Origin of the sequence: Cobetia sp. 14N.309.X.WAT.E.A4, from assembly GCF_030397495.1 — a bacterium.
Classification (GTDB): Bacteria; Pseudomonadota; Gammaproteobacteria; order Pseudomonadales; family Halomonadaceae; genus Cobetia; species Cobetia marina.
Window position 1 is genome coordinate 1 of the sequence record NZ_JAPNXT010000009.1, and the last position, 57,671, is coordinate 57,671.

At 62.7% G+C, this 57,671-nt stretch carries 45 protein-coding genes, 4 tRNA genes and 1 pseudogene (1 of these 50 running past the window's edge); 17 read left to right on the forward strand and 33 right to left on the reverse strand.

Annotated features, from left to right (window positions below):
- From OW493_RS12680 to galE, 4 genes and pseudogenes are all read right to left on the reverse strand, one after another.
- Positions 1 to 249, reverse strand: a pseudogene (locus OW493_RS12680) (UDP-glucose 6-dehydrogenase); the annotation flags it as partial.
- 1 nt (position 250) lies between these two features.
- Positions 251 to 2,146 carry a phosphoethanolamine transferase gene (locus tag OW493_RS12685; RefSeq protein ID WP_289864340.1) on the reverse strand — a complete coding sequence of 632 codons (1,896 nt, stop codon included), beginning with the start codon at positions 2,144 to 2,146 and terminating at the stop codon, positions 251 to 253.
- Positions 2,147 to 2,171: 25 nt separating this feature from the next.
- Complete coding sequence (gene cysQ / locus OW493_RS12690) at positions 2,172 to 3,002, reverse strand: 3'(2'),5'-bisphosphate nucleotidase CysQ (protein ID WP_077374657.1); 831 nt, start codon at positions 3,000 to 3,002, stop codon at positions 2,172 to 2,174.
- 167 nt (positions 3,003 to 3,169) lie between these two features.
- Positions 3,170 to 4,189, reverse strand: coding sequence for a UDP-glucose 4-epimerase GalE (gene galE / locus OW493_RS12695; RefSeq protein WP_077374660.1), 1,020 nt, complete (start codon positions 4,187 to 4,189; stop codon positions 3,170 to 3,172).
- 526 nt (positions 4,190 to 4,715) lie between these two features.
- On the opposite strand from galE, the gene OW493_RS12700 reads away from it, so the two are divergent.
- Positions 4,716 to 6,212: an SLC13 family permease gene (locus OW493_RS12700; protein ID WP_077374662.1), complete on the forward strand. Its 1,497-nt coding sequence runs from the start codon at positions 4,716 to 4,718 to the stop codon at positions 6,210 to 6,212.
- 144 nt (positions 6,213 to 6,356) lie between these two features.
- Here OW493_RS12700 and gltS read toward each other — a convergent pair whose 3' ends face one another.
- Positions 6,357 to 7,547: a sodium/glutamate symporter gene (gene gltS / locus OW493_RS12705; protein WP_077374665.1), complete on the reverse strand. Its 1,191-nt coding sequence runs from the start codon at positions 7,545 to 7,547 to the stop codon at positions 6,357 to 6,359.
- Between the two features lie 458 nt (positions 7,548 to 8,005).
- The gene (gene leuA, locus OW493_RS12710) at positions 8,006 to 9,730 is read right to left on the reverse strand and encodes a 2-isopropylmalate synthase (RefSeq protein ID WP_289864341.1); all 1,725 of its coding nucleotides are present in this window, start codon (positions 9,728 to 9,730) and stop codon (positions 8,006 to 8,008) included.
- 511 nt (positions 9,731 to 10,241) lie between these two features.
- Here leuA and OW493_RS12715 point away from each other — a divergent pair.
- The gene (locus OW493_RS12715) at positions 10,242 to 10,727 is read left to right on the forward strand and encodes an Lrp/AsnC family transcriptional regulator (protein ID WP_077374671.1); all 486 of its coding nucleotides are present in this window, start codon (positions 10,242 to 10,244) and stop codon (positions 10,725 to 10,727) included.
- Positions 10,728 to 10,897: 170 nt separating this feature from the next.
- Here the strand turns inward: OW493_RS12715 and hppD are convergent, their stop codons facing one another.
- Positions 10,898 to 11,980, reverse strand: a complete 1,083-nt coding sequence (gene hppD / locus OW493_RS12720; RefSeq protein ID WP_289864342.1) for a 4-hydroxyphenylpyruvate dioxygenase — start codon at positions 11,978 to 11,980, stop codon at positions 10,898 to 10,900.
- Positions 11,981 to 12,335: 355 nt separating this feature from the next.
- On the reverse strand, positions 12,336 to 12,941 hold the full coding sequence (locus tag OW493_RS12725) for a LysE/ArgO family amino acid transporter (RefSeq protein WP_077374677.1): 606 nt from the start codon (positions 12,939 to 12,941) through the stop codon (positions 12,336 to 12,338).
- A gap of 161 nt (positions 12,942 to 13,102) precedes the next feature.
- Between OW493_RS12725 and OW493_RS12730 the strand changes: the two genes are divergently transcribed.
- Entirely contained in the window at positions 13,103 to 14,041 is a 939-nt protein-coding gene (locus OW493_RS12730) for a LysR family transcriptional regulator ArgP (RefSeq protein ID WP_289864343.1), read from the forward strand.
- Positions 14,042 to 14,087: 46 nt separating this feature from the next.
- Here OW493_RS12730 and argE read toward each other — a convergent pair whose 3' ends face one another.
- Positions 14,088 to 15,326 carry an acetylornithine deacetylase gene (gene argE, locus OW493_RS12735; RefSeq protein WP_308478074.1) on the reverse strand — a complete coding sequence of 413 codons (1,239 nt, stop codon included), beginning with the start codon at positions 15,324 to 15,326 and terminating at the stop codon, positions 14,088 to 14,090.
- A gap of 140 nt (positions 15,327 to 15,466) precedes the next feature.
- The gene (locus OW493_RS12740) at positions 15,467 to 16,345 is read right to left on the reverse strand and encodes an EamA family transporter (protein WP_289864344.1); all 879 of its coding nucleotides are present in this window, start codon (positions 16,343 to 16,345) and stop codon (positions 15,467 to 15,469) included.
- A 166-nt stretch (positions 16,346 to 16,511) separates the two neighbouring features.
- Between OW493_RS12740 and OW493_RS12745 the strand changes: the two genes are divergently transcribed.
- Positions 16,512 to 17,888, forward strand: a complete 1,377-nt coding sequence (locus tag OW493_RS12745; protein WP_279874585.1) for a PLP-dependent aminotransferase family protein — start codon at positions 16,512 to 16,514, stop codon at positions 17,886 to 17,888.
- Between the two features lie 126 nt (positions 17,889 to 18,014).
- On the opposite strand, the gene fdhA is transcribed toward OW493_RS12745, so the two are convergent.
- A complete protein-coding gene (gene fdhA, locus OW493_RS12750; protein ID WP_084208117.1) occupies positions 18,015 to 19,223 on the reverse strand; it encodes a formaldehyde dehydrogenase, glutathione-independent in 1,209 nt (402 codons plus the stop codon).
- A 419-nt stretch (positions 19,224 to 19,642) separates the two neighbouring features.
- On the opposite strand from fdhA, the gene OW493_RS12755 reads away from it, so the two are divergent.
- On the forward strand, positions 19,643 to 20,020 hold the full coding sequence (locus tag OW493_RS12755) for a hypothetical protein (RefSeq protein ID WP_077374692.1): 378 nt from the start codon (positions 19,643 to 19,645) through the stop codon (positions 20,018 to 20,020).
- 450 nt (positions 20,021 to 20,470) lie between these two features.
- Complete coding sequence (gene cfa / locus OW493_RS12760) at positions 20,471 to 21,649, forward strand: cyclopropane fatty acyl phospholipid synthase (protein ID WP_289864345.1); 1,179 nt, start codon at positions 20,471 to 20,473, stop codon at positions 21,647 to 21,649.
- 99 nt (positions 21,650 to 21,748) lie between these two features.
- Here cfa and OW493_RS12765 read toward each other — a convergent pair whose 3' ends face one another.
- Together OW493_RS12765 and OW493_RS12770 are read right to left on the reverse strand one after the other, a co-directional pair.
- Positions 21,749 to 22,348, reverse strand: a complete 600-nt coding sequence (locus tag OW493_RS12765; protein ID WP_240499676.1) for a MarR family transcriptional regulator — start codon at positions 22,346 to 22,348, stop codon at positions 21,749 to 21,751.
- A 232-nt stretch (positions 22,349 to 22,580) separates the two neighbouring features.
- Positions 22,581 to 24,140 carry a sigma-54-dependent transcriptional regulator gene (locus OW493_RS12770; protein WP_084208116.1) on the reverse strand — a complete coding sequence of 520 codons (1,560 nt, stop codon included), beginning with the start codon at positions 24,138 to 24,140 and terminating at the stop codon, positions 22,581 to 22,583.
- Positions 24,141 to 24,601: 461 nt separating this feature from the next.
- Between OW493_RS12770 and phhA the strand changes: the two genes are divergently transcribed.
- The 3 genes from phhA (at position 24,602) to OW493_RS12785 (ending at position 27,083) form a co-directional block, all read left to right on the forward strand.
- A complete protein-coding gene (phhA, locus tag OW493_RS12775) occupies positions 24,602 to 25,483 on the forward strand; it encodes a phenylalanine 4-monooxygenase (protein ID WP_289864346.1) in 882 nt (293 codons plus the stop codon).
- A 66-nt stretch (positions 25,484 to 25,549) separates the two neighbouring features.
- Positions 25,550 to 25,888 (forward strand): 4a-hydroxytetrahydrobiopterin dehydratase, encoded by a 339-nt coding sequence (locus OW493_RS12780; RefSeq protein ID WP_191237496.1) that lies wholly within the window; start codon positions 25,550 to 25,552, stop codon positions 25,886 to 25,888.
- 1 nt (position 25,889) lies between these two features.
- Positions 25,890 to 27,083 (forward strand): amino acid aminotransferase, encoded by a 1,194-nt coding sequence (locus tag OW493_RS12785; protein ID WP_077374706.1) that lies wholly within the window; start codon positions 25,890 to 25,892, stop codon positions 27,081 to 27,083.
- A gap of 117 nt (positions 27,084 to 27,200) precedes the next feature.
- On the opposite strand, the gene OW493_RS12790 is transcribed toward OW493_RS12785, so the two are convergent.
- The 4 genes from OW493_RS12790 to OW493_RS12805 all read right to left on the reverse strand — a co-directional run bounded on the left by OW493_RS12790 (position 27,201) and on the right by OW493_RS12805 (position 32,170).
- A complete protein-coding gene (locus tag OW493_RS12790) occupies positions 27,201 to 28,451 on the reverse strand; it encodes a LysR family transcriptional regulator (protein WP_289864347.1) in 1,251 nt (416 codons plus the stop codon).
- A gap of 262 nt (positions 28,452 to 28,713) precedes the next feature.
- Positions 28,714 to 29,097 carry a RidA family protein gene (locus tag OW493_RS12795; RefSeq protein WP_077374712.1) on the reverse strand — a complete coding sequence of 128 codons (384 nt, stop codon included), beginning with the start codon at positions 29,095 to 29,097 and terminating at the stop codon, positions 28,714 to 28,716.
- 160 nt (positions 29,098 to 29,257) lie between these two features.
- Entirely contained in the window at positions 29,258 to 30,517 is a 1,260-nt protein-coding gene (locus OW493_RS12800; protein ID WP_141392336.1) for a D-amino acid dehydrogenase, read from the reverse strand.
- Between the two features lie 321 nt (positions 30,518 to 30,838).
- Positions 30,839 to 32,170: an MATE family efflux transporter gene (locus tag OW493_RS12805; RefSeq protein WP_289864348.1), complete on the reverse strand. Its 1,332-nt coding sequence runs from the start codon at positions 32,168 to 32,170 to the stop codon at positions 30,839 to 30,841.
- 436 nt (positions 32,171 to 32,606) lie between these two features.
- Between OW493_RS12805 and OW493_RS12810 the strand changes: the two genes are divergently transcribed.
- Positions 32,607 to 33,566 (forward strand): LysR family transcriptional regulator, encoded by a 960-nt coding sequence (locus OW493_RS12810; RefSeq protein WP_077374722.1) that lies wholly within the window; start codon positions 32,607 to 32,609, stop codon positions 33,564 to 33,566.
- A 131-nt stretch (positions 33,567 to 33,697) separates the two neighbouring features.
- On the opposite strand, the gene OW493_RS12815 is transcribed toward OW493_RS12810, so the two are convergent.
- On the reverse strand, positions 33,698 to 35,422 hold the full coding sequence (locus tag OW493_RS12815) for a GGDEF domain-containing phosphodiesterase (protein WP_136938702.1): 1,725 nt from the start codon (positions 35,420 to 35,422) through the stop codon (positions 33,698 to 33,700).
- Positions 35,423 to 35,864: 442 nt separating this feature from the next.
- Here OW493_RS12815 and queC point away from each other — a divergent pair, with 442 nt between their 5' ends.
- From queC to OW493_RS12835, 4 genes are read left to right on the forward strand one after another with little or no spacing between them, the layout of a single operon-like run.
- Positions 35,865 to 36,608, forward strand: coding sequence for a 7-cyano-7-deazaguanine synthase QueC (gene queC, locus OW493_RS12820; RefSeq protein ID WP_289864349.1), 744 nt, complete (start codon positions 35,865 to 35,867; stop codon positions 36,606 to 36,608).
- The gene (queE, locus tag OW493_RS12825; RefSeq protein WP_289864350.1) at positions 36,608 to 37,300 is read left to right on the forward strand and encodes a 7-carboxy-7-deazaguanine synthase; all 693 of its coding nucleotides are present in this window, start codon (positions 36,608 to 36,610) and stop codon (positions 37,298 to 37,300) included. The genes queC and queE overlap by 1 nt, the downstream gene beginning before the upstream one ends.
- A gap of 8 nt (positions 37,301 to 37,308) precedes the next feature.
- Entirely contained in the window at positions 37,309 to 38,208 is a 900-nt protein-coding gene (locus OW493_RS12830; RefSeq protein ID WP_077374735.1) for a 6-carboxytetrahydropterin synthase, read from the forward strand.
- Positions 38,205 to 38,492, forward strand: a complete 288-nt coding sequence (locus OW493_RS12835) for a YkgJ family cysteine cluster protein (protein ID WP_289864352.1) — start codon at positions 38,205 to 38,207, stop codon at positions 38,490 to 38,492. The genes OW493_RS12830 and OW493_RS12835 overlap by 4 nt, the downstream gene beginning before the upstream one ends.
- A gap of 29 nt (positions 38,493 to 38,521) precedes the next feature.
- On the opposite strand, the gene OW493_RS12840 is transcribed toward OW493_RS12835, so the two are convergent.
- The 3 genes from OW493_RS12840 to OW493_RS12850 form a co-directional block, all read right to left on the reverse strand.
- Positions 38,522 to 39,778, reverse strand: a complete 1,257-nt coding sequence (locus OW493_RS12840) for a CobW family GTP-binding protein (RefSeq protein WP_289864353.1) — start codon at positions 39,776 to 39,778, stop codon at positions 38,522 to 38,524.
- 211 nt (positions 39,779 to 39,989) lie between these two features.
- Entirely contained in the window at positions 39,990 to 41,141 is a 1,152-nt protein-coding gene (locus OW493_RS12845) for an iron-containing alcohol dehydrogenase (RefSeq protein ID WP_084208106.1), read from the reverse strand.
- Between the two features lie 342 nt (positions 41,142 to 41,483).
- A complete protein-coding gene (locus tag OW493_RS12850; protein ID WP_077374747.1) occupies positions 41,484 to 42,482 on the reverse strand; it encodes an NADP-dependent oxidoreductase in 999 nt (332 codons plus the stop codon).
- Positions 42,483 to 42,745: 263 nt separating this feature from the next.
- Between OW493_RS12850 and OW493_RS12855 the strand changes: the two genes are divergently transcribed.
- Positions 42,746 to 43,702, forward strand: coding sequence for a LysR family transcriptional regulator (locus OW493_RS12855; RefSeq protein ID WP_279874577.1), 957 nt, complete (start codon positions 42,746 to 42,748; stop codon positions 43,700 to 43,702).
- Between the two features lie 191 nt (positions 43,703 to 43,893).
- Here OW493_RS12855 and OW493_RS12860 read toward each other — a convergent pair whose 3' ends face one another.
- From OW493_RS12860 to OW493_RS12905, 10 genes are all read right to left on the reverse strand, one after another.
- Positions 43,894 to 45,708, reverse strand: a complete 1,815-nt coding sequence (locus OW493_RS12860) for a SurA N-terminal domain-containing protein (protein ID WP_289864354.1) — start codon at positions 45,706 to 45,708, stop codon at positions 43,894 to 43,896.
- A 259-nt stretch (positions 45,709 to 45,967) separates the two neighbouring features.
- Positions 45,968 to 46,240, reverse strand: a complete 273-nt coding sequence (locus OW493_RS12865) for an HU family DNA-binding protein (RefSeq protein ID WP_065392603.1) — start codon at positions 46,238 to 46,240, stop codon at positions 45,968 to 45,970.
- Positions 46,241 to 46,418: 178 nt separating this feature from the next.
- On the reverse strand, positions 46,419 to 48,827 hold the full coding sequence (lon, locus tag OW493_RS12870; protein ID WP_084208104.1) for an endopeptidase La: 2,409 nt from the start codon (positions 48,825 to 48,827) through the stop codon (positions 46,419 to 46,421).
- A 234-nt stretch (positions 48,828 to 49,061) separates the two neighbouring features.
- Positions 49,062 to 50,354 carry an ATP-dependent Clp protease ATP-binding subunit ClpX gene (gene clpX / locus OW493_RS12875; protein WP_077374762.1) on the reverse strand — a complete coding sequence of 431 codons (1,293 nt, stop codon included), beginning with the start codon at positions 50,352 to 50,354 and terminating at the stop codon, positions 49,062 to 49,064.
- Between the two features lie 84 nt (positions 50,355 to 50,438).
- Positions 50,439 to 51,059, reverse strand: a complete 621-nt coding sequence (gene clpP / locus OW493_RS12880) for an ATP-dependent Clp endopeptidase proteolytic subunit ClpP (RefSeq protein WP_065392597.1) — start codon at positions 51,057 to 51,059, stop codon at positions 50,439 to 50,441.
- Positions 51,060 to 51,195: 136 nt separating this feature from the next.
- Positions 51,196 to 52,545, reverse strand: coding sequence for a trigger factor (gene tig / locus OW493_RS12885; protein ID WP_077374765.1), 1,350 nt, complete (start codon positions 52,543 to 52,545; stop codon positions 51,196 to 51,198).
- A gap of 314 nt (positions 52,546 to 52,859) precedes the next feature.
- Positions 52,860 to 52,934: transfer RNA gene (locus tag OW493_RS12890), tRNA-His, on the reverse strand.
- 68 nt (positions 52,935 to 53,002) lie between these two features.
- A tRNA-His gene (locus OW493_RS12895) sits at positions 53,003 to 53,077 on the reverse strand.
- A 93-nt stretch (positions 53,078 to 53,170) separates the two neighbouring features.
- Positions 53,171 to 53,247 (reverse strand) — tRNA-Arg (locus OW493_RS12900).
- Between the two features lie 87 nt (positions 53,248 to 53,334).
- A tRNA-Pro gene (locus tag OW493_RS12905) sits at positions 53,335 to 53,411 on the reverse strand.
- A 669-nt stretch (positions 53,412 to 54,080) separates the two neighbouring features.
- Here OW493_RS12905 and folD point away from each other — a divergent pair.
- Together folD and mtnN are read left to right on the forward strand one after the other, a co-directional pair.
- A complete protein-coding gene (gene folD, locus OW493_RS12910) occupies positions 54,081 to 54,950 on the forward strand; it encodes a bifunctional methylenetetrahydrofolate dehydrogenase/methenyltetrahydrofolate cyclohydrolase FolD (protein WP_289864355.1) in 870 nt (289 codons plus the stop codon).
- Positions 54,951 to 55,029: 79 nt separating this feature from the next.
- Positions 55,030 to 55,740: a 5'-methylthioadenosine/S-adenosylhomocysteine nucleosidase gene (gene mtnN, locus OW493_RS12915; protein WP_077375597.1), complete on the forward strand. Its 711-nt coding sequence runs from the start codon at positions 55,030 to 55,032 to the stop codon at positions 55,738 to 55,740.
- 104 nt (positions 55,741 to 55,844) lie between these two features.
- Here the strand turns inward: mtnN and cysS are convergent, their stop codons facing one another.
- Both cysS and OW493_RS12925 read right to left on the reverse strand, forming a co-directional pair.
- A complete protein-coding gene (gene cysS / locus OW493_RS12920; protein WP_084209639.1) occupies positions 55,845 to 57,227 on the reverse strand; it encodes a cysteine--tRNA ligase in 1,383 nt (460 codons plus the stop codon).
- Positions 57,228 to 57,429: 202 nt separating this feature from the next.
- Positions 57,430 to 57,671 carry the 3' portion of a glutamine--tRNA ligase/YqeY domain fusion protein gene (locus OW493_RS12925; protein WP_077374771.1) on the reverse strand. Its footprint extends 1,438 nt past the window's final position, so only the last 242 of its 1,680 coding nucleotides appear in the window; its start codon lies beyond the right edge, outside the window; the stop codon is at positions 57,430 to 57,432.

A 57,671-nucleotide genomic window follows, 5' to 3' on the forward strand; every position in this document is an offset into this window, starting at 1 on the left:
GGCGATGAACTGCAGCACGCCGTGCGCGACGGCCTCGCGGGCGTCGGTGGTGAAGTTGAGACGTCCTGCCTCCACGTTGCGCATCACCATGCTCTCGAGCCCCGGCTCGAAGATGGGGATCTCACCCTGCTTGAGGCGCTCGATCTTGGCGGCGTCCACGTCCATGCAGATCACGTCATGGCCAACATCCGCCAGACAGGTGCCGGTGACCAGACCTACGTAACCTGTTCCGAAGACAGTGATTTTCATGTCAGTCCTTGGGTGTCTCTGAGGGTAGTGAAGGGGGTGACAGGGTGATCGGCGCGGAGGTTTCCCTCGCCGTCACGCCAGAAGATTGTGCACGAGCGGATGACGCGCCATCCGAAGCGCTGTCGAGCAAGCCATCCGGACTTTCCAGCAGACGCGTCGTGGCCTCCACGGCCTCTTCCAGTTCTTCGGCACCGGGGGCCAGCGGCCGGGCAAGAAAGTCCGACGGCAGATCCTCGAAGAAGTTCAGACGCCCCAGTTGATCCAGCACCGGATGGCGCTCGCGCGGCTGATAGCAGGCCGACCAGGGTGACAGACATGGCTTGTCCCCCGAGAAGTGGATTCCCATCCAGTCACTGGCCAGATAGGGAAGATCAAAACTGGCGAACGGCTGACGGGCATGCTCGCGCAGATGCACTATCTCACGCTCGGGATTGGGACCACGCCCCGCCTGCCACAGCCACAGGGGAATGCGATAAGGCGCCTGGCTGGGGCGATCACCGCCATGCACGTAAGCATCGCTGAGCGGATCATGCTCAAGACCATGATCGGAAAGGTAGAGCACGCCGGCATGGCGACCCTCGAGACGTTGGAAGACGCCCTCCAGCACCTGGTCCGTGAAGCGGATGCTGTCGTCATAGGCATCGGTCAGCGGCGAGGTACTGTCCGGTGTCAGGAAGTAACGCAGCGAGTCGGGGTACTGCAGGCTGGCCGGCGGATGGCTGCCGTACAGATGCAGCACGATCAGTCGCGGCCCCTTGACCTTGCGCGCCAGTGCCTCATCGAGTGCATCCAGCAGTCCGTCGTCGTACTCCGTCATGATGGTTCTGGCGACGTCGGCACGCTGGGCGATGGCGGTGATCCAGGTGCGCTCGGAGGTGATATCGAGCCCCTGACGCGACAGCCACTCCGTATGCATGCCGGCCTGATTGGCCAGTGAAATCAGGTTGGCATCCAGATAGCGCGGCGAGAAGGTGCGCGGGTCCATCAGACTGGAAAGCATCGGGACCGCCAGCACCGTCTGCGGCGCCGGCGCGATGGCCTGGTCAAAGACCACCAGCTGATCACGACGGGCGTCGAGATTGGGCGTGGTCGGGCGCGAATACCCGTAGAGCGACAACTGATCACGCCGCTGGGACTCACCGATCACCAGCACGAAGACCGCATCATCCGGCACATCAGGGCTGAGCGTGACCTTGCCGAAATCGTAGTCATCCGCCATCAGTGCCTTGAAACGCTCCTTTTCCCACCAGGCGTGTGAGGTGGTGGCCAGGTTCCAGCCCGGCGATACCGACAGCGTGGTGATGGCCAGCGGCACGCTGGCACGCCCCCACTGCCAGCTACCTGCCAGCAGCATCAGCATCCAGAGCACGAAGGCGATTCCGCTACGCCCCCCCAGCCGGGCGCGAGCCAACCCCGCCCCATGGCGATTGGCCAGTGACAGGGCCAGCAGGAAGAACCCCAGCGGCACGATGAGTGCCAGCGGGAACTTGAACAGCATCGCCATCGACTCGCTGCGACTGGTATCCAGCGAACTCAGCGCGAAGGCCAGGCCATAGCGCGAATCGTAATAGACGGCGCTGACCACACTGGCCGAGAGATTGACGCCCAGCGCGGCCATCAGACCAAGTGCCAGCCAGCGCCAGCGTGGGCGATGGGCTGCCGCCAGCAGACACGGCCACAGCAGCAGGTTACCGACCAGGATCAGACCGCCCTCGAGCAGCCCGTGGTAGATCAATGGCACCAGACTGGCCAGCGATGACAGCAGCACGGCGCTGATCAGCCCACCGGCGACACCGCCATCGGCGCGTCTGGCAAAGAGAGCACGCCCCGCGCGGCGCAGCATGCCTTCGCCACCACCGGCCCCGGGCCGCTCATTGTCATGGGTTTCACGCATCATGAGTCATCTCGCTCAGGCGCAAGCGTCAGCACTCCAGCACCTGGCGCCAGCGGCCGTCAGACTGGCCACAGGCAATGAAGAAAGGATTTCTGAGGGTGTCACGCGCGTTGTAACGCAGGACATCCGGCTGACCATCGGTCAGGCTCTGCGCATCGAAGACACACCCGCCCGCCGCTTCCAGCACGGCCTGCGCCGCGGCGGTGTCCCACTCGCAGGTCGGGGCATAGCGCGGGTAGAGATCCGCGTCGCCTTCCGCGATACGACAGAATTTCAGCGAACTGCCGCAGCTGACGGTCTCGACCGGCGTCAGACGCTCGATCAGCGCCGCCGTCTGCGCATCGAGATGCGACTTGCTGGCCACGACTCTCAACACCTCGGGCTCCGGGCTGACGCGAATGGCCGTTCGTCCATTGGCGTCCTCGCGAAACGCGCCCACGCCATCAAGCCCGCTCCAGGTCGCCCTGAGCACCGGCGCATCCACCACGCCCAGCACGCTGCGCGTCCCCTGGATCAAGGCGACATTGACGGTGTATTCGCCACTGCCGTTGACGAACTCGCGGGTGCCATCCAGCGGGTCCACCAGCCAGAAGGTCTGCCAGTCACGGCGCGCCACGATATCCGCCTTGTCGCTTTCCTCGGAGAGCACCGGAATCTGCGGCGTCAGGCGCGCCAGCCCCTCCACCAGCACACGGTGTGCCGCAAGATCGGCGGCCGTCACCGGACTGTCATCGGCCTTGGCGCGTGTCTCGAGATCGCCGCCCTGCGCAACGGCGAGTATCGCCTGCCCCGCTTCACGGCAGAGCGTCTCGATGGCCGTCAGAAGTTCAAGATCAGGGGTGACATCAGACTGATTCATGGAAGTCTCGCAGATAATTCAAGGGAGTCAGCACGCGGCTTTCAGCTCGGGGCCATCATACGCAAAAGCGGCCGCGGATTCTGCCCACGGCCGCTTCCAGGAAGCCATTGATGACGGGGTGCGAGCTCACTCGCACGCCCATCTCAATCGGTGCTGCTATGCCTGCTTCAGTTGCTGCGATAGCCATTGGGGTTGCGTGACTGCCAACGCCAGCTGTCAGCCATCATGCGATCCAGCCCCAGCTCCGCCTTCCACTTCAATTCCTTGAAGGCCTTGTCCGGCTCCGCCCAGCATTCGGCGATATCACCGGAACGCCGCGGCGCGATGCGATAAGGCACCGGGCGACCGCTGGCCTTCTCGAAGGCCTTGACCATGTCCAGCACGCTATAGCCAGTGCCGGTGCCCAGGTTGTAGGTGTGGACGCCATCACGCGCTTCACCGGCCAGATAGTCCAGCGCCTTGAGGTGGCCATCGGCCAGGTCGACGACGTGGATGTAGTCACGCACCCCGGTGCCATCCGGCGTCGGATAGTCATCACCGAACACGGCCAGCTCTTCAAGGCGACCCACCGCCACCTGGCTGATATAGGGCACCAGGTTGTTGGGGATGCCGTTGGGGTCCTCACCGATGGTACCGGACTCGTGGGCACCCACCGGATTGAAATAGCGCAGCAGCGCGATGCGCCAGCTGTCATCCGCCACGGACAGGTCACGCAGCACTTCCTCGACCATCAGCTTGGAGCGGCCGTAGGGGTTGGTCGCGGACGTCGGGAAGTCTTCACGGATCGGCGTGGACGCCGGATCGCCATACACGGTGGCGGAGGAAGAGAACACGATACGCTTGACGCCGGCCCGCGCCATGGCATCACACAGCACCAGGGTGCCATTGACGTTGTTGTCGTAGTAGGCCAGCGGCTTGGCGACGCTCTCGCCCACCGCCTTGAGCCCGGCGAAGTGGACCACGGCCTCGATATCATGACGCTCGAACAGGCTGTCGAGCAGCGCGCCGTTGCGGATATCCCCTTCGACGAACGGCACTTCGCGTCCGGCAAGCGTCGCCACACGCGCGAGGGAGGCTTCGCTGGCATTGGACAGGTTGTCCAGCACCAGCACCTGATGGCCGGCCTCCATGAGCGCCAATACCGTATGAGACCCGATGTAGCCTGCACCACCCGTGACCAGAATCATCCATCATCTTCCTTGTGAAAGTAACGCGACAGTGGGCCGCGCAGTTGACCTGCGCCGGCCCCGTTCATGGCTGCTAACCCTACCTTCCAGCCCTTGGGCTCACAAGTCCACAGCCAACGACAGCGTCTGTCGCCAGACAGCAACCTGACCCGTGCAGGATGGCGTCACGCAAGGCCTCGCACGCGACCTGAGCGCCTCGGATCGAGCGTCGCGCTTGCGCGGCGTCAAGGTTTCACCCACGGGAGTTTCGAAACAGGCAATGAAGGCTATTGAGCCGTGGCGCAATGCTGAGACAATGGCGCCGCCTGCCGGCCCGAAAGCCCCACCTGACCGACTCTCGGCGGCGATCGACCGACGCAGGCAGCATGACACGACGTGCATGACCTCCCGTTCAGGAACGAATGCATGCCGTGCAGTGAACAACGCCAACACGACAACGTGCCATCACCTACCATGACCCATACCAACAACACGATGACCAACATGATGAGGAAGCCTGTCGCCAGCGGGCTTCTCTGGAGTCGACATGCCTGAGCAACCTACCGATCACGTCGTTGATCAATCCTCCACGCCGCCACAAGCGCCACTTGCGGCGCGTATCGGTCTGATACTCGGTCCGCTCCTGCTGCTGCTGACCTGGCTGACCCCTGCCCCGGGCGACATGCCGGACACCGCCTGGCTCTGCGTGGGCCTGGCGCTGTTGATGGCGACCTGGTGGGCCACCGAAGCATTGCCGATACCGGTGACATCGCTGTTGCCCATCGTGCTGGTGCCCGCACTTGGCATCGACGACATCAAGAGCACCACGGCAGCCTATGCCAATCCGACCATCTACCTGTTCCTCGGTGGCTTCCTGCTCGGGATCGCCATGCAGCGCTGGGACCTGCATCGCCGCGTGGCCCTGCATACGCTGAAGCTTGCCGGCCATTCGCCCCGCCGTCAGATCGCCGGTTTCATGATCGCCACCGGCTTCATCAGCATGTGGGTATCCAATACCGCGACCAGCATCATGATGCTGCCCATCGGCATGTCAGTGGTCAGCCTGATGTCCAGTGGCCGGGATGAGCGCGACAGCGACGACCCGGAGCTGAAGCGCTATGCCGCCGCCCTGCTGCTGGCCATCGCCTACTCCGCCAGCCTTGGCGGTATCGCGACACTGATCGGCACTCCGCCGAATGCCCTGCTGGCGGGTTACCTGTCCAGTGACCAGGGCATCGAGATCGGCTTCGCCCAGTGGATGGTCGTCGGCCTGCCGGTGGCCATCGCGATGTGCACCATCACCTGGTGGTGGTTGACTCGCACGCCCTTCTCCTTCGCATCCGAGACTTCGGACAGTGGCGAGATGATAAAGCGTGAGCTCAAGGCACTGGGTGTCATGAGCAGCGCCGAGAAACGTGTCGGCATCGCCTTCCTGGTAGCCGCCCTGCTGTGGATGTTCCGCCCGCTGATCAATCAGAGCGGCCTTGAGTGGCTGTCGGATACCGGCATCGCCATGGCCATCGGCGTCGGGCTGTTCGCGATTCCCTCCGGCACCTCACGCGGTCGCCGCCTGCTGGTGTGGGAAGACGCGCGTGACCTGCCCTGGGGCGTATTGCTGCTGTTCGGGGGTGGACTGGCACTGGCGGGCGTCATCAAGAGCTCGGGTCTGGCGGAGTGGATCGCCGGACAGCTGTCGATGTTCAGCGTGCTGCCGCTCATCGGGCTCGTGGGCATCGTGGTACTGGTGATCATCTTCCTGACCGAGGTCACGTCCAATACCGCGACGGCCGCCGCCTTCCTGCCCCTGCTGGGCGCGCTTGCGCTGTCGCTGGACATCGACCCGCTGCTGATCACCGTGCCGGCGGCCATCGCGGCCAGCTGCGCCTTCATGATGCCGGTGGCCACGCCACCCAATGCCATCGTGTTCGCCACCGGGCACCTCAAGATCCAGACCATGATGCGCGCCGGCTTCTTCCTGAACCTGGCAGGCACCGTGGTGGTCACGCTGCTGGCCTATGGCCTGATCGTGGCACTGTGGAGCTGATTCCCTGACAGCGTGACGTGACCCATCACTCGCGCCGCAAGGGGGATTCCCCGAAACGACAACGCCGGACTCCCATGGAGTCCGGCGTTGTCGTTCATGCCAGGCAGATTCTGCAACATCTCATCATGACACCTGCTGTCATGTTCAGAAGAAGCCGAGGAAGCCCTTGATGATCAGCGAGTTGGCGATATCGATCAGGAAGCCACCCACCACCGGCACGATGATGAAGGCCAGACGCGACGGCCCGTGGTGCTGCGTGACCGCCTGCATGTTGGCGATCGCCGTCGGCGTGGCGCCCATGCCGAAACCACAGTTACCCGCGACCAGCACCGCAGCGTCGTAGTTCTTGCCCATCAGGCGGAAGGTGACCTGGGTGGTGTAGAGGAACACCAGCGCGACCTGTGCCAGCAGGATGGCCAGAATCGGCAGTGCCAGATTGGCCAGATCCCAGAGCTTGAGCGTCATCAGTGCCAGTGCCAGGAAGATGGACAGACTGATGTTGCCCAGCACATCCACGGCATGGGTATTGAGGTGCTTGTCGCCGAAGGCGCGCACCACGTTGCCGATGACGATACAGCTGAACAGCACCCACACGAAGGTCGGCAGCGAGAAGGCCGTATCCGCCGTGAGTGCCTGCAGCTGCTGACCGCTGACGACCCCGAGCAGCAACATGAAGAGCGTTTTCAGAGCATTGGCGGTATTCAGCGGGTGCTGGACTTCCGTCTCGTCATACTCGGAATCGCTGACCTGGGCATTGATGTCCTGTCCTTCACGCTTCATGCGATTGATCAGGAAACGTGCCGTCGGCCCACCGATCAGCGACCCGAACACCAGCCCGAAGGTGGCACAGGCCATCGCGACTTCCATCGCGCCATTGATGCCATATTCGTCGGCGAAGACGTTGGCCCAGGCAGCCCCTGTACCGTGACCACCGGACATGGTGATGGAACCGCCGAGCAGCCCCAGTACCGGGTCGAGGCCAAACAGGCTGGCAACACCGACACCCAGCAGGTTCTGCAGGATGAGCAGGCCGATGACCAGCACGAGGAACAGGATCAGCTTGCTGCCGCCGGCACGAATCATGCGGACGTCCGCCGACAGGCCGACCGAGCCGAAGAACAGCAACATGAAGGGGGTCTGGAGACCGGCGAAGAACTGGAACTCGTAGCCCAGGCCACGCAGGCCGGTAACGATGAGGGTGGCGATGAGACCGCCGACCACAGGTTCGGGGATGTTGAACTCGCGCAGCACGCGTACGCGCTCGACAATCAGATGACCGACGACGAGGACAAGCGCCGCCAGCAGCAGGGTAGTGATAGCATCAAGTTGAATCATGCGATACCGATGAGTAGTTGTGGGTTGTTCTAGCGGACCTCCTGAACGAGAGGTGCACCGGCGAATCCCGACCGACGAGGGGATGGGGACACATCCATTGTCTCGTCACTCAGGGGGGTTGCCCTTGCACCGCTTGGAATTGTTGTGCTCTCGAATCCGTTGTACCACCAGATCGTTATCATTTACGCGGATGCAGCGATGATACGCAGGGATGGCACCGGTGCAAGTCCGGATATTGACTCGTCAGACAACTTCCGACAAAAGTCTATATCCGCTCGCCATGCCAAGGCCGGGGTTATCAGCTACTGACATTGCGCTCATCCCTTGCCATGACTGGGCTGGGGAGTGATCGGCCTTCAGAAACGACGAAGCCCTCGCCGCAAGGGGCGAGGGCTTCGTGGACCGTCACTGCAAGCAGGATTTCCGCCTTTCGTGGACGCTCGTGTCGCTCATTGCCGTCAGACGGCGACGGTACCCGCCTCTTCGGCACGTTCCGCTTCACTGCGTGCACTGCTTTCCAGGCCGCGATTGACCGCCGACAGCACCGCCTTGAGTGACGCGCTCACGGTGTCACCATCCTCGGCCATGCCGCAGACGCGCTTGCCATCGAGATTGAGCATCACGAAGGCCACCGCTACGGCATCACTGCCTTCCCCGAGCGCATGCTCGCCGTAGTCCACCACGCTGACGGTGGCACCGGTGTGGCGCTGCCAGGCATCCATGAAGGCGGAGATGGCACCGTTGCCTTCACCGGCCAGGGCAATCTGCTCACCCTTCTCGTCAATCAGTGTCGCGGTGAGCTGCTCGGCCCCCTCACGATCCAGTCGATAGCCCTTGAGACTCAGCGGTGCCTCGCGCTTGAAGCTGGCATCGAGAATCGCGCGGATCTGGTTGCTGGACAGCTCACCACTGACCTGCTCGCTGGCCTTCTGCACGTGCGGGGCGAGCTCGAGGCTCATCCAGCGCGGCAGGCTGATGCCGTGATCGCGTTCGAGCAGGAAGGCCATGCCGCCCTTGCCGGACTGGCTGTTGACGCGAATCACCGCCTGGAAGTCGCGACCCAGATCCTGCGGGTCGATGGGCAGATAGGCGACCTGCCACGGCTCGTCCGCCTGCTGCTTCTTGAGGCACTTGCGAATCGCGTCCTGATGGCTGCCGGAGAAGGCGGTGTAGACCAGCTCCCCGACCCACGGGTGACGCGGGTGAACCGGCAGGTTGGTGCACTCGGTGTAGACCTGGATGATCTCGTCCGGATTGGAGAGATCCAGCTCCGGGTCAATGCCCTGGCTGTAGAGATTCATCGCCAGGGTGATCAGGTCCATGTTGCCGGTGCGCTCACCATTGCCCAGCAAGGTCCCTTCGATGCGGTCCGCCCCGGCCAGCAGGCCGAGCTCGGCAGCGGCAGCGGCACCGCCCCGGTCGTTGTGGGTATGCAGCGAGATGATCGCGCAGTCACGACGGCTCAAGTGCTTGATGAAGTACTCGACCTGATCCGCGAAGTGATTGGGCGGGCCCACTTCCACCGTGGCCGGCAGGTTGAGGATGCAGCGATTGTCCGGTGTCGGCTGCCAGACATCCATCACCGCTTCACAGACCTCGACGGCGTAATCCATCTCGGTGGAAGTGAAGCTCTCCGGCGAGTACTGGAACACCCAGTGGGTGTCCGGGTAACGCGCAGCGTAGTCCTTGACCAGCTGCGCACCTTCGACGGCGATGGCCTTGATGCCCTCACGATCCATCTCGAACACCCGCTCGCGCTGAACGGTGGAGGTGGAGTTGTAGACGTGCACCACGGCATCGCGCGCCCCGACCAGTGACTCGAAGGTACGGGCGATCAAGTGCTCACGCGCCTGCACCAGCACCTGGATGCTGACACCTTCAGGCACCTGGTCTTCCTCGATCAACCAGCGCACGAAGTCGAAATCGAGCTGACTGGCGGACGGGAAACCGACTTCGATCTCCTTGAGGCCGATCTTGACCAGCAGCTTCCACATCAGCTTCTTCTGCTCGACCGTCATCGGCTCAAGCAGCGCCTGGTTGCCATCGCGCAGGTCGACACTGGCCCATAGCGGCGCCTGGGTCACGGTACGCGACGGCCATTGGCGGTCGGTCAGCGCGACAGGCGTGACGGGGCGATATTTGGTGTGGTCGAAGGCAGCACTTGGCGTGGATGCAGCAGTCATGGTCGTGTCCTTGGCGTGGTGGGCGTGGAAAGCAACGTTCGACATCCGGATGCGGATTCGATGGCACCTTTCCCGCTCAACAGTGTCCCAATCGGGGCGCCTGAGTAAATGTGAGATGACGAGGGCATCAAGGCCCTCGCATCCGAAAGCTTGCCGCCAGCGCGACAGGCAAGCAAGTCGGAGGTAGAGAACATGGCCGCTACCTGCGACAGGACGTGGCTCCGGATCACGGTTGCCAGCGCGGAAGGAGAGATCGCGGGATCACCGTCGAATGCCTCTCAGCGGCCTCGCATCGATCAGAAGCGAGCCGGGTTCCGCAGGAAGCGGGCTGGACAGGGTGGCCAGTCCGCCTGCTCGCACGACCCTGATGGTCGAACATCTGAATCGCTGAACAGTGATTACAGTATATGCTTCATATCGGGGCGCATGATTGCGAAAAACCCACTAAACCGCCATCTTGAAAGCATTTTATTTCATAATTCACACCTTCACCGCCAATGGATTGCGAAAAATGAGCCAGAACATTTCTCTCCCGACACTGGACCGCTTCGATCGACGGATTCTTGACGAACTCCAGCAGTCGGGACGCATCAGCAATCAGGAGCTCGCCGAGCGCATTGGCCTGTCACCGTCACCTTGCCTGCGCCGGGTACGTGCCCTGGAAGAAAGCGGCATGATCACGGGGTATCGGGCACAGGTCGATGCCCGCAAGCTGGGCCTGAGCCTGATGGCGCTGCTGCATATCTCGATGGACCGCCATACCCCGGAGCGCTTCGCCAACTTCGAGGAAACCATCGCGGCGCTGCCCCAGGTGATGGAGTGCCTGCTGATCACCGGTCAGGAAGCCGACTACCAGCTCAAGGTGGTCGTCAATGACATGGATGACTATCACGACCTGCTGCTCAAGCAGATCACCCGTATCGAGGGCGTCACCGGCGTGCATTCAAGCTTCGTGCTGCGTCAGGTGATCGACCATCAGCGCGTGCCGACGATGTGATGACGCCATGAAGGCCAGTTGACCAAACGACGACGCCCCGCCGAATCTCGGCGGGGCGTCGTCGTTTCAAGGCGGAAGGTTCATCAGGCGGAAGGTTCAGGCTGACGGCCTCGCTAGCCGGTCACTCCGGCGGGCCAGCTCTGGTGAGCGCCCGCTGCTCGCGATGAAGCTCACCGCTCGCCCTCCAGCACCCCGCGACGGATCTGGTCTTCCTCGATGGATTCGAACAGCGCCTTGAAATTGCCTTCACCGAAACCGTCATTGCCCTTGCGCTGGATGATCTCGAAGAAGATCGGCCCGATCACCGTCTCGGTGAAGATCTGCAACAGGATTCCTTCACCCGGTGCGCCATCCACCAGCAGGCTCAAGGCCTTGAGATCCTCGACGTTCTCTTCATGGTTGGGCACCCGTGCATCGACCTTTTCATAATAGGGTTCGGGTGTGGTCAGGAACTTGACGCCATTGGCCTTGAGCGCCTTGACGGTGGCATAGATGTCATCCGTCGCCATCGCCAGATGCTGGATGCCTTCCCCGTTGTAATCCCGGATGAATTCCGCGATCTGGGAGTTGTCATCGGCGGACTCGTTGATGGGAATGTGCATCTTGCCGCAGGGCGCTGTCATGGCCCGCGAGAAGAGCCCGGTCATCTTGCCCTCGATATCGAAATAACGGATCTCGCGGAAGTTGGCGATACGAGCATAGAAGTCCGCCCACACATCCATCTGGCCGCGTCCGACATTGTGCGTCAGATGATCCAGCGTATGCAGGCCGACGCTGTTGGCATTCTCCATCGCCCCCTCGATGGCGACGAAGTCGGTGTCGTAGATCGAGCGTTCCCGGTGATGGTCCACGAAATACAGCACCGAGCCGCCAATCCCTTGCACCGCCGGGATGCCCACCTCGCCCGGCCCGACCGGATGCTCGACGCTGCGCGCACCGTGCGCCAGCGCGTAGCGATGCGCCTGCTCGGCATCTGCCACGCGCCAGGCCATCGCACAGGCACTCGGGCCATGAATCGCCGCGAAGCGTGCCGCGGGGCTGTTCGGCTCGGCGTTGAGCACCACATTGATGCCATGCTGCTGGAACAGGAACACCTGCTTGGAGCGATGGCGACGGGTCTCGGTAAATCCGAGCTGATTGAACAACTTGCGCAGGGCATCGATGCCGGCCGCATCCGGGGCCGTGAACTCGACGAACTCGAAGCCGTCCGTGCCGATGGGATTGTGCTGTTCGATACGCGCCGGTGCGTTCATGAGGTACTCCTGAGTCAGGCTGCCGACAAGGCAGGCAAGGTAGAGAAAGGCGGGCGACATCCTTCATGACAGGCGAACGCGCCGCACATCACCTGTGATGTCCCGATTCCGTTATCGGGAATCTATGCCTTGCCTGCCGCCCTGCCCATGCACCTTGCGCCCTCATTGGTGCCGTATCCTGCCTCCCCCCACGCCAGACATGTAACGAAACTCTGCCATAGTGCTGACGGCCATCTCGACACTGCTCACCCGGGGCGCTCTCACTGCCGCGAGCGCCTGACACTGCGTCATGCTTTCTTTACACCTATCGGCGCGTCACGCCTGCGACTGCCACATGCCCGTCTTGCGTTAGCCGCTAGAGCCAGGCGCCACTGCCCAGCTGCCAGGCGACGGCCAGCAGAATGGCCGCGATGAAGGCTTCGATGACCTGCCAGGCACGCGGACTGGTCAGGCGGGGTGCCAGCCAGCCAGCACAGGCCACCAGCCCGAAGAACCAGACCATCGAGGCCAGGCTGGCTCCGGCGATGAAGCCCGCCGGCGAGCTCTGTTGTGCCCCGATGGCGCCCAGCATCACCAGGGTATCCAGATAGACCTGCGGATTGAGCAAGGTCACCGCCAGCGTCGCCATCAGCACCTTGCCAAGGCTCGCCTTGAGCGCCGTACTCGCCGTGAGCTGCCCACCACTGCGCATGCGCCCCAGCGCCTTGACCGCTTGCCAGAGCAGGAAGGCGACACCTCCCCAACGCGCGATGCTCATCAACATGGGGGATTGCTGCATCAAGGCCCCCAGCCCCAAGACCCCCGCCACGATCAGCAGCCAATCACACAGCGCACAGAGCCCCGCGACCCACCATTGATGTTCGCGCTTGAGCCCCTGACCCAGCACGAAGGCATTCTGGGCGCCGATGGCGATGATCAGCCCGGCCCCGACACCTGCTCCATTGAACACTGACCACCACATGACACTGCCCTTCCCTTGCTTGACTCTCTGATTCAGCGCGTTGCGCCCCTGTCTGCCTTCGGCGCGCTTCCGGACTTCCCGGCGCTGCAGCCGCAGGCAGAGTACGCTAGGATGAATACATCATGGAAATTGATTCAGGGAATGGCTCATAAGGATTTCTGATGCTGGACTACAAACTGCTGGAGGCGCTGGCCGCCGTCATCGACCAGGCAGGTTTCGAGCGCGGGGCACGCGCGCTGGGCCTGACACAATCAGCGGTCTCGCAGCGCATCAAGCTGCTGGAGGCCCGTCTGGGTCAGCCGGTACTGGTGCGCACGCCACGCCTGGGACCGACTCCACTGGGGCGGCGTCTGCTCAACCATGTGCAGCAGGTGCGCCTGCTGGAGCATGACCTGCTGGATCAGATCCCCGCTCTCGGTGACAGCGAGCAGCGCCTGCGCATCGCCATCAATGCCGACTCGCTGGCCACCTGGTGGCCACAGGTCACCGGTGCCTTCTGTCAGACGCACGAGCTGCTGCTGGACATGCTGGTGGAAGATCAGGAGGTCGCCCTCAAGCGCATGCGCGATGGCGAGGTGGCGGGCTGCATCTGCTCGACCCCACGCCCGGTCCAGGGGGCTCGCTCACACCCGCTGGGCAGCATGCGGTATCGCGCATTGGCCAGCCCGGATTTCGTGCGCCGCCACATCGCCGGAGAGGATGGCGTCATCCCGTCACGTCTGCCTGCCGAGATACTGCGCAGCATGCCCGCCATCGTCTATGGCCGGGATGACCGTCTGCAGCATCGGCTGCTGGCCGAGATGGGCTTCGACGAGCCTTTCCCGCATCACCTCTGTCCCTCCTCAGAAGGCTTCGTTCACCTGGCCTTGAGTGGCATGGGCTATGGGATGATTCCCGAGCAGCAGGCGCGCCACCTGCTGGACAGCGGTGAACTGGTCGATATCGCGCCGGACCACGCGCTGGACATCCCGCTCTACTGGCATCACTGGCGCCATGGCGGCAGCACCCTCGAACAGCTCACTGATCACCTGCTGCGTCACTGCAGCGCCATGCTGCTGCCCATACCGGAGCAGCAACCGCCACGCCCGGGGACCCTGTGATCCTGTGAGCTCATGACCCTGTCCGCATCACGCCAGCCCCTCGCACTCAGCTCGTCTGCTGCTCACGCACCAGCTGAGCGAGAAAGCGATCACAGGCCGCCAGCTGGCGGATGTCGATGTACTCATTGGCCTGATGGGCCACGCTGATGGAGCCGGGCCCGCAGACCACCGTCGGCCAGCCTTCGCGCTGGAACTGGCCCGCTTCGGTGGCATAGGTCACCGCCTGACTGGCACGCGCCTCCCCCAGCAGACGCTGACAGAGATGGATCGCCGGATCACGTTCGCCCTGCCCCAGCGCCGGCACCGTCTCCACCGTGCGCTCACTGTGGATCGCCACCTCGGGCGCCCGCTCGCGATAGGGCACGAGCAGACGCTCCGCGTAGGCATCGATCTCCGCCAGCATCGCCTCGACATCCTCGCCCGGCAGATGGCGCAACTCCCAATCGAAGATGCACTGCCCTGCGGTGATGTTGACGGCCGTGCCGCCTTCGATGCGCCCGACATGCAGGCTGGCATGCGGCACCTCGAAACGCTCGTCGAGATGCCCACAATCGATGCGCGCCTGCATGCGGTCCTCGATGAAGGTGACCATGCGTGCCGCCAGATGAATCGCGCTGACCCCCAGATTGACCTGACTGGAATGCGACGGCTTGCCGGTCACCGTGGTGCGGATGACCGTGATGCCCTTGTGGGCATCGACGACGCTCATCAGGGTCGGCTCCCCCACCAGCACCGCCGCCGGGCGCGGCAGGCGATCACGCAGACGCGCGATCATGCGCGGCGCGCCGAGACAGCCGATTTCTTCATCATACGAGAAGGCGAAAATCACAGGCCTTTCAAGCTTGCCATCACGCGCTGCACTTACCAGCGCCGGCACCGCCGCCATGCAGCAGGCGATGAAGCCCTTCATGTCGGATGAGCCCCGCCCATACAGGCGGCCATCGGCCTCGCGCAGCGTGAAGGGATCACTGTCCCAGGCCTGCCCCTCCACCGGCACCACATCGGTATGCCCGGACAGCACCACACCGCCCTCCACGTCAGGGCCGATCACCGCGAGCAGATTGGCCTTGTCACCGCCATCATCATGAATGATCTCGGCGCTGACACCGGCCACTTCCAGAGCATCACGCAGGCAATGGATCAACGCCAGATTCGAGTCACGTGACACGGTCGCGAAATGGATCAGATGCGCCAGCCATTCACGGCTGTTCGGCCAATCGGAGAAGTCGGCGTGCTGAGGCATCAGGCTGGCGGTATCGACGGCGCTGGTGGCGGAAGCGTGCATGGGGGCATTCCTGTTCGGGGACATCTGAGCGGAGAGCACCATGCGCAACGCGCTGGCCTCATGTGCTCACCGGTATAGCGCAGCGCACCTTTGACAACAAGCGCCAGGCCACGCCAGGCACCGGGCCAGGAGTGCCGCGATCAGCCACAGGCCGCAAGCGCCTTGCGACGCGGGGGATAGAGCACCAGCGCGATCCCGAACAGGAAGATGCTGCACGAGAGCCACTGTGCCAGCGACAACTGCTCATCAAAGATGGCGTAACCACTGAGCAACGCGAACACCGAGACCAGCAAGGTCATGGGGGCCAGTTGACTCATCGGATACTTGAGCAGCATCCGGTTCCAGACCCAGTAACCAAAGAGGGTCGTCGGATAGGCCTGGAACAGCACCGAGACCCAGGCATCCATCCCCCACTGTTGATAGGTGGCACTCAGCACCCCCCAGCCATTCATCGCGACGCTCAGCGCTATCAGCGGTAGCGGTGCAAACAGCATGCCCCAGAGGTTGAAGGCGAAAGGTGCGCGCGTGCCGGAGCTGCGCAGAATCACGCCAGCCAGGGGCCAGCAGATCGCCGCCAGCAGAATGAAGGCAAGTCCCGCCAGGGTCACGTTGCCGTTGGTGGTGAAGACGGAGACCACCAGCCCCACCAGCGAGACCAGAATGCCTGCCGCCATGCGCGGCGAGATGATCTCCCGGTAGAGCAGCACGCCGACCAGCACCGTGGTCAGCACATCGGTCTGCAACAGGACCGCCGCCATGCCAGAGGACAGTCCGAAGGTGATCGAGCATGAGGCCATGCCCCAGATACCGGTACCGAACACCAGCCCGTAGGCCATCAGGTAGCGCCACGGCACCTGCGGCTTGCGGATGAAGAAGATGAGCGGAAAGGTGGCACACGCGAAGCGCGCCGCGGCGATCAGCAAGGGATCCATGTCGCTGACCCCCAGCTTGATCATCGAGAAGTTGAAGCCCCAGATTGCCATCACGCTGGTGATGAGCAATAGATCGCGTCCCTGCATGGCGTGTCTCCTGATCGAGGTTCCCTTGACGACGGGCAATGACCGCCGCTGTCCGCGACCGTGGAACATCACGGTAATGACGTGCGGCATACGAGGGCCAGTCTCGCTTGCCGCACCATGGCCGTACAGATACAGTTTCTGGACATTCCACCAGTACAGTTCACTCATGGCACGCTATCGACAGCTGGCAGAGAAGTGCATTCAGGATATTCAGGCCGGCAGACTCAGCACCGGGGATCGCATGCTGTCGCTGCGCCAGTTTGCTCGCCAGCACGGCATCAGCGTGTCGACGGCGGTCAGCTGTTATGCGGAGCTGGAATCGCAGGGCTGGCTGATGGCTCGCCCACAATCGGGGTTTTTCATCGCCGAGCCTTCACGTGTCATGCCCGCGCCCACCTGGCAGTCCTTCGAAAGCCGAGTCATCACGCCCGCCACGCATCGCCATCGCACGCAGAGGCGGTGCGGGCCGCTGGGCACTGCGCATCTGGCGCTGGACAGGGCGACCCGGCAGGCACTGGATCGCAGCCTGCGCCGCGCCATGAAGCGGGCCGTGCATACCCTCACCCAGTATCCCGCCGCGCAAGGCGAACCCGCACTGTTGAGCGCCCTGGCGAGCCATTTCACCCAGGCCGGCTTTGTGCTGGGCAGTGAGGAGCTGGTCATCACTCACGGCTGCATGGATGCGGTCAGGACGGCGCTTGAGGTCTGCACGCAACCCGGCGACACGGTGGCAGTCAGCTCACCGTGCTACAACGGCCTGCTGGATCTGCTCTCGCAGCTGTCCCTCGACGTGATCGAGATTCCCTCGAGTGCACAAGGCATCGATCTCGATCAGTTCGAACAGCATCTCGCCAACGGTCAGCTGCAGGCCGGGCTGTTCTGCACCACTCACATGAATCCCCAGGGCATCACCCTCACTCCCGCGCAGAAACAGCGCCTGGCCAGGCTTGCCAATCACTACCGCGTGCCGGTGATCGAGGATGATGTCTATCTCGAGCTCACCCATCGCGAAGCGCCGCCACTGCCAACGGCCTGCCACGACGAAGGTGGCTTCGTCATCTGGTGTGGTTCGGTCTCCAAGACCCTGTCACCGAGCTACCGACTGGGCTGGTGTCGGCCCGGTCGATTCCTTCCGCCGTATCTCAAGCGCGCGCTGGGCGTGCCGACGCTGGTACAGTGCGCCGTCGCGGACTTCATCGATTCCGGCGCCTATGCCAGCCACCTGAAACGTGTCCGTCACCAGCTCAGCCAGCACAAGGCCCACTACCTCAACTATCTGAGTCAGCATCTGCCCGAGGGCAGTCGCGTGACGCAACCACAAGGTGGCCTGGTGCTGTGGATCGAGGTGCCCGGCCTCGATGCCAGGGCCCTCGGCAAGGCCGCCGAGCAGGCACAGCTTGATATCCGGATCGGCCCCTGGTTTACCGAATCTGCGCGCTATCGCAATTGTCTGCGTCTCAATATCGGCCTTGCACCGGATGAGCGGATCGAGCAGGAACTCGCCCGCCTGATGACGTTGATCGCGAATCACTGCAAACGCTGAAGGTTGTCGTGCTCACATGCGCCTGTCAGACAATGCAGACGACGCTGCCACGCCCCGGTCAACAGGGCGTGGCAGCGTCGTCTGTAGCGAAAGCCTCCTGTCACGAAGGGTCTCTCATGCCCGATATCAGGCAGCGCGCCCGTTGCGCACCATGGCATGGGGGTCGATGACGAATTTCTTGGCAGCGCCACCGTCGAAGTCCGCGTAGCCTTGCGGCGCTTCTTCCAGACTGATGACCTGCACGTTGACCGCATCCGCGATGTTGACGCGCCCGAACAGGATCGCCTGCATCAGCGGGCGGTGATACTTCATCACCGGGCACTGCCCCGTGTGCAACGAGTGAGACTTGGCCCAGCCCAGTCCGAAGCGCATGGAGAGCGCACCGACCTTGGCGGCCTCATCCTCGGCGCCCGGGTCTTCGGTGACATAGAGCCCGGGAATGCCGATCTGGCCGCCGGCACGCGTCAGCGCCATTGCCGAGTTGAGTACCGTCGCCGGCTGCTCACGCCCATGATCACATCCACAGCCATGCGCCTCGAAGCCGACGCAATCGACGAAGCAATCCACTTCGCGCTCGCCGAGAATCGCCTCGACCTTGTCCTCCATCGAGCCTTCCTGACGCAGGTCGATGGTCTCGCAGCCGAAGCTCTCGGCCTGCTGCAAACGCTCGGGAATCATGTCGCCCACGATGACGCAGGCCGCCCCCAGCAGCTGGGCAGACACCGCCGCCGCCAGCCCCACCGGCCCGGCACCCGCGATGTAGACCGTGGCGCCCGGCCCGACCCCTGCAGTCACGCAGCCATGGAAGCCTGTCGGGAAGATGTCGGAGAGCAGCGTCAGGTCACGGATCTTCTCCATCGCCTGATCGGCATCCGGGAACTTGAGCAGGTTGAAGTCGGCATAGGGCACCATGACGTAATCCGTCTGACCGCCAGTCCAGCCGCCCATGTCGACATAGCCATAGGCTGCACCGGGACGCGCCGGATTGACGTTCAGACAGATCCCCGTCTTGCCTTCCTTGCAGTTGCGGCAGCGCCCGCAGGCGATGTTGAACGGGACCGAGACGATGTCGCCGACCTTGATGAATTCCACGTCGCGGCCAGCCTCGACGACCAGTCCGGTGATCTCGTGGCCCAGCACCAGGCCCTGGGGTGCCGTGGTCCGGCCACGCACCATGTGCTGATCGCTACCACAGATATTGGTCGAGACGACCTTGAGAATGACGCCGTGTTCACACTTGCGATTTCCCAGCGCCAGGGTCGGATAGTCCAGTGACTCGACACTCACCTTCCCCGCTCCCTGGTAGACGACTCCGCGATTGGCATTGGCTGACATGACGTGCTCCTGCTGGCATGGGATTTGGTGCATGGACGGCGTCAGACAGGCACGCTGACGACATCTCCCGTCACTTGCCGATACGCCGACCACCTGCCCCCTGTCGGTGGCGTCCGACCTGAAGGGCCCCTGCAGACTAGGCCACTTGCCACGGGTGAGCTGTCCAGATGAGGCATCGACATGCCCATGCGAGACATGCCACGACCAAAGTGGCAGTGCGCATGATTGAGGTCGTCGCGCCTGGCCGACAGGATGCGTCGATGCATCGCCACACTTGAAGCCAGTGACACTGCCCCCACGTCAATCAGCAGAGCACGATGGGTAACCCATTTCGCCATGGCAATCGCTCGCGCCAGCCCTCGCTCCGTGAGCGGCGTCTCGCTGCGAGCCATTGGCCTGATTCATTCCAAGGAGAGACCATGACCATGACATCCAACGCCCTGCGCACCGCCTGCATGACCGTCGCCATCGCCGGAACCGCCTTCATTGCGGGCTGTGGCAACACCAGCGTGATCGAGAAGCAGGACACGCGTTACGAGGTCAGCGCCGTCGATGAGGACCGTGACGATGCCATCGCTCAGGTCAAGGAACGCGCTCTGGAAGTCTGCGAGGAGCAGGATCGCGACAAGTACGACGTGCTTGATTCCCGTGTCTTCGGCCCGCAGGACAGCATGTCCAAGGCAGCCGAAGGCAACGATCAGCTGGAAGGCGGCACCATCAATGAAGATACCGAGATGGCCGCCGCCACCCACGAAGGTGAAGGCTACAAGGTCGCCTGGACCATCCGCTGCCGCTGAGGCGCCTTCCCGTCAGCCAGCCCGAGCTGACAGCAAGGCCATGTGCATGAATGCAAGAGCGCATGAGCACAAGAGCGCATGAACGCAAGAAAGCCGCCCCTGAGGGCGGCTTTCTTGCGTTCATGCATCACGAAACCCCGGAGACGAACGGCCGTTCGGAACGCGCAACCTCGGGTTGCCGCCCACGACGGGATATTGCAGCGCCGCATTAGACGACTCTTGACTATGCTGAGACGAAAGCGCTCGCCAGTTCGGCGCCTGCCATCCCCCCAGGACAGCGCAGCACGCGGGAGCGGAGGCGAAGCTTTTGCGTACCAGACAGCCGTGACACCCGAGCATTGCCATGCGAGACGCTCGACTACCCAACGCCCGGGGCGGTCGATCACTGCCATTTGCCATGACGAATCCATCAGGACTCTACGCGCCCAGCGCCGTCAAGGAGGCTTTTCCATGAGTATCGAACAACGCCTGGCCCCCGTTGCACTACCCGAAAACCGTCAACGACAGATCGTCGAGCGCCTGCTCTCTGGCTCCGGGGTCAGTCTGAATGGCCCTGACCCCTGGGATATCTGCGTCCGCCATCCGGATCTGTTCCGGCGGGTGCTGAATCAGGGTAGTCTGGGGCTGGGTGAGGCTTACATGGAAGGCTGGTGGGATTGCGAACGGATCGACGAGATGATCCATCGCCTGCTCAAGCATGGGCTGGGGGAGCGAGCCCACACCTTTGGTGAGCGCATCGCCTACCGCCTCCAGGCGGGAGTCATCAATCTGCAGAGCCGTCGTCGTGCCGAGGTGGTGGGCAAGGTGCATTACGACTTCGGCAATGACCTCTTCACCCGCATGCTGGACCCGACCCTGTGCTACAGCTGCGGATACTGGAAAGGACTGCCGATCGCGCCGGAGAACCTGGAGCAGGCCCAGCAGGCCAAGCTGGATCTCGCCTGTCGCAAGCTCGGGCTGACACCCGGCATGCGCGTGCTGGACATCGGCTGTGGCTGGGGAAGCTTCGCCGCCTACGCCGCGCGCCACTATGGCGTGGAAGTCGTCGGCATCACCATTTCCGCCGAGCAGGCGGCGCTGGCGCGGGAACATTGCCATGGCCTGCCAGTGAAGATCCTGCTCAAGGATTACCGTGACGAGCAATTCCGTCACGAGGTCGGCACCTTCGATGCCATCGTGTCCATCGGCATGTTCGAGCACGTCGGCCACAAGAACTACGCGACCTACTTCACCCGTGTCGCGCAGCTGCTGCGCCCCGGCGGACGCTTCGTGCTGCACACCATCGGCTCCAACCTGAGCGACATCTCCGCGGACCCCTGGGTCAATCGCTACATCTTCCCCAACGGCGTGCTGCCCAGTGCCAGTCAACTGATCCAGGCCAGCGAGCATCACCTGATCATGGAGGACTGGCAGAATTTCGGTGCCGACTACGACCCGACGCTGATGGCATGGCGTGCCAACCTCGATGCCAGATGGCATGAACTGGCCGACACCTACACGACGCGGGACAAGCGCATGTTCGAGTATTATCTGGGTGCCTGTGCCGGGGCCTTCCGCGCCCGCCAGCTTCAGCTCTGGCAGGTGGTCTTCACCCACGGCAATCCGGGGCGTTACGACGCACCACGCTGATCCGCTTGCGCCCTCCGTGCGCCTGGCACTCTCCAGCCGTGCCAGGCGTCCGGCAAGGCGACTCACCAGGGGACGACTCGCCCCTTGGTGACCCATGACTCATGACTCACGATGCGTCGCCGGTGACCGGGAGCGCGTCCCTCTGGCACCTGTCCGTGATGCCGGGGCATTGCCTGCCGACTCGGCCTGCGAGCGGGAGATGCTGTGCCTGGCATTGCGCTCCAGCGCCTGAAGCATGCCGGCCAGCTGATCCAGCGATTCATCCTCGAAGCCGACATATAGCTCCTCGCGAACTCGCGCGATGCGCTCACCCAATTGCACAAGGCATTCATGGCCCGCCTCGGTGAACCACAGGCAGCGAGCACGACGATCCGTGGCGTGGGGTTCGCGACGAATCAGCTGCTGACACTCGAGCTGATTGAGCGTGCGCGTCAACGACGGCATCTCGATTCCCAGCTCGCTGGCCAGCATCTGCTGGGTACAGCCCTCGCCAAGCTTCTCCAGATGCACCATCACCGTCCAGCGGGCTTCCGTCATCCCCAATGGCTCGACCGCGGTCGTGATCGAGGTACGCCACAGGCGGTGGACACGCCCGAGCAGGCCTCCCAGAGAGGGCTTGATGGTCTCGTGAAGGGGTTGAGCATCATCACAGGCTTTCATCGCCTGCAGCGCCACTTCGTCGTCAGTGCCTTGTTGCATGATGATTCTCCGTCTCCACGCCGCGGGGCTCACCCCCTGGATGAGCCCCGCGATGCCAACGTCAATTTAGCTTGCTAATGAATGGCGGAATCATACGCTTTATTAGCGGGCAAATCAAAACACGCGTGACGGGACGCGCTCGGCAGCATCCTGCCACTCCCCTTTCCGATGGCGCGCTGGCCTGTTTGCATGTCTGAGCGCGTGCGTGAGCGCCCGCGTGATTCTCGCGCGGCTAGTCCGCCTCCGAGCCGATCCCGTGGCGCTTGAGCTTGTTGGCAATGGTGGTGTGCGAGACACCAAGACGCTTGGCCAGCAGTCGGCTGGAAGGGAACTCCGGATAAAGACGCGCCAGCACGCGCCGCTCCACCTCGTCGTGGATATCGCCGAGGCTGCCTGCCAGATCGATGCTGTCCAGACCTTCATCGCGCACCTCGCCAATCAGGCGCAGATGCTGCGCCTCGATCACCTCGCCCTCGCACAGCGAGACCGCCTGGAACAGCACGTTTTCCAGCTGGCGCACGTTGCCGGGCCAGTGATAGCCGCGCAGGCGTGCCATCGCCTCCGGTGAGAGAGTGCGAACACGCGCTCCGATCTGGCGCACGGCACGTTCGAGAAAGTGATGTGCCAGCTCCTCCAGTCCATCCAGGCATTCCCTGAGTGGCGGAATCTGCACGCACAGCACATTGAGACGATGGAAGAGGTCGTGGCGGAAGCGCCCTTCGCTGCTCAGCGCCGGCAGGTCCTGCTGGGTCGCGCAGATGACGCGCACATCCAGAAAGGTCTCTTCATCGCTGCCGACACGCCTGAAGCCACCATCCTGCAGAAAGCGCAGCAGCTTGACCTGCATGCGCGGGCTCATCTCGCCGACCTCATCGAGGAAGATGGTGCCACCACTGGTCAGCTCCAGCAGACCCAGCTTGCCTTCCGGCCGTGCCCCCTCGAAGGCGCCCGGGGCGTAACCGAACAGCTCCGTCTCGGCCATTGACTCAGGCAGGCCCGCACAGTTGAGTGCCATGAACGGTGCCTGCCCGCGCGGACTGGCCAGATGGCAGGCGCGCGCCAGCAATTCCTTGCCGGTGCCGGTCTCGCCCTCGATCAACAGCGGGGCATCCAGCGGCGCCATGCGCCTGGCCTCCTTGACCACGGCGGACAGCTGACGGCTTGCCTGGAAGATGGCCTCGAACCCCCGCACCTCGGTACGCTGGATCTGATAGATACGCGAGCCCAGACGGTCCGCACGATGCAGGGTGACCACGGCCCCCGCCAGCGAGGCCACGTCCTCGTTCTCGGTATGCAGCGGCGCGATGTCGGCCAGGAAGGTTTCCTCTCCGACACGCAGGCGCAGGCCGTTGACGCGGGCGTTGTTGCGCCGGATCAGCTCCGGCAGGTCGACATCCTGGATGTGACGCGTCAGTGCCAGCCCCGGCACCTCATCGATGCGGACGCCCAAGAGCTTGCCGGCCGCACGATTGGCCGCCACCACACGTCCCTCCATGTCGATGGACATCACCGGATCAGACAGCGATGACAGCAGTGCATTGAGCTCCAGATGACGCCGCTCGGTGGGCATCAGGCTGACCCGGGTGACCTTGAAGACCCCGGGAATTTCCTCCAGTGCTGGCTTCAGGGTGGAGAGCTGCATGCGCAGCATGTTGGGAACATGCAGATAGATGGAATTGTTGGCCTCCCCACCGACCTCACCACGCAACACGTTGAGGCCGTAATCGGCAAAGGGGGCCAGGATGTCGCGCAGAATCCCGATCCGGTTCTGACAGGTCAGTTTGAGGCGCATGGCATTCTCGGCATTGTCGTTGGCATATCGCCGCTGTCAGGGTGGCTCTGACGGCACGGCTCTGAGGGTCAGGCGCTTGAGGATCACAAGCGCGGAGGGGAAACGCTGATGACCCGAGGACATCATTCGAGCTACCGCAGGGCAATGCGGCACATCGATGACGTTAACGTAAGCGTTATCAAAAACCTCGTAAAGCATTCCTTACAATAGACGGTATTGCCGGCACGCAAAACTGCCCGAATGGCACTGATCGAGGCCATCAGCCGCACAGGTGTCAGGATTATGTGACAAGAGACGGGGCATCGCACCGCTATCTGCCGCGCAAAAGCAGGCCGTGGCACTGGTCAAGGCTGTCCGACAAGGCCTAGCGTAGTCATCGACATGCAGGGACTGACATGTCCGCCATGATGACAATACGGCAGCCTGCCCACGCAGCGCCGCCATACCGTTCGGGAGGTTGCATGAACGCACCGCAGGGTCGTGACTGGCCACAGGCATCCCAGGTATCTGCGCCCGGCTCGCAGGCTCAGGCCAAGGGCACCCGCTACGTGGCGCATGAACCGGATAGCCGGGGCAGGATCCATTACAGCGATCAGGAGCACGCCACCTGGCAGACGCTGATGACGCGCCAGCTGGCGCTGGTCGAGGGACGCGTCTGCCGCGAGTACCTGCAAGGGCTTGAACATCTTGACCTGCCCCGGGATCGCATCCCCCAGCTGGACGAGATCGACCGGGTGCTCGAGGCCGCCACCGGCTGGCGAACCGCACGAGTACCGGCCTTGATCCCCTTCACCCGCTTCTTCGAACTGCTCGCCGAGCGGCGCTTCCCGGTTGCCACCTTCATTCGCCGTCCCGAAGAACTCGATTACCTGCAGGAACCGGACATCTTCCACGAGATCTTCGGTCACTGCCCGATGCTTACCCACCCCGCCTTTGCGGAATTCACCGCCACCTACGGTCGACTCGGTCTCGCCGCCAGCAAGGAAGAGCGCGTCTACCTGGCACGCCTCTACTGGATGACGGTGGAATTCGGCATGCTGCGCGAGGTTCAACCCGATGGCAGTCGTGCGCTGCGCCTCTACGGCGGCGGCATCATTTCCTCGCCACGCGAGACCTGCTATGCACTGGGCGAGCTCGAAGACAGTCTCGAGCGCCCCGAGCACCTGCCCTTCGATGCCATCGAGGCACTGCGCACTCCATATCGCATCGACATCCTGCAGCCGCTCTACTATGTCCTGGAATCGCTGGACGATCTGCATGAACTCGCCAGTCGCGACATCATGGCGCTGGTGCACGAGGCCATGGCGCTCGGTCTCAAGACGCCGCGCTTCGCACCACGCTGATCGCACCGGCGCCTTGCGCTTCTTTTCACCCGCCCCACCCTCTTTCCTCAAGCCGGAGATAGTGACATGACCGAACTCGCCAGACAGTCCTGTGAAGCCTGCAGTTTCGATGCCCCCAAGGTCAGTGACAGCGACATCGAGACGCTCAAGACCGCCATTCCCGAGTGGCAGTTGCTCAATCGCGATGGCATCATGCAATTGGAGCGATGCTTCACGTTCCGCAACTTCAAGCAGGCACTGGCATTCACCAATCGCGTAGGCGAGATTGCCGAGGACGTCGGGCATCACCCGGCACTTCTCACCGAGTGGGGCAAGGTCACCGTGACCTGGTGGTCCCACGAGATGAAGGGTCTGCACAAGAACGATTTCATCATGGCCGCCAGAACCGACGAGGTAGCGAAATAAGATGTTCGAGCAGATTGCGCGTGTACCCGGGGATGCCATCCTCGGCCTGATCGAAGCCTTCAACAAGGACACCAACCCGCAGAAGGTCGACCTCGGCGTGGGTGTCTATCGCGATGCCAACGGCAATACGCCGGTCATGCGTGCGGTCAAGCAGGCCGAGGACCGCCTGGTCGAGAGCGAAGTCACCAAGACCTACATCGGCTCTCACGGTGACCCGCGCTTCGGCAAGGTCGTGCTGCCGATGGTGCTGGGCGCCGAGTCGCCGGTGCTGGCTGCCAACCGTGCCAGCGCCACTCAGGCGCCCGGCGGTACCGGTGCCCTGCGTCTGGCGGCAGACTTCATCGCCAGCAACCTCAAGGGCCGTGATATCTGGCTGTCCACTCCGACCTGGCCGAATCACCTGGGCATCTTCGATGCCGCAGGCGTGACGCGTCACAGCTACCCGTATGTCGACGAGAACAATCGCCTCGACTTCGACGGCATGCTGGCGACCCTCAAGACGATTCCGGAAGGCGACGTAGTGCTGCTGCACGCCTGCTGCCACAACCCGACCGGGTTCGACCTGAGTCGCGAGCAGTGGGACCAGGTGCTGGAAGTCGTCCAGTCACGCAAGCTGCTGCCGCTGATCGACTTCGCCTATCAGGGCTTCGGTGATGGTCTGGAAGAAGATGCCTACGGCGTGCGCCTGCTGGCCGAGAATGTCGATGAGGCCATCATCACCAGCTCCTGCTCCAAGAACTTCGGCATCTACTGCGAACGTACCGGCTGCCTGATCCTGATCGCCAAGGACGAGGACAGCATGCTGGACGTGCGCTCCCAGGCCGCGATCACCGCGCGTGAGAACTACTCCAATCCGCCGGCACATGGCGGTGCGGTAGTCATCGACATTCTCGAGGACGAGACGCTGCGCGCGGAGTGGAAGAGCGAGCTGACCGAGATGCGCGAGCGCATCAATGGCTTGCGTCGTGAGTTCGTCGAGGCGCTCAAGCCGTATGGCCTGGATGAGCAGTTCGCCTTCATCGCCGAGCAGCGCGGCATGTTCTCCTACACCGGCCTGACACCGGAGCAGGTCGATCGCCTGCGTGACGAGTTCGGCATCTACATGGTGCGCTCCGGACGCGCCAACGTGGCCGGCTTCTCCAGCGAGAATCTGCCCTACGTCGCCAAGGCCATCGCGACCGTCGTCAAGGGCTGAGCCTGACCGAACGCTTCGTGAAAGATGAAAAACCCGCCGATTGGCGGGTTTTTCATTGCTGGGGGCGAGACATTGTCAGGCGCCCTCAGTCGGCAGCCTTCGCTGTCACCGCGAACGTCATTCCTCGCGCTCGACAGGCAGCGTCGCGAGACTCGCCGCCACCGCCTCTTCCAGCAGGCTGACCAGCAAGGCCTGCACCTCATGCAGCGATTCATCGTCCTGCGTTGCCTGCCACTGCCACTTGAGCGCCAGATAGCGCTCGCTGCGCATCGAGAGCGGCATGCCGATCAGGTCGCCTCCGGCGTCCTCGAGTACCTGATGCGCCGACAGGGCATCGATGATGGTGGCAGCACTGCCTGAGCGCGCCAGACGCCCGGCGCTGGCAGGCGTGGCCACCTCCACCAGACTCGCCGGCGTCACGCGCTCTCGCTTGAGAAGTCCACGGACCAGCCGCCCCTGACTGCTGATTTCCGGCAGCTCCACGAACGGCCGCTCATTGAGGCGTTCCACCGTCAGCGGCTTGTCGAGCAGTGGCCAGCGTGAAGGCCACAGCAATATCAGTGGCAGCTTGAGCGCAGTCTGGCCTGCACCGTCGCGCTGCTCGTCGGCAGCCTCGACGGGAGGCTGTGCCGCCGCTGTCGTGTCGTCCAGAGAGGACAGCAGATCATCCTGGCGAGTGATACCGACCTCCGACAATGCGGCATCGTCTCCCAGCTCCGGCATGCCTGAGGAGATGCCCTGCGCCGCAGGGATGCCGGCGCCCTCCTCGGCGCCCTCCACCAGCACGGTCTCCTCACGGGCCCGGGCGCGCAGACTCTGCTTGAGTTCGCGCGCGCGTGCGGCCGCTGTCCTGGCACGCTTGCCGCCCTGAGGCTCCTCCGGCGCTTCCAGCGTGACGGCCATGTGTATCCGCCCCTCGGCCAGCGCCGCGGCATGCGTCGAGGCTTCCATCACCTCAAGGCTCGGCAGCCAATCACTCAGCGACTCGCTGGCCGCGATGCGCTCAAGCCATCCGGTGCTGAAGGCTTCCAGAGACGGCGTCACTGCCAGTACCAGGCGCGGGCGCTTGCCACTGCCCGGCCCGAAGGCCAGTCGCCTGAGCTCGGACTGCGCGGTGAACATCCGGGCCAGTGACGGGGTCAGGCGTTCGGCTTCCGGCGTGGGCACCAGCCGGCCACCTTCACGCAGGAACAACGAATAGCCCAGCGTCTGCTCAAGCTGTGCCAAGCCCCGCGAGACCACCGGCACGCTGATGCCCAGCTGCGCCGCGCCACCCTTCATCGATCCGCACTCGATCACCGCCCACAGCATTTCCAGCTGACGCAGCCGTATGCCGGGTTCACGTGTGCCTGTGTCTGACTGCGCCATGGTGTTGCTCCTTGAAGGGGTTCGTCCGCGATGCTCCGAGAGTCAGCAGTGGGCGCCGGCTCATTTAGCCTTACGCTAATCATGCTGACGCCAAATGTCACGCTTCACCTGCCTTCAAGACGTCATGCCCCTGAAACGACACTCCCCCCGCTGATGAATCAGCGAGGGGAGTGAGGGACAAGGCATCGATGCGCCAGTCATTCGTTCAGACCGGCCACTCGTTCAGGCCGGTCATTCCTTCAGACCGGCAATGGGCGAGCCATCACGAGAGTGCCAGTACGCCTTCTGCTTCAAACAGCACGCCCTTGGGCAGCTCCTTGACGCCGACGGCAGCACGCGCCGGATACGGCTGGCTGAAGTACTGCTCCATCAAGGTGTTGACCACGCCGAAATTGCTGAGATCGGTCAGGAACAGGTTGACCTTGACCAGCTGATCCAGGCTACCGCCTGCCGCTTCACACACCGCCTTGAGATTGCGGAACACCTGATCGGCCTGAGCCTCGAATCCGCCCTCCACCACGTCCATGGTGGCCGGGTCCAGCGGGATCTGGCCGGACAGGAACACCAGGTTGCCGGTACGCACCGCCTGGGAATAGGGACCGATGGCGGCAGGTGCGGCGTCAGTGGAGATGATCTGCTTAGTCATGCGGGCTTCCTTGTATCGAGTGATGAAAGAGAGGTCTTGAAGCGTATGGGAGACGCGTCACCAGACAGCGTGCTCAGCGACTCCCTGATGACACGAGACGAGAAACGGGAGCGATCCGGGCCCGCCGACACCGGCAGACCCTGACGACGGCACATGACATTCAGGCAGCGTAACGACCGAGGTTCAGCCCGTTCGGGTCGATGCCGGGCGTACGCCCGCCGACCAGGTCCGCCAGCAGGCTGGCGCTGCCACAGCTCATGGTCCAGCCGAGCGTGCCGTGTCCGGTGTTCAGCCACAGGTTGTCATACTTGGTGCCACCGATGATCGGCGTGGAATCCGGGGTCATCGGACGCAGGCCGGCCCAGAATTCCGCCTTGGCATAGTCGCCCGCTTCCGGGAAGACATCACGCACCACCATGTTGATGGTCGCACGGCGCTTCTCGAGCAGGGACAGGTCGAAGGACGCAAGCTCCGCCGTACCGCCCACGCGGATGCGATCATCGAAGCGCGTCAGCGCGACCTTGAAGGTCTCGTCCATCACCGTGGACTGCGGCGCGGCATCGGCATTGATGATCGGCACGGTCAGGCTGTAGCCCTTGACCGGGTAGATCGGCAGATCCAGATCCAGATCACGTGCCAGGAAGGGCGAGTAGCTGCCCAGGCACATCACATAGCTGTCGGCGCTCATCTCGCCGCGGTCGGTGATCACCTTCTCGATCCGGCTACCAGTACGCTGGATGCGCTGGATCGTGGTATTGAAGACGAACGTGACGCCCAGGGTGTCACGGCAGTAATCCGCCAGCCGGTTGGTGAACAGATGGCAATCACCGGTCTGATCGTCCGGCAGGTGAAGCCCGGCGATGAACTTGCCCGGCACGCGCGCCAGGGCCGGCTCGACGGCGGCGCAGGCCTCGGCATCCAGCAGCTGGTGACGCACACCACATCCGGCCAGTACCTTCATGTCCTTCTGCACGGCCTCGACCTGGGCCTCGTTGCGGAACAGCTGCAGCAGGCCCTTCTGACGGTCCTCGTAGCGCAGCCCTGTCTCTTCACGCAGCGAATTGATGCACAGACGACTGTATTCCGCGACGCGAACCATGCGCTCCTTGTTCACGGCATAACGGTCCGCATTGCAGTTGGCGAACATCTTGACCATGAACTTGGCCATCTGGGGGTCCATGCGCGGCTGGATCTTGAGAGGCGCGTGCTCCTGGAACATCCACTTGACGGCTTTCTGCGGAATGCCCGGAGCCGCCCAGGGAGAGGAAAAACCGAAGGACACCTGGCCGGCATTGCCGTAGCTGGTTTCCATCGCCGGGCTGGCCTGACGATCCACGACCGTGACCTCATGGCCCTGACGCGCCAGATAGTAGGCACTGGTCACGCCGACGACACCGCTTCCGAGCACAAGAATCTTCATGTTGTTCTACTCCGTGACTGCAACCGCGCTCGGCGGTGGAAGAAAGGGGGTTCCGTGCGCCGCGCACGAAACGTATCGCTTGATCCAGCCCCGAGCAGCAGCGCCGCCTTCAGTGGCTTGACCTCAATTACCCCAGTATAAGAGCGAAATCCGTCACGAATATTCTGTTATTGGCCTCCAATACAGATGATTGATAGCTAATTTTGCCAACCTGCCAGCAATTACGCACAAAAAAGCGGCCATTTTTAGAATGGCCGCTTTTGCGCTACGTCAAGGACTCGTCCTGGCAGTCTCACCCTCTCGAACACACCCTCATCGGCATCACGCGGTGGCGCTCTCGACAGGCCCTCGGGAGAGCTTGCCCAGCCCGCCAATCGCCTGACGATAGAGACGCCAGGCCACGATACCGGCCAGCAGATTGCCGATGGCCGCCCCGATCGCGACGCCGCGCAGACCATCGAGCTCAGCGCCCAGCCAGACGGCTGGCAGGAAGCACACGAAGAGACGCAGGAAGGACAGCAGCGTGGCCCGTAGCGGCCAACCCAGCGCATTGGCGGCCGAGACCACCAGCATGCAGATTCCCAGGAAGGCATAGCTTGGCAGCATCCAGGGGATCAGCAGGACCAGCGCCGCGCCGACCTCCTCATTGCCGACCAGCAACCGGGACAAGGGGACGGCGAGGAGCGCTACCACCACGCCCAGCACCAGCTGCCAGATGATCACGATCCTGGCGACCAGATTCATCAGTCGGCGCACTTCCTGCCAGCGACCTGCGCCGTAGCACCGCCCCAACCAGGGGGGCAATGACATGGTGAGCGCCAGCACCACGATCAAGGAAAAGGTCTCGAGCCGGCAGGCGATCCCCCAGGCGGCCACCTGGGTCTGACCCAGCGTCGCCACGATGGCCGTGACCAGCATGGCGGACACGGCCGGCATCATCTGAGAAAGGATGGCCGGTGCCGCGATCCCCGTCAGCTGACGCCAGGAGTCCCGCCATTCCTGAACCAACCCCTGCACCGCGATCCACTCTTCCTGCAACAGCTTGAAGGTCGTCACCATCAGGCCGATCACGAAGGCGATCAGCGTCGCCCAGGCAGCCCCCGCCAATCCGAACCCCGGCACGGGGCCGAGACCGAAGATCAGCAGAGGGTCCAGCGCCAGATTGAGCAGACTGGTCACCAGCATCATCACGCCGGGCAGCCGCGTGTTGCCGTGGGCACGAAACAGGCTGTAGAGCACATAGGCCATGGCGCCCACCCAGCTGGCCACCAGCCAGGGGCCCCAGTACGGCTCGATCAGCGAGAGCTCCTGGTCATTGGCGCCCAGCAGATGGAAGGCCGGCGCACGTATCAGCCATAGTCCTACCATCAACAGTGCCAGCAATCCGCCGGAGACCAGCACCACCACACTGCCGAGCCGCCGGGCACGAGCGTCCTCCCCTGCCCCCAGCGTGCGTGACACGATGGCGGCAATGGCGATGCCCATGCCGACCTGGAACCCGATGATCAGGAAGGTCAGCGGGAAGGTGAAGGACTGAGCCGCCAGTGGCGCCGTTCCCAGGCGCGACACGAAGGCGGCATCCACCAGATTGAAGCCCAGCAATCCCATGATGCCGATGGTCATCGGCAGTGTGGAACGCCAGAGACGGGACATCAGCTCGCCGGTACTCGGACAGGATGAAGGCGAGGATGTCGAAGAAGTACGAGTTGAAGACATGCAATCACTCCCAGGATGCCAGGCATCGCTGGTCTGAAGAAGAGAACGAGGGCGCTTGAGCTACGCGACGACAGCGCTTGAACGTTGATTCTAGGGATTCCTCCGTCAGGCAGATACCGCCAGCCAGACATGTCTTTGATGCAGTAACGGCAACACGAAGGCGAGAAAATCCGTTGATGCGTAGTATTAGCGGAAACATTGGGCGTGCTAAGCTTCGCCTGTTGACGATGCTGACCCGCTGGGCGACCGGTCTGTCCCTACCGATTGTCCTGCCATCTGCGGGCGGCGTCCCTGTCTGCTGAAGCGCGCCGCAACCCTGAAGAGCAGGACGGCTGCGTGAGCCTTTTCCTGTTGCATCACGAGAGGTCATACCGTGGATAAAGCATCCCGCTTGTTGCTGTTTCTGGATGTCGTGGAAGCACAGAGCTTCTCCAAGGCAGCCGATCATCGTCAGGTCAACCGCTCGGTGGTTTCCAAGCAGATCAGTCGTCTGGAAGAAGAGTTGCAGATTCGTCTCTTCAACCGCTCGACCCGCTCGCTGGCCCTGACCGATGCCGGCCGCGAGATCCATCAGCATGCCTTGCGGCTGCGCGAAGTGCTGGAAGACACCGATGATGTCGCGGGCGCCTACCAGGACGGGCCACGAGGGGTGCTCAAGATCACCAGCCCCAGCCACTTCGGTCGCACCTACGTGGCTCAGGCGGTGCGCCTCTACATGGAGCGCTATCCGGATACCCAGGTGGAAGTCCGTCTGGAAGACCACCTGACCGACCTGATCGGTGGCGGCTATGATCTCGCCATCCGCATGTCGGAACTGGAAGACTCCAACTTGATCGCGCGCCCCCTGGCCGCGCATCGCCATCTGATCTGTGCGTCGCCTGCCTTCATCGAACGCCACGGCATGCCGAAGACCCCCGCGGACCTCTCGGGGCTGCCGGCGGCCGTCTATTCACGCGATGGCTTCATTCTCGACCGCCTGCGGGTGTGCAGTGAAAGTGGCGTCGAGGAAAAGGTGGCGCTGGATTCTCGCCTCAAGGTCAATGATGCCGACGTGCTGATCGGAGCCATCAAGTCCGGTGCCTGCTATGGCATGATCTCCGCCATCAACATCAAGGATGAGGTACTGAATGGCGAGCTGGTCCCGCTGCTTACCGACGTGCCGATGAAGCCGCTGCCATCCATCCATCTGGTCTACCCGCATCGCCAGTATCTTCCCCAGAAGACGCGTCGCTTCAGTGATTGCCTGCAGGAAGTCGTCGGGACTCCGCCGGTGTGGGAGCAGCGCATTCCGGGCTTCGAGAACATGTACGGCTACGGCAAGACCTGCAGCTGAGCGCGTCACTTGCCTGTCTGGCGCCCGCTTCTGCTGCATGAAGCACCGAAGAAAAAACGAAAACGCCCGTCATGCAGTCGCATGACGGGCGTTTTCGTTTCCTGTGCCAGACAGGGCTTGCACCCGTCAGCTCAGGCGGCCCCGGGACAGGGGCGAATGCAGGGCTTGTTGCCAAGCCACTGCTTGAGCTCCGGCAGGCGCTTGGGCCGCGCGTAACGGAAGCCCTGCACCAGATGGCAACCCATCTCCACCAGCAGGCGTTCCTGCTCCACCGTCTCGACGCCCTCGGCCAGCACTTCCATGCCGAGGCTATCGGCCAACGAGATGGCATGCGAGACGATGGCGCGGTCACGCGCATCATGATCCAGGCTGCGGACGAACTGCTGGTCCACCTTGAGGCGACAGGCGCGTAGATCCCGGACATAGAGCAGCGAGGCAAAGCCGGTCCCGAAGTCATCGATGGCAAGCCTGACGCCTCGGTCGATCAGACCGGTCAAGCGCTCGACGACGCGATCCAGATCCGGCACCCGTGAGGACTCGGTGATTTCCAGCTCCAGCCGCTCGGGGGCGAAGTCGTGCAAGGCGAGCGCCTGTGAGACTCGCTCGGGAAAGCCGGGGTCACGAAATTCCTGGGCCGAGACGTTGATCGCCACCGACAGCGGCTTGCCGTCCGGGGTCACCAGATCCCGCGTCGCCTTGAGAGCAGCATCCATGACACGAGCCCCGACGGTACCGATCAAGCCGTACTGCTCCGCCAGCGGAATGAAGCGCCCAGGCCCGATGGTCCCGAGCTCCGGATGGTCCCAGCGCACCAGCACCTCCACGCCGACCGCCTGACCACTGGCCAGATCGAACTGGGGCTGGAAGGCAAGATCGAGCTCTTCGAGATGCTCGCGCAGGTCACTGGTCAGCCGGTAATCGTTGAGGTGACGCATGTGGGCACCGGGCGAGAAGACATGCCAGGCCCCGCAGACATCGATATCGTCCTGCTCGCCATGCAGCATGGCCAGTTCAGCCAGGTGCAGCAGCCGATGCGCGCGACGCGCGTGCTGAGGCGCCAGGCTGATGCCCACCCGCGCGGTGACGGGCAAGGACTTGCCATCCAGGCGCATCAGCGTGACCAGCTGCTCGCACAGCTCGCTGGCCCGCGCGATCAGGGCGACTTCATCGCCGGTGAAGAACAGCGCGAAGGCATTGCCCAGAGGGCGACAGACCAGTGCATCGCGGTATTGCAACGACATCGCTTCCGCCACGCGCTCCAGCAGCGGGTCGATACGCTCCGCGCCATGCGCCGAGTTGATGATCTCCAGATGGGTCAGCGAGAGATAGATGATGCCGCCATCGACCGCCTCACCGGACAGCAGCTCGTCCACCTGGGCATTGAAGCGATCACGCGACAGCAGGTTGATCGGCTGCAGTCGACGCAGCGCGATCAGCACCTTGTCGTCCAGTCCGGCAGCGCGCGCTTCGGCCAGACCCGAGAACGGCGCCTTGAGGCGCACGCGGCGCTCACTGACTGGTTCAAGCCGCGGACGCGCCTCACCGAACAGCTCCTTCCAGCCACAGGTATAGGCGACGAGTCGTTCTTCATCGAACACCGCCATTCGCCAGGGAAGATTGGCCTGCTGCACCAGCAGCCAGTGGCCCAGCTCCCCGTCGATCCCCATCATCCACATCCCCGGCTGGCCGCTGAGCCCACAGGGCTCCGGCAGATGCGACAGGGTTCTCGGCAGTTCAGGCTGGTGTTCTGCCTGACGGGCACGGGGTGAGCTCCAGGCGAGCTGGCCGAAGCGGTCGAAGATCCACAGCGGCTCTTCGATGGAGGATAACAACTTGATCAGAATATCGAGAGGCACGCTCACCCCACTGCAGTCACAATGAATAAGGGTCTTGCTATCCCGCCCGCTGACGGTGCAACCGTTACCGCCATCGAGCCCACCTCCGGTCCTTCACATGCCATGTCTCACTTCAACGGCATGTCCTGCACTTTCACCATTACTGCAATCTTTCGCTAATACACTGAGTCTATGTCAGGGCATGGGGCAGGTACCAAGGCTATTTTCTCGCCCCATCAACGCTTGCGATGTCTCGACGCTTTTCCTGAGCCAATGCGGTACGCGCCTCCCGGCCATCCAGAATGTCCTGCTGGCCTCAAAGTGTCCTGGTGGGCATCAAAGTGTCCTGGTGGCCTCAAAGCGTCCTGGTGGCATCAACACCGCGGGAAGAGTAGGATAGGCGCCCGTTTCGCCCGGACCGGATCCCGGGCGCCGAATCCATCGGTCAAAGAAATTCTCCGTCATGACTCTCAACGTCCCGAATTCCGCTGTATCCGCTCCTGCCTCCTCTGCAGAGCGCCCCCGCGCCGTCGTCATCTACTCCGGTGGCATGGACTCCTACACCGTCCTGCACCAGGCGCTGAAGGAAGGCTTCGAGGTACACGCCCTCTCCTTCCATTACGGCCAGCGCCACTCGCGTGAGCTCGACGTCGCACGCCAGGTCTGCGAGTCACTGGGCGTCGCCCACGAAGTCGTCGACATTCGCGCCATCCATGGACTGATCGACAACTCCGCGCTGACCAACAGTGACCAGACGATGCCCAAGGCCGACTACGACGAGGACTCCATGACCTCGACCGTGGTGCCCAATCGCAACATGATCCTGCTGTCCCTGGCGATCGCCAAGGCCGTCAATATCGAGGCTGACGTGTGCTTCTATGGTGCCCACGGCGGGGATCACGTGCTCTACCCGGATTGCCGTCCGGAATTCGTCGAGAAGATAAATGCCGTCGCCGCGATCGCCAATTTCTCGCCGGTGGAGATTCGCGCGCCCTTCCTGCACGCCAGCAAGGACGAGATTCTGGCCGCCGGCATCGCCATGCAGCTCGATTACGCCCAGACCTGGACCTGCTATGAAGGCCGTGAACTGGCCTGTGGGGAATGCGGCAGCTGCCGCGAGCGCCTCGCTGCCTTCGCCGCCCATGGGCTGAGCGATCCGCTCGGGTATGACACGGCCGATTCGGCCAAGGGCGCAGGCACTCTCTGATGTATACGGTAAAGGAAGCGTTCTACACCCTGCAGGGCGAAGGTGCTCGCGCAGGGCGCGCCAGCGTGTTCTGCCGCTTTGCGGGCTGCAATCTGTGGAGTGGTCGTGAGCAGGATCGCGACACCTCGGTCTGTCGCTTCTGCGACACCGATTTCGTCGGCACCAATGGCCAGAATGGCGGCAAGTTCCGCACCGCAAGCGAGCTGGCGGACTTCCTGGCCAGCCTGTGGCCGGAACACTCCGGCATCGCCACGCCCTATGTGGTCTTCACCGGCGGTGAGCCACTGTTGCAGCTCGACCGCGAACTGGTGGACGCGATGCACGCCCGCGGCTTCGAGATCGCGGTGGAGACCAACGGCACCGTCGCGCCGCCCGCCGGCATCGACTGGCTATGCGTCAGCCCCAAGGGTGCCAGCGAGCTGGTCCTCACCGGCGGCGATGAGCTCAAGCTCGTCTACCCGCAGCCGGAGGCGCTGCCGGAGCGCTTCGTCAGTCTGGACTTCGCACACTTCTATCTGCAGCCACTGGATACCGCCGCCCTGGATGCCCTGCCCGCGCCAGCCGCCGCTCGCGAGCATTATCGCGAGGTACTGGCGACGGATACGCCGATGAACCAGTGCGTCAGTTACTGCATGGCCAATCCCCAGTGGCAGCTATCGCTGCAGACTCACAAGATCAGTGGTATCGATTGATGACGGCAATGACTTCCAAGACCCTGTTCGTCAGGGCCCTCACCGCGGTGGATGCCTCGGTGTGGAGCAATACTCGCGGCCTGCATGGCATCAGTCAGCATCTGGACCTGGAGCTGGACGGCGCCGTCGGCCATGACGGCATGCTGTTCGACTTCGGCGACGTCAAGCCGTGGGCCAAGCGCATGATCGACCAGGACGCCGATCACACCTTGATCGTGCCCAGTCAGGCCGACGGCGTGAGCGTCACGGACTGCCCGGAAGGACTGTGTCTGCGCTTCACCCAGCCCTATGCCATGGAAGTGCGCGGCCCGCGCCAGGCCTTCTGCCTGCTGCCGGTGGCCGAGGTCACCACCGTGGTGCTGGCCAACCACTTCGAGAAGCTGCTGACGCGCCGCCTGCCGCCGCGCGTCGAGGCGCTGCGCGTGCGCCTGCGCGATGAGTGCATCGAGGGTGCCGCCTACACCTACAGTCATGGCTTGCGTCATCACAGCGGCAACTGTCAGCGTATCGCGCATGGTCACCGCTCCCCGCTGGTCATCGAACGCAATGGGCTGCGGGACACGGCGCTGGAAGCCGAGTGGGCCGAGAAGCTCAATGACCGCTACCTGGCCGAAGAAGGCGATCTGATCGACCGTCCCGGCCGTGAGCTGGTATTCAGCTATGAGGCACCGCAGGGCAGATTCCGCATTCGCCTGCCGCGCAAGCAGGTCTGGTTGCTGCCGACACCGACCACCATCGAGTGGATCGCCGACTGGCTGGCGCGCCAGATCGCTCTCGACAGCGGCGACAGCATTCGCGTCGAAGCCTATGAAGGGATCAACAAGGGCGCCATCGCGCGGCACACGCCAGAGACCGCCCGCCAGCCGCTGGTGCTGCCTGAGCATGAGGAAATGCCCGCCACATCATGACGCAGACCGCCCACCACCTCGCGGCCACTCCCGCATCCGGCTGCCGCGCCGGCTGCGGGGGGTGCTGCATCGCGCCTTCCATCTCGAGCCCGATTCCCAGCATGCCCAATGGCAAGCCGGCAGGCGTGCGCTGCGTGCAATTGGATGACGAGAATCTGTGCAAGCTGTTCGGAACGCCACAACGACCGGCCGTGTGTGGCAACTTCGACTTCGATATCGAGCTGTGTGGCAATTCAAGCGAAGAGGCCCTGCGCCTGATCGGCGAGTGGGAGCGCCTGACGTGAGAGACGCCCCCTGAGGGATAGATCTCAGCTCACTCGCCGAAGAAATTGAAGGGCCTGGCGGCACCCTCGCTGCGACAGGCCAGCAAGGCGGCATTCAGCTGACGGGAATCCGCCAGCGGCAACGCAGTCGCCCTCCCCTCCTGCCCCTGCTGCTCCAGCGGCGCGATCAACTCGAGTCGTGAGTCCTCGCGCCAGCTGGAAGGCGCAAGTTCGGCTCGTCCCTTGGCACGGTTATAGCTGCGCCAGCCTTCCGTCGTGTGAAAGATGCCCTTCACCCGCCAGTCGCGCGGCAGTCCATCCAGCCACCGGGTCAGCTGATCAAGATCGAACACCTCGCCCGCCACGATTCGCCATCCCAGACTGGCATGCTCAAGCCCTTCGGCCTGCTCGATCACCGGTGCGCCGGGCAATGGCATCACGCCTGAGGCTGACGTCTTTTCACTGGTGGAAGTCTCCTGCGCCAGACGCGCCCTATCCCGCGCAGCGCGATGGGCAGCCGGCATGCTGATCTCGGGCTGGTTCTCACGATCTTCGCTGACGTGATGGGCGTCGCTGGCGTGCAAGCCGCCCTGGCGATGGGATTCACGCCCTGCTGGCAGCAGCCAATCGATCAGCGCGACCTCCTGACCGTCCATGCGTGCCTGGGCCGGCTGACTTTCGCCGTCGGCTCTGCCCAGCTCACCCACCCAGCGCTTGCGCGGCCACATCCCTTCCAGAAACTCATGCGCGGCCGCCAGCTGCTCATCAGTCGCCAGATCCCGCTTGCTGAGCACCACGCCCCCCGCCAGCGTCAGCTGATCCTGGAAGGTGCCGTGTTCACGCGTGCGGGTATCGTCCAGTGCACGCGGGTCCAGCAGGGTGATGACCTCCTCGAGCTCAAGCGCGGAGGCCAGCCCTTCACTGCGCAGTACATCGATCAACCCTGCGGGATGTCCCAGCCCCGAGGGCTCGATGATCAGACGATCAGGACGGGTCTGATGGATCAGGCTGACCAGTCCCGCCTGCAGCACGAAGGCCAGCTGACAGCACAGGCACCCGCCGGGCAGCCCCTTGACGCTGACATCCTCGCGTCCGGCAAACAGCGCCTGATCGATCCCTACCTGCCCGAATTCATTGACCAGGATCGCCCAATGCTCATCCGCCGGCTTGGCCGCGACCAGTGCCTGGATGAAGCTGCTCTTGCCGGTTCCCAGAAAGCCGGTGATCAGATGCACCGGTATCCGCGTGTGGCGTGCTAAATCCGTCGAGGCGTCGCCGGTATCGGCGCCGCGTGAAGCCAGAGACATGCTGAATTCTCCGCAGGATGAAGGCGTGCAAAAGGTTATAGAGTAACAAAATAAACCCGGCGACGACGTCTCGTGAAGCGAATCCTGCCTTGCGACATGACGCAATCCGGCAATCGGCAAGCCGCCGCCAAGGGGACATACGCAAAACCCCTCGCCACCAGAGGTGACGAGGGGTTTCAGGCTTGCCTTGCGCCCTGACTGACGTGCGTGATCAGGCAGCGCGGGTCAGGATACGACGCGCCACGTCCGGCGTGATGTCACCGTGCTCGCCGATGGCAGTGAAGCCATGACGTGCCAGGTTGTCGACCAGCTGGTCGATGCTGTCGGCACCGATGCCGGCTTCGCTCAACGATACCGGCGCGCCCATGCGGGTGAAGAATTCACGCGTCTTGTCGATGGCAGCGCGGGCGACGCTTTCGTCATCACCGTCCAGTCCCCAGACACGACGACCATACTGCGCCAGCTTGGCACGCTTGGCCTCGAACATTTCTTCCCACAGTGCCGGCATCACGATGGTCAGGGTGCGGCCATGATCGACACCGTGCAGTGCGGTGATCTCGTGACCGATCATGTGCGTGGCCCAGTCCTGCGGCACACCACGCCCGATCAGCCCGTTGAGGCCCAGGTTGGCGGCCCACATGATGTTGGCGCGCACGGCCAGGTCATCCGGCTGGCTCAGTACCTTGGGGCCTTCCTCGATCAAGGTCAGCAACAGACCCTCGGAGAAGCGATCCTGGACCGGCGCGTTGACCGGGTAGGTCAAATACTGCTCGCTGACGTGCACGAAGGCATCGACGACACCGTTGACGCTCTGGCGCTCCGGCAGGGTCAGGGTGGTGGCCGGGTCCAGCACCGCGAAGCGCGGGTAGGCCAGTTCGCTGAACATCGGCAGCTTGTCGTGGGTCTCGTAATTGGTGACCACGGCATTGCCGTTGGACTCGGAGCCAGTGGCCGGCAGGGTCAGCACCACTCCCAGCGGCAATGCCGTCTCGGGATGCTTGCCTTCGGCGAGAATCTCCCACGGATCACCAGCGTGACAGGCGGCCAGCGCGAGGAACTTGCTGCCATCGGCGACGCTGCCTCCCCCGACTGCCAGCAGATAATCGACCTTCTCGCGCTTGATGACCTCCAGCGCTTCCAGCAGGGTGTGATAGCTCGGATTCGGCTCGATGCCGCCGAAGCTCCACCACTGATGGCCCTCCAGTGCCGCTTCCACCTGATCCATCACGCCGTTCTTCTTGATGGAGCCACCCCCATAGGTGACCAGCACGCGGGCATCGGCGGGAATCTCGTCACGCACCTTGGCGATCTGACCGGCACCGAAGTGCACGCGGGTCGGGTTCTGATAGGTAAAGTCCTGCATGATGCTCTCCTCGCAGAGTCAGGGGCGGCACGGCGGCAATGCAGAACGCCGCCATGATCAGGCGCCACCTGACACAGGGTGTCGCGTGAGGGCCTGGTGACACGAAAACGAAATGAAGACGTCACCACCCCACGAATGTTGCGCACATTCTAGAGCAGCATCTACGACGAAAGTAGAGCACAGTGCGCACGTCTTTGGTTCGTGTGAATCACCAATCGCGTCGCGACGTGACAGCTTCTCACAAACGCGAAAGGCTCGCCGTGGCGAGCCTTTCGTGATTGCCTGAGCACCGCGCGTACGCGAGGCGTCAGGTGTTCGGGGCTTCAGTGCTGCCGTCTCAGGTTACAGACGTACCAGCATCTTGCCCTTGTTGGCGCCTGTGAACAGCTTGAGGAAGGCGTCCGGCGTCTGTTCCAGTCCCTCTTCCACCGTCTCTTCGTAGTCGATATCGCCCTTGGCGACCTGCGGCCCCACTTCCTCGAGGAAGCGGCTGTAGTTGTCCCAGTGGTCAAAGACGATGAAGCCCTGCATGCGCGCCCGGCGAATCAGGATCATCGAGATATTGGAGGGGCCCGCCGCCACCTCGGTATCGTTGTAGCTGGAGATCATGCCGCAGACGGCGATGCGTGCACCGACGTTCAGGTTGTTGAGCGCCGCCACCAGGCAGTCACCACCGACGTTCTCGTAGTAGACATCGAAACCGTCCGGGCAGGCCTCCTTGAGCGCTTTCGTCAGCTGCTCTGCGTCCTTGCCCTTGTAGCTGACCGCCTTGACGCCGCGCGCCTCCAGCCAATCCAGTTTCTCCTGGCTGCCGGCGATGCCGACGACAGTCCCGCCCTTGGCTTTGGCCAGCTGCACGGCGAGCGAGCCGACCGCACCGGAGGCCGCGCTGACCAGCACGTTGTCGCCCTCTTTCATCTCGGCGATGATGTTCAGACCGGTCCAGGCTGTCATGCCCGGCATGCCCAGCACGCCCAGGTAGGCCTGCTCCGGCACGTCGATGCTCGGCAGCGGCTCGACCTGGTCGCCAGACAGCTGCGCGATATCACGCCAGCCGCCCATGTGACGCACCTTGTCGCCGGTCTTGAAGCGAGAGTCGCGTGACTCGATCACCTCACCGACTGCCGCACCCTGCAGCGGCTCATTGAGCTCGAAGGGGTCAATATAGGTCTTGGCGCCACTCATGCGGCCACGCATGTAGGGATCGACGGACAACCAGCGGTTGCGAATGCGCACTTCCCCTTCGCCAAGCTCGCTCAGCGCCTCTTCACGCAAGGTGAACAGGTCGCGTTCCGGAGTGCCTTTCGGATAGTCGGTGATCGTGTAATAGCGTGTCTGCATGAAATGCTCCTTGCGAATGATCTGGTCAAACGTCACGTGATCAGAATCGTCATCAGGCAGGTGGCCCGAGGCCTTGACCGTGTGACGACAGGTCGCCGCAATCGTTCCCCGGCGACGAAGTTCCACCAGATTACTCGCGCTCCCGATATCACACCAATGACAGAAACTGAATTCCGGTATGCATGAGACTGATATCATGCGTGGTTGAAAATACGCACCTTCATCCCCGTCCGGGGCCTCTTCACCACCGGAAACTTCCCGCCATGCATCTGGCTGAACTCGCTCGCCATGACCTCAACACGCTGGTTGCGCTGCATGCGTTGCTGGAAACGCGCAGCGTGTCTCGGGCCGCGGAGCGCCTCAACCTGAGTCAACCTGCCGTTTCACGTACCCTGGCTCGGCTGCGCGAGGCCTTTGACGATCCCCTGTTCGTACGTGCGCAACGCGGCCTGCGCCCCACGGCACGTGCCGAGGCGCTCAGACAGCCTCTCGCGCGCCTGCTCCAGGAGCTGGGCGCACTGCTGGCACCCCCCGAATTCTCGCCAGCCGACAGCCAACGCCGCTTCCAGCTGGCCACCACCGACTATGGCATGCACGCCTTCGTGGCACCGCAGATAGCGCCGCTGCATGACCAGGCACCCGGCATCCGACTGGACATCCAGGCCTATGGTGGCAATGTCGAACAACAGCTGGAGGAAGGGGGGCCGGAGCTTGCGATGTGCGTGCCCACCGCCAAGGTGCCGGCCGGCGTGCATGGGCGCGAGATCGGGGATGACCAGTTCGTCTGCGTGATGCGCAAGGACCACCCGCTGGCAGCGAAGGAGACATTGAGTCTGGAGGACTTCGTCGCCGCCAGCCATCAATTGATCAGCATGGGCGGTGATGAGCGTGGTGCGGTGGATCTCAAGCTGGCGGAGCTGGGCTTGAGTCGGCAGGTCGTCATGCGCCAGCCCCACTTCCTGGCCGCCTTCAGTGTCACCTGCCATAGCGATCTGCTGCTATGCGTTCCGGGCTGCCTGGCCATCAGCATGCTGGATCAGCTACCGCTGGTGCTGCGCCCGCTGCCCATCGCCATCAAACGCTTCTCCTACTGGCTGGTGTGGCACGAACGCCTGCATCATGACGCCGGGCATCGCTGGCTGCGTCAATCTCTCTCGACAGGCATTCAAGCCCGCCACCGCGAACTCTCCCATCGGCTGCGTCAACGCCTCACGCCGTGACACTGTCGTGACAGCGGGGATGTGCGCAGGATTGACTCGACACTGCACCAGAAATTGCCCCGACACTGAACCAAAAAAAGACCGCCACCCCATTGGGTGGCGGTCTCTGGTGGCAGAGGTCAGGACGTGATTCTGAAGGGAAGCGATGCCTCGAGTGAGACGTGACGATACTCACGTCCGTTGCTCCGTGCTCACTTGCGCTCGATATCGGCACTCTCGCGCAAGGATTCCTGCAGCCCCTCGACGGCTGACTGGGCCTGCAGGCGCATCGCCAGACGCGACAGGAACTGATCCATGTCACCCGGCTCGGCCTCTCCTACATCGGTCAACGCGATCAGGGCGATGCCGCCCTTGAGGGCTGCCTTGCCATACACCGGCTGGTCTGCCTCGGGATGCGGCAGCGCGAAGGCCTGCTTGACCAGATTCTCAGGCAGCTGGGAATCTCCCTGACGGCTGACGTCGTCTGCGTCGCGCCAGTCGATCCCTTCCAGCGACTTGCCTTCACGCAGCGCCTCGATGCGCGTCTGTGCCAATGCCTCAAGCGCCTTGGCGGTCTTGTCCGCCTTGGCTTCACGCTGCACCTGCTGCTTGACCTCGTCGAGGGCCAGCGTGGTGGCCGGACGCTGCTCGAGCACGCGCAGCACCAGACGGCGACTGTCGTCGAGTTCGATCACATCGCTGTTGTAGCCTTCCTTGAGCACTTCGTCATCGAAGGCAGCCGCCATCACGCCCGGCTCGGACAGCAGTTCGTCGTCATTCTCCTGTGCCACCCAGTCGGTCTTCTCCAGCGGAAGATCCAGATCCTCGGCAACGCTGGCCAGATCATCCGCCGCGAAGCTTTCATCCTTGAGCTGCTGCGCCTTCTCATTGAAGGTGTCACGCGAGGCTGACTTGCGCGCCTGGGTGAGCAGTTCATCACGCATTTCGTCGAACGGCGCGATATCGAGCCCGGTCACCTTGATCAGGTGCAGGCTGTCGCCGGTATCGACGATGTCCGAGACCTGCCCTTCATCCAGCGCGAAGGCAGCGTCATCGAAGTCTTCGCCGAAGATACCGCGGGTGATCACGCCCAGCTCACCGCCATCCTCGGCCGTGGAGCTGTCTTCGGAGACCTCGGCCGCCACCTTGGCGAAGTCTTCGCCGTTGGCGAGTGCGTCACGTGCGCCTTCGAGCTTGGCACGCGCAGCCGCCACATCATCGCCCTTCTCGACCATGATGTGCGCGATCTCGCGCGGTGCATCGGCACGCTTGGCGGCATATTCGGCCTTGAGCGTGTCCTCACTGATCTCGCCGCCGTCGGCCAGCTCATTCTGATCCAGCAGCACATAGGCCAGCTTGACCTGAGCCGGACGCCGATAGTTGTCCTGATGGCTGTCATACCAGGCGGTCAGCTCATCCTCGTTCAGGGTGACCGGCGACTCGAGGTCGGCCTGACTCAGGGTGGCGTAACGGAAACTGCGCGTCTGACGCTGAAGCTGGCTGAGCTTCTCTTCTTCGCCCGGCAGCACGAAGGCACTGGCGGCAAAGCCATCGGTCAGCTGCTGACGCAGGGTGTCGCTGCGCAACTGCTCGCGGAAGGACGTCGGCGAGTAGCCGGCGCTGGCCAGACGATTGCGGAAGACGTCGGCGTCAAAGCGGCCCTGGTCATCCTGGAATTCCGGGAAGCTGACGATCAGTTGATCGAGCTGTTGTTCTGAGAGGTGCAATCCACCCTCTTCGGCGTACTGGTCCAGCAGACGGGAATCGATCATCTGGGTGATGATCTGATTGCGTGCCTCACGCTCCTGTTCGGGAGCGACCTGTCCGGAACGGATGGCACGTTGCACTTCGGTCTCAACTGACTGACGGCTGATCTTGTCGCCATTGACGCTGGCGATCTCATCACTGCTGCCAGTGAAGGCACCAATGATCGACTCAACGCCGAAGAAGGCAAAGGTGACGACGATAAAGCCAACGATCGTCTTGGCCACCCAGCCATGCGACCGGTCTCGAATTCGTTGCAGCATGCGGGCCTCGAGCTACAGGGAAGGAAATGGCCTCTAGGGCCGCGAATCAGTGACTGTTGATTATACGCATGACGCCGACAGATGCAGGTGCCTTTGGTAGCGTCAGAAGCAGGGTCACCGCAGATTGCCCATGATATCAGTCACAAAAAAAGCGCATCGCCAGGCGATGCGCTTCGATTTCCTGGTGCCGACCTGACAGACAACGACGTCCTGACAGGGCGGCACCACGTCACCGGGTACCTGCAAGAGCAGGCAGACCTCAGTTGACGGCGTCTTTCAGTGCCTTGCCAGCCTTGAAGCTCGGCACCTTGGCAGCACTGATTTCGATCGGATCGCCAGTCTGCGGGTTACGGCCAGTACGAGCAGCGCGCTCCTTGACAGTAAAGGTGCCGAACCCGACCAGTGCCACGGTCTCACCTTTCTTCAGGCTATCAGTGACGGTGTCGACCATCGCATCGAGTGCACGGCTAGCTGCTGCTTTCGGAATATCGGCAGATGCAGCAATGGCTTCGATCAGCTCGGATTTATTCACTCTTCACCCCTTGAATTTGCAAAAAAATTACCAGAAATCAGCGCGAAAATTACGGGTGCTAAACGCGATCGCGACGAAGCGGAGTTTATAGCAACGCCCTCAAACGACTGTCAAGCAACCTCACGCGCAAAACCGCACCACGCCGCCGTTTCGACAACGGCATGGCCAGAAATATCCATCAATGTGTACTGATGACTGACTGACGACCACTGGCATCGTCCTGTCGAGATTCATCCGGCTCACTTGAAGACTTTTCCGCCAGAGCCACCTCAAGAACTTCATCGATCCAACGCACGGGGCGAATGTCCAATGCATCCTTGATGGTGTCCGGGACCTCCTTGAGATCACGGCGATTCTCTTCGGGAATCAATACGAGCTTTATACCACCGCGTCGCGCTGCCAGCAATTTCTCCTTGAGGCCGCCGATCGGCATGACTTCGCCGCGCAGGTTGACCTCACCGGTCATCGCCACATCACAGCGCACGGGGCGCCCACAGTAAGCGGACACCATCGCGGTGACCATGGCAGCCCCCGCACTGGGGCCGTCCTTCGGCGTGGCACCTTCCGGCACGTGAATGTGCAGGTCTTCCTTCTCGAAGCGTTCAGCCTCGATACCGAAGGACTCGGCGCGTGCGCGCACGACGGTATGCGCTGCACTGACCGACTCCTTCATCACGTCGCCCAGCGAGCCTGTCTTGCTGACACGGCCCTTGCCGGGCGTGACCACCGACTCGATGGTCAGCAGCTCACCGCCGACGGACGTCCAGGCCAGACCCGTCACGCGCCCGATCTGGTCCTCGGCATCCGCGAGACCGAAGCTGTACTTGCGGACACCCGCGTAATGCTCGACCTGCTCGGCCTCGAGGTGCATGGAAGACAGCGCACCTTCCTTGGCCTCGGCGACCACGCGCTCGCGCACGATCTTGCGGCAGACCTTGGCGATCTGGCGTTCCAGCTCACGCACACCGGCTTCACGCGAATAGTAACGAATCAGCTCGAGCACGGAGGCTTCACTGAAGGTCAGCTCGCCCGGCTTCAGGCCATTGGCCTTGAGCTGCTTGGGGGCCAGGTAGCGCATCGCGATGGCCAGCTTCTCGTCTTCGGTGTACCCCGGCAGACGGATGATCTCCATGCGATCACGCAGCGGCCCCGGAATGTTCATCGAGTTCGAGGTACAGATGAACAGGGTCTCGGACAGATCGTAATCCAGTTCGAGGTAGTGATCGGCGAACTTGTCGTTCTGCTCCGGGTCCAGCACCTCAAGCAGCGCCGAGGCCGGATCACCACGGTGATCCATGCCCAGCTTGTCGATCTCGTCGAGCAGCACCAGCGGATTCTTGACGCCGGTCTTGGTCATGCGCTGGATGATCTTGCCCGGCAAGGCGCCGATGTAGGTGCGACGGTGGCCACGGATCTCGGATTCATCCCGCACGCCACCCAGCGCCATGCGAGTGTACTGGCGATTGGTGGCGCGAGCGATGGACTTGCCCAGCGACGTCTTGCCGACACCCGGCGGTCCTACCAGACACAGCACCGGCCCCTTGAGCTTCTTGACGCGCTTCTGCACGGCGAGATACTCGAGGATGCGTTCCTTGACCTCGTCGAGACCGTAGTGGTCCTCATCGAGCACCCTGGCGGCGTGATCAATGTCGTGACGCACGCGGGTGCGCTTCTTCCACGGCACGTCGCACAGCCAGTCCAGGTAGGTGCGCACCACGGTCGCCTCGGCGGACGTCGGGCCCATCATCTTGAGCTTGTTGAGCTCCTGATTGGCCTTTTCCTCGGCGTCCTTGGGCATGCCGGCGTCCTTGATGCGACGCTCATACTGCTCGACCTCATTGGGCACGTCATCCAGCTCACCCATCTCCTTCTGGATGGCCTTCATCTGCTCATTGAGATAGTACTCGCGCTGCGACTTCTCCATCTGCTCCTTGACGCGGGTACGAATGCGCTTCTCGACCTGCAGCAGGTCGATCTCGGCTTCGATCAGCGTCATCAGGTGCTCGATGCGGTCGCGCACCTTGTCCATCTCGAGCAGCGCCTGCTTGTCATCGATGCCCAGTGACAGGTGGGCACTGATGGTATCCACCAGGCGACTCGGGTCCTCGATGCCCTGCAGGCTGCCCAGCACTTCATTGGGCACCTTCTTGGACAGCTTGACGTACTGCTCGAACTGGTTGAGCAGAACGCGTACCAGGGTCTCCTGCTCGCGCTCGGACAGCGGCTGGCTGTCACGCAGCACGACATCGGCGATGCTGTGACCGTCGTCATGCAGACGAATCGCCTGGATATCGGCGCGTGAGCTGCCCTCGATGAGCACCTTGACGGTACCATCGGGAAGCTTGAGCAACTGCATGATGTCGGCGACGGTCCCGATCGCGAAGAGATCCTCGGCAGTCGGGTCGTCCTGGCTGGCTTCACGCTGTGCCGCAAGCAGGATCTTCTTGTCGCCTTCCATGGCCACTTCGAGGGCCTGGATCGACTTTTCCCGGCCGACGAACAGCGGAATCACCATCTGGGGATAGACCACCACATCCCGCAGCGGCAGCAGCGGAAGTGTCAGGGTCTGATCATCGTTCTGCTCCATGGCAGACGTTCCTCGGTATTCTGTGGGTGGGCCGCCTCACACGGCTCTCTGATACAGAGACCATGGGGGCAAGGTCATGATTTTGCAATGATCCTGAGACGCATGGGCGGTAACTCAACGCTGAATGAAGCCGCACGCGAGTCATGAGGAACATTGCCAGAGAGGCGAGTGACGAAGGCAAACGCAACGGGGGGCCTTGCGGCCCCCCGTTGGTGCGACTCAGGCCTGGACGCTTCAGCCGTCCTTGCCGGCCACCTTGCCCTGACTCTTCTCTTCGCTCTGGGAGTAGATCAGCAGCGGCTTGCTGTCGCCGGCAATCACTGACTCATCCACTACCACCTTGCTGACATTCTCTTCCGAGGGAATGTCATACATGGTATCGAGCAGCACGCCCTCGAGAATCGAGCGCAGACCACGTGCGCCGGTACGACGCTCGATGGCCTTGCGAGCCACGGCACGCAGTGCGTCTTCACGCAGGTCCAGCTCGACATCTTCCATCTCGAACAGGCGCGAGTACTGCTTGACCAGCGAGTTCTTCGGCTCGGTCAGGATCTGTACCAGCGCGTCCTCGTCCAGCTCGGTCAATGTCGCGATGACCGGCAGACGCCCGACGAACTCGGGGATGAGACCGAACTTGACCAGATCACTCGGCTCGACATCCGCCAGTACGCGACCAACCGTCTTCTCGTCCTGCTTGCTCTTGACCTCGGCATTGAAGCCGATGCCACCCTTCTCGGCGCGCTCACGGATCACCTTGTCCAGACCGGCGAATGCACCGCCGACGATGAACAGGATGTTGGCCGTGTTGACCTGCAGGAACTCCTGCTGAGGATGCTTGCGCCCGCCCTGCGGCGGCACCGAGGCAGTGGTGCCCTCGATCAGCTTCAGCAGTGCCTGCTGCACACCTTCACCCGAGACATCACGGGTGATGGAAGGGTTGTCAGACTTGCGGGAGATCTTGTCGATCTCATCGATGTAGACAATGCCGCGTTCGGCCTTCTCGACATCGTAATCGCACTTCTGCAACAGCTTCTGGATGATGTTCTCGACATCCTCACCGACGTAACCCGCTTCGGTCAGGGTGGTCGCATCCGCGATGGTGAAGGGAACGTTCAACAGGCGTGCCAGCGTCTCGGCCAGCAGCGTCTTGCCGCTACCGGTCGGGCCGATGAGCAGAATGTTGGACTTGCCCAGTTCCACTTCGTCCGCTGCCTTCTGACCGGCACGCAGACGCTTGTAGTGGTTGTACACCGCGACGGACAACACGCGCTTGGCGCGGTCCTGACCGATCACGTAGTCGTCGAGAGTCGAGCGAATCTCACGCGGCGCCGGCAGGCGATCATCATCACCTTCGGCGTCGGCTTCGAGGACCTCTTCGCGAATGATGTCATTGCACAGATCGACACATTCGTCGCAGATGTAGACGGAAGGTCCCGCGATCAGCTTGCGCACTTCATTCTGATTCTTGCCACAGAAGGAGCAGTACAGCAGTTTGCCGTTCTCGTCCTTGCCTTTGCCGTCAGCCATTCGCGTACCTCTCAATGGCGGTGACTCCCCGGGGAGTCACCGGAAATGCATGTTTACCGACGTCAGGTCAGCCGTGTGCGTGGATCATTCCACGTCCGGACGGCGTTCCAGCACGGCGTCGATCAGGCCGTACTCCATCGCCTGATTGGCGGCCATGAAGTTGTCACGGTCCGTATCGTTGGCGATGGTGTCGAAGTCCTGACCCGTATGATGCGCGAGAATGCGGTTCAGCTTCTCGCGAATGGTCAGGATTTCCTTGGTGTGGATCTCGATGTCCGTTGCCTGGCCCTGGTAGCCACCCAGCGGCTGGTGAATCATCACACGAGAATTGGGCAGCGCGTAACGCTTGTCAGCGGCACCGCCTGCCAGCAACAGTGCCCCCATGCTGGCCGCCTGGCCGATGCATACGGTGGACACGTCGGGCTTGATGAACTGCATGGTGTCGTAGATCGCCATCCCTGCAGTCACGGAGCCACCCGGCGAGTTGATGTACAGATGGATGTCCTTGTCCGGGTTTTCAGACTCGAGGAACAACAGCTGAGCCACGACCAGATTGGCCATGTAATCCTCAACCGGGCCCACAAGGAAGATCACCCGTTCCTTCAGCAGGCGGGAATAGATGTCATAGGCCCGTTCGCCGCGAGCATTCTGCTCGACAACCATCGGAACCAGACCGCCTGCATTCTTGATGTCGAAGTCGTTCATGGGGGCTTCCTTCATCCGATGACATTGATATCCATTGAGCATGCCACTTTACCCTGCCCACTGACCAGAGACCCGGCCGTAGCCGGGTCCTGGAATCACATGCAGAAAGTCAGCACGCTAGGTCAGCAGACAGGTATCAGGCCTGCTCTTCTGCTTCTGCCGCTTCTTCTTCGGCTTCTTCCTGCTGCTGTGCTGCCTGCAGGGCTTCCTGGTAGGACATGGTAACGTCCTTAACCTGAGCCTGTGTCAGCAGCTTGTCAACGGCCTTCTCTTCGAGCAGGACGGACTTGAGCTGGTTGCGAGCCTGTTCGTTGGAACCATAGTACTCGGTGACCTGAGCCGGATCCTGATACTGCTGGGCCATTTCTTCAACGCGAGCGTTGAGCTCTTCGTCGCTGACGTCCATCTCGTTGCTGCTGACGACTTCGCTGAGCAGCAGGCCAGTCTTGACGCGCTGGACGGCCTGGTCCTGGAACAGCTCACCCGGCAGCTGGGAGACGTCGAAGTCTTCGCCCAGACCGAACTGCTGTGCTGCCTGACGCTTCAGGCCGTCGATTTCCTGATCCGCCAGTGCCTGCGGAACGAGGATGTCATTGGCCTTGGTCAGCTCAGCCAGCACCTGCTGCTTGACGCGATTCTCGATCGCATTCTTCAGCTCGCGCTGCATGTTCTTCTTCACTTCCACCTTGAAGCTTTCGACATCGGCAGCTTCCAGGCCGAACTGGGCGATGAACTCTTCGTTCACTTCCGGCAGTTCCTGAGCCTTGACGGCGTGGACCTTGACCTTGAAGGTCGCTTCCTGACCGGCGAGGTGCTCGGCCTGGTAGTCAGCCGGGAAGGAAACCTTGATTTCCTTGTCGTCGCCAGCAGAAGCACCGACCAGCTGCTCTTCGAAGCCCGGGATGAAGCTGTTGGAACCCAGCACCAGCTCGTGGCCTTCAGCGCTGCCGCCTTCGAAGGCTTCTTCACCGAGGAAGCCTTCGAAATCGATCTTGACCTGGTCGCCGTCAGCGGCTGCGCGCTCGACGTCGGTCCAGGAGGCATTCTGCTTGCGCAGGGTCTCGATCATCTCTTCGACGTCGGCGTCGGTCACTTCGGCCTGCGGACGCTCGATTTCAGCGCCTTCGATCGGCTTCAGTTCGATTTCCGGGTAGATTTCCAGAGTCGCGACGAACTCCAGATCCTTGCCGGCTTCATCGACGGTGGCATCGATCTTCGGCCAGCCAGCCGGGTTCAGTTCGTTTTCGGTGACGGCGGTCACGTAATGCTGGCGCATGATCTCGCCAACGATCTCGTTGCGCACGTCCTTGCCGTAACGCTGTTGCACCACTGCCATCGGCACGTGGCCCTTGCGGAAGCCGTTCAGACGAACGGTCTTGGCGGTTTCCAGAAGACGGGCGTTGACGGCCTGGTCGACTTCAGAAGCCGGCACCGTGATGGTGACCTTGCGCTCGATCGGAGAAGTCGTTGCGACAGAAGCTTGCATGAAAGTTCCTCTACCCACTGGTGGCGTTCGAATCATAAAGGCGAAGATTGTAGAAACCCCGCCACGCGCTGGCAAGCGCGGATATGACCTGCCATATGGTGCCTTGGTCCAAGATATTCAAGGAGCCAGGCCTTTTTCTGCTCCGTCCTCCCGCCTGACAGGCGCATGGAGCGCCCGTCAACCCGGTCAGATCGCAGACGAAGCAGTGCGAAAAAACACGAAAAAAGGGGGAGAAAGCCATTGGCCTTCTCCCCCTTTTGCGGCATGCCGCCCGCCCAAGCGGGACAGGCAGCATCCTGATATTCATCGAGACGTGGGGTGGATGATGGGGTTCGAACCCACGACCACCGGAGTCACAATCCGGGGCTCTACCACTGAGCTACACCCACCACTTCTGGAGGTTGGACAGAAAGCCTGCCGTCTCCATCTCGTTGATACTGCTCAAGCTGACATGCAATGGGGTGGATGATGGGGTTCGAACCCACGACCACCGGAGTCACAATCCGGGGCTCTACCACTGAGCTACACCCACCACTGCATGAACACCTTCACATCGTCTGGTCGCCATCATCAGGCTCAATGAAGAGCAATCCGATTCCCATCATGACAACAATCGCTATCGTGATGGCACGCCCAGCAGGACTCGAACCTGCAACCTACGGCTTAGAAGGCCGTTGCTCTATCCGGTTGAGCTATAGGCGCAGAAACTGATGCTGCGAGTCAACCTCCGGACAAAGCCTTGAATGCGTGTCTCGAAAGACCGAAGTCTTGCGAGGTGCTGCATTCAAATGGTCGGGATAGAGGGATTCGAACCCCCGACATCCTGCTCCCAAAGCAGGCGCGCTACCAGACTGCGCTATATCCCGAAACCGTCTTCAACCGACCGTCGAACCCCGTCGATGCGAGGCGTATTCTACCGAACTTTCGTCTGCGGTCAAGCCCTTACGTGAATTCTTTCCAAAAGAATCGTTTCCCTTCCTGCTGTCACGCCACTGTCATGTCAGCATCCAGTGATACACGCGGGGTGCGCTACCACCGCCATACGGGCACCTCACTCTCGCCCCTACCCTGGCACCGGGCGAGATCAGTGACGACTCACTTCCACTGAGCGGCATCCGTGGCCCGACCATCGGGTCTGAGCTTCTCCTTCTCCTTCTCCTTCTCCTTCTCCTCGAAGCTGATCACGTCGATCGTCCTTTCTACCTCTACCTCTACCTCTACCTCTTTCTATTTCTCTTCCCCGATCAGGCATCTCACGAACGCCTCGTCTGACGGATCCCTGGAAAACTGACAGAAAGGTCTGACAGAGAGAACTGGCTGAGAGAACCGACAGCTGTGGTCTCACGACGTCGAGTTCCAGACTCGTGGGCAATCAGCACCGCTGCCTGCCCACGAGACGCCTCCAAAAGAGGCGATACTTGCACCTGCTTTCGACCAAGGTCGTCATTCGGCGTTGACTGCCAGACAGGGCATGCGAAAATTGTCCCCGGTTTCTCCCCTCCTGCATTTTTGCCTATGAGAAGGAATGATCGCTGATGGCAGCACAACTGATTGATGGCAAGGCCATTGCCGAACGCGTACGCCAACAGGTCGGCCGCCAGGTCGAAGCGCGCCGCGATGCCGGTGAACGAATCCCGGGGCTTGCCGTCGTGCTGGTCGGCGAAGACGCGGCATCCGAGGTCTATGTCCGCAACAAGCACCGCGCTTGCGAGAAGGCAGGCATCCTCTCCACCCAGCACCGTCTGCCTGCTGACACGACCCAACAGGAACTTGAGGCACTGGTCGACTCGCTGAATGACGATGCCAGCATTGATGGCATCCTGGTCCAGCTGCCGCTGCCGGAGCACCTCGACTCACGCCCGATCCTCGAACGGATCCGCACCGACAAGGATGTGGACGGCTTCCATCCCTACAACCTCGGTCGTCTGGCACAGCGCCTGCCGGTGATGCGTCCCTGCACGCCCAAGGGCATCATGACGCTGCTGTCCGAGAGCGGCCTGCAGGTGCGCGGCATGGACGCCACCATCGTCGGCGCGTCCAACATCGTCGGCCGCCCGATGGCGCTGGAGCTGATGCTGGCTGGCTGCACCACCACCGTCTGCCACCGCTTCACCAAGGACCTTGAGAGCAAGGTCCGCCAGGCGGACCTGGTCGTGGTCGGCGTGGGCAAGCCGGGCCTGGTCAAGGGGGAATGGATCAAGGACGGCGCCATCGTCATCGATGTGGGCATCAATCGCCTCGAGGACGGTTCGCTGGTCGGCGATGTGGAATTCGCGCCAGCCGCGGAGCGCGCCGGCTGGATCACGCCGGTCCCCGGCGGGGTAGGCCCGATGACCGTGGCCTCGCTGCTGGAGAACACCCTGTTCGCCGCCGAGCTGCACGACACGCGCCTCACCGCCGAGTAACCCCCTCGCCCTTCTCTCTAGCTCGTGATGGAGGCCCGACATGAACGGGCCTTCATCGCGTCTGACTCAGGATCGCATCATGACCCTCAAGACTCTTGGCATCATCGGCGCCATGGCCGAGGAAGTGGCCATTCTCGCCGAGCGCCTGGAAGACAGCACCACCAGCACCCACGCCGGCTCCACCTTCCACGTCGGCCAGCTGCACGGAATGAAGATCGTGCTGCTGCAATCCGGTATCGGCAAGGTGAATGCCGCCGTCGGTGCCTGCCAGATGATCGAGCGCTACCAGCCGGATGCCATCATCAATACCGGCTCGGCCGGTGGTTTCGCGTCTGATCTCGAGATCGGCGATGTGGTCATCTCCAGCGAAGTGCGCCATCACGATGTCGATGCCGTGGTCTTCGGCTATGAGCACGGACAGGTGCCGCAGATGCCGGCGGCCTACCCGTCAGCCCCTGAGCTGGTCAAGGTCGCGCGCGAGTGCGTCGAGGCCCAGGGAGAGATCAAGGCGCGTGAAGGCCTGATCTGCACCGGCGACATCTTCATGTCCGACCCGGAACTGGTCGCGCTGACCCGCTCACGCTTCCCGAGCATGCTGGCCGCCGAGATGGAAGCCGCCGCCATCGCCCAGACCTGCTACCTCTACGACATGCCGTTCGTGGTCATCCGTGCGCTGTCCGACATCGCCGGCAAGGACAACAACAGCCAGTCCTTCGAGGAATTCCTGCACGTGGCCGCACGCCAGTCCTCGCGCATGGTCGATGCCATGGTCAAGCGACTCGCCAGCTGATCGCAGACGGTTCGAAAGCGGTGCTGGTCGACAGCGCACAAAAAACCGCCGCCCCTCATGGGACGGCGGTTTTTTCATGCTGACATCGCATCACGCCATTGACATCAGCCTTCCAGCACCCAGGTCGTCCCCTCACGGGAGTCCTTGAGGATGATGCCCTGTGCGGCCAGCTCGTCACGGATGCGATCCGCCCCCGCGAAATCCTTGGCCTTCTTGGCGGCGGCACGCGCCTCGATCTGCGCCTGGATCTCGTCTTCAGACAACGCCAGTGCCGCAGTATCGCCCTTGAGGAAGACTGCCGGGTCCTGCCCGAACAGGCCCAGCAGACCGCCCAGCGAGATCAGCTCAAAGGCCAGCGCCGGCGCCTGCTGCGGTGCTTCCTTCTTGGCACGGTTCAGCTCGCGTGCCAGCTCGAACAGCACCGACAGCGCACCCGCCGTATTGAAGTCGTCATCCATGGCGGCCACGAAGCGTGCCCGCCAATCGCCTGACACCTCGCCTTGCTCGGGCGTGACAGTCTCGAGCGCATTGTAGAAGCGCTCCAGCGAGCGACGCGCCTCATCCAGCGAGTTGGCTTCATAGCTGATCGCGCTGCGATAGTGGCTGGCCACCAGCAGGTAACGCACCACTTCCGGGTTGTGCTGCTCCAGCACGTCACGAATGGTGAAGAAGTTGCCCAGCGACTTGGACATCTTGTCCTGACCGACACGCACCGCGCCGGCATGCATCCACACATTGGCGTACTGCTGGCCCGTGGCGGCCTCGGACTGGGCGATCTCGTTCTCGTGATGGGGGAAGGTCAGGTCCGGCCCGCCGCCGTGGATATCGAAGGTGTTGCCCAGGCAGCAGGTCGACATCGCGGAGCACTCGATGTGCCAGCCAGGACGCCCCTCCCCCCAGGGCGACGGCCAGCTGGCCTCGCCCGGCTTGGCAGCCTTCCACAGCACGAAGTCGAGCGGATCTTCCTTGGCTTCCTCGACCTCCACGCGCGCACCGGACTGCATGTCGTCCAGCTGACGGTTGTTGAGCTTGCCGTAGCCCTCGAAACGACGCACACGGTAGTAGACATCACCGTTGCTGGCCGCATAGGCATAGCCCTTGTCGATCAGCGTCTCGGTCATCGCGATGATGTCAGCGATGTGCGCGGTGGCACGCGGCTCGAGGTCAGGACGCAGAATCCCCAGGCGCCCTTCATCTTCATGCATCGCCTGGATCATGCGCTCGGTGAGCGCATCGAAGGCCTCGCCATTCTCGTCGGCGCGCTTGAGGATCTTGTCGTCGATGTCGGTGATGTTGCGCACGTAGGTGACGTCATACCCGCGCGCACGCAGGTAGCGCGTGATGACATCGAAGGCCACCATCACACGCGCATGCCCGATGTGACAGAGGTCATAGACCGTCACGCCACAGACGTACATGCGCACCTTGTTGCCTTCCAGTGGCACGAAAGGTGCCTTGGTCCGGCTCAGGGTACTGTAGATGGACAGTGTGCTCGCGGCATCTTCGAGTGGAATCATTCAGTCATCGCCCTTGGCTACTTTGCTGACAGAAAGCTGTCAGCCTTTCAAAATGGAACGGCCCGCAGGCCGGTCATGCAACTTCGTCACAGAAGGTACAGGATCAGACTGCGGGCCGTGAAGCAGGTCACGAAAGCGTGACGACAGGGCTCCCGCGGGAGCCCGCCGACCATCACCCCTTCTTCTGTGCCTTGGCCCAACCGTCCTTCAGGCTGACGGTGCGGTTGAAGACCAGCGCGCCATCGACGCAGTCATGACGATCCGCCACGAAGTAGCCGATACGCTCGAACTGGTAGCGCGTTTCCGGCGCGGCATCGCGCAGACTCGGCTCACCGAAGCCCTTGACGATGCTCAGCGACTGCGGATTGAGGTGCTCAAGGAAATCGACATCCTTGTCACGGTCCGGCTCGGCTT

Excerpts from the sequence above, each read along its gene's own strand:
- OW493_RS12685 (WP_289864340.1), bottom strand. The coding sequence starts at position 2,146 with ATGATGCGTGAAACCCATGACAATGAGCGGCCCGGGGCCGGTGGTGGC.
- cysQ (WP_077374657.1), bottom strand. The coding sequence starts at position 3,002 with ATGAATCAGTCTGATGTCACCCCTGATCTTGAACTTCTGACGGCCATC.
- galE (WP_077374660.1), bottom strand. The coding sequence starts at position 4,189 with ATGATTCTGGTCACGGGTGGTGCAGGCTACATCGGGTCTCATACGGTA.
- OW493_RS12700 (WP_077374662.1), top strand. The coding sequence starts at position 4,716 with ATGCCTGAGCAACCTACCGATCACGTCGTTGATCAATCCTCCACGCCG.
- gltS (WP_077374665.1), bottom strand. The coding sequence starts at position 7,547 with ATGATTCAACTTGATGCTATCACTACCCTGCTGCTGGCGGCGCTTGTC.
- leuA (WP_289864341.1), bottom strand. The coding sequence starts at position 9,730 with ATGACTGCTGCATCCACGCCAAGTGCTGCCTTCGACCACACCAAATAT.
- OW493_RS12715 (WP_077374671.1), top strand. The coding sequence starts at position 10,242 with ATGAGCCAGAACATTTCTCTCCCGACACTGGACCGCTTCGATCGACGG.
- hppD (WP_289864342.1), bottom strand. The coding sequence starts at position 11,980 with ATGAACGCACCGGCGCGTATCGAACAGCACAATCCCATCGGCACGGAC.
- OW493_RS12725 (WP_077374677.1), bottom strand. The coding sequence starts at position 12,941 with ATGTGGTGGTCAGTGTTCAATGGAGCAGGTGTCGGGGCCGGGCTGATC.
- OW493_RS12730 (WP_289864343.1), top strand. The coding sequence starts at position 13,103 with ATGCTGGACTACAAACTGCTGGAGGCGCTGGCCGCCGTCATCGACCAG.
- argE (WP_308478074.1), bottom strand. The coding sequence starts at position 15,326 with ATGCACGCTTCCGCCACCAGCGCCGTCGATACCGCCAGCCTGATGCCT.
- OW493_RS12740 (WP_289864344.1), bottom strand. The coding sequence starts at position 16,345 with ATGCAGGGACGCGATCTATTGCTCATCACCAGCGTGATGGCAATCTGG.
- OW493_RS12745 (WP_279874585.1), top strand. The coding sequence starts at position 16,512 with ATGGCACGCTATCGACAGCTGGCAGAGAAGTGCATTCAGGATATTCAG.
- fdhA (WP_084208117.1), bottom strand. The coding sequence starts at position 19,223 with ATGTCAGCCAATGCCAATCGCGGAGTCGTCTACCAGGGAGCGGGGAAG.
- OW493_RS12755 (WP_077374692.1), top strand. The coding sequence starts at position 19,643 with ATGACCATGACATCCAACGCCCTGCGCACCGCCTGCATGACCGTCGCC.
- cfa (WP_289864345.1), top strand. The coding sequence starts at position 20,471 with ATGAGTATCGAACAACGCCTGGCCCCCGTTGCACTACCCGAAAACCGT.
- OW493_RS12765 (WP_240499676.1), bottom strand. The coding sequence starts at position 22,348 with ATGCAACAAGGCACTGACGACGAAGTGGCGCTGCAGGCGATGAAAGCC.
- OW493_RS12770 (WP_084208116.1), bottom strand. The coding sequence starts at position 24,140 with ATGCGCCTCAAACTGACCTGTCAGAACCGGATCGGGATTCTGCGCGAC.
- phhA (WP_289864346.1), top strand. The coding sequence starts at position 24,602 with ATGAACGCACCGCAGGGTCGTGACTGGCCACAGGCATCCCAGGTATCT.
- OW493_RS12780 (WP_191237496.1), top strand. The coding sequence starts at position 25,550 with ATGACCGAACTCGCCAGACAGTCCTGTGAAGCCTGCAGTTTCGATGCC.
- OW493_RS12785 (WP_077374706.1), top strand. The coding sequence starts at position 25,890 with ATGTTCGAGCAGATTGCGCGTGTACCCGGGGATGCCATCCTCGGCCTG.
- OW493_RS12790 (WP_289864347.1), bottom strand. The coding sequence starts at position 28,451 with ATGGCGCAGTCAGACACAGGCACACGTGAACCCGGCATACGGCTGCGT.
- OW493_RS12795 (WP_077374712.1), bottom strand. The coding sequence starts at position 29,097 with ATGACTAAGCAGATCATCTCCACTGACGCCGCACCTGCCGCCATCGGT.
- OW493_RS12800 (WP_141392336.1), bottom strand. The coding sequence starts at position 30,517 with ATGAAGATTCTTGTGCTCGGAAGCGGTGTCGTCGGCGTGACCAGTGCC.
- OW493_RS12805 (WP_289864348.1), bottom strand. The coding sequence starts at position 32,170 with ATGTCCCGTCTCTGGCGTTCCACACTGCCGATGACCATCGGCATCATG.
- queC (WP_289864349.1), top strand. The coding sequence starts at position 35,865 with ATGACTCTCAACGTCCCGAATTCCGCTGTATCCGCTCCTGCCTCCTCT.
- queE (WP_289864350.1), top strand. The coding sequence starts at position 36,608 with ATGTATACGGTAAAGGAAGCGTTCTACACCCTGCAGGGCGAAGGTGCT.
- OW493_RS12830 (WP_077374735.1), top strand. The coding sequence starts at position 37,309 with ATGACTTCCAAGACCCTGTTCGTCAGGGCCCTCACCGCGGTGGATGCC.
- OW493_RS12835 (WP_289864352.1), top strand. The coding sequence starts at position 38,205 with ATGACGCAGACCGCCCACCACCTCGCGGCCACTCCCGCATCCGGCTGC.
- OW493_RS12840 (WP_289864353.1), bottom strand. The coding sequence starts at position 39,778 with ATGTCTCTGGCTTCACGCGGCGCCGATACCGGCGACGCCTCGACGGAT.
- OW493_RS12845 (WP_084208106.1), bottom strand. The coding sequence starts at position 41,141 with ATGCAGGACTTTACCTATCAGAACCCGACCCGCGTGCACTTCGGTGCC.
- OW493_RS12850 (WP_077374747.1), bottom strand. The coding sequence starts at position 42,482 with ATGCAGACACGCTATTACACGATCACCGACTATCCGAAAGGCACTCCG.
- OW493_RS12855 (WP_279874577.1), top strand. The coding sequence starts at position 42,746 with ATGCATCTGGCTGAACTCGCTCGCCATGACCTCAACACGCTGGTTGCG.
- OW493_RS12860 (WP_289864354.1), bottom strand. The coding sequence starts at position 45,708 with ATGCTGCAACGAATTCGAGACCGGTCGCATGGCTGGGTGGCCAAGACG.
- lon (WP_084208104.1), bottom strand. The coding sequence starts at position 48,827 with ATGGAGCAGAACGATGATCAGACCCTGACACTTCCGCTGCTGCCGCTG.
- clpX (WP_077374762.1), bottom strand. The coding sequence starts at position 50,354 with ATGGCTGACGGCAAAGGCAAGGACGAGAACGGCAAACTGCTGTACTGC.
- clpP (WP_065392597.1), bottom strand. The coding sequence starts at position 51,059 with ATGAACGACTTCGACATCAAGAATGCAGGCGGTCTGGTTCCGATGGTT.
- tig (WP_077374765.1), bottom strand. The coding sequence starts at position 52,545 with ATGCAAGCTTCTGTCGCAACGACTTCTCCGATCGAGCGCAAGGTCACC.
- folD (WP_289864355.1), top strand. The coding sequence starts at position 54,081 with ATGGCAGCACAACTGATTGATGGCAAGGCCATTGCCGAACGCGTACGC.
- mtnN (WP_077375597.1), top strand. The coding sequence starts at position 55,030 with ATGACCCTCAAGACTCTTGGCATCATCGGCGCCATGGCCGAGGAAGTG.